Annotated in this window: 59 protein-coding genes (2 of these 59 running past the window's edge); 54 read left to right on the top strand and 5 right to left on the bottom strand. The window is 52.3% G+C overall.

Annotation, left to right across the window (positions count from 1 at the left end):
* The 19 genes from ACFQ88_RS13330 to spoVM all read left to right on the top strand — a co-directional run.
* Positions 1-1946, top strand: partial view of a calcium-translocating P-type ATPase, SERCA-type gene (locus ACFQ88_RS13330; protein ID WP_379454447.1) — the 3' portion only. The gene continues 844 nt to the left of window position 1, outside the view; the window shows 1946 of its 2790 coding nt (coding positions 845-2790); its start codon lies beyond the left edge, outside the window; its stop codon occupies positions 1944-1946.
* A 175-nt stretch (positions 1947-2121) separates the two neighbouring features.
* Positions 2122-2964, top strand: coding sequence for a diaminopimelate epimerase (dapF, locus tag ACFQ88_RS13325; protein ID WP_239626597.1), 843 nt, complete (start codon positions 2122-2124; stop codon positions 2962-2964).
* A gap of 69 nt (positions 2965-3033) precedes the next feature.
* The gene (locus ACFQ88_RS13320) at positions 3034-4926 is read left to right on the top strand and encodes a bifunctional homocysteine S-methyltransferase/methylenetetrahydrofolate reductase (protein ID WP_379454446.1); all 1893 of its coding nucleotides are present in this window, start codon (positions 3034-3036) and stop codon (positions 4924-4926) included.
* 37 nt (positions 4927-4963) lie between these two features.
* Positions 4964-5845, top strand: coding sequence for a YicC/YloC family endoribonuclease (locus ACFQ88_RS13315; RefSeq protein WP_379454445.1), 882 nt, complete (start codon positions 4964-4966; stop codon positions 5843-5845).
* Between the two features lie 101 nt (positions 5846-5946).
* A complete protein-coding gene (gene remA, locus ACFQ88_RS13310; RefSeq protein WP_009672664.1) occupies positions 5947-6207 on the top strand; it encodes an extracellular matrix/biofilm regulator RemA in 261 nt (86 codons plus the stop codon).
* Positions 6191-6817, top strand: a complete 627-nt coding sequence (gene gmk / locus ACFQ88_RS13305; protein WP_239626591.1) for a guanylate kinase — start codon at positions 6191-6193, stop codon at positions 6815-6817. The genes remA and gmk overlap by 17 nt, the downstream gene beginning before the upstream one ends.
* A complete protein-coding gene (gene rpoZ / locus ACFQ88_RS13300) occupies positions 6818-7033 on the top strand; it encodes a DNA-directed RNA polymerase subunit omega (RefSeq protein WP_239626589.1) in 216 nt (71 codons plus the stop codon).
* Positions 7034-7091: 58 nt separating this feature from the next.
* On the top strand, positions 7092-8294 hold the full coding sequence (gene coaBC / locus ACFQ88_RS13295) for a bifunctional phosphopantothenoylcysteine decarboxylase/phosphopantothenate--cysteine ligase CoaBC (protein WP_379454444.1): 1203 nt from the start codon (positions 7092-7094) through the stop codon (positions 8292-8294).
* A gap of 8 nt (positions 8295-8302) precedes the next feature.
* Positions 8303-10855, top strand: coding sequence for a primosomal protein N' (gene priA / locus ACFQ88_RS13290; protein WP_379454443.1), 2553 nt, complete (start codon positions 8303-8305; stop codon positions 10853-10855).
* A gap of 136 nt (positions 10856-10991) precedes the next feature.
* Positions 10992-11471, top strand: coding sequence for a peptide deformylase (gene def / locus ACFQ88_RS13285; RefSeq protein WP_379454442.1), 480 nt, complete (start codon positions 10992-10994; stop codon positions 11469-11471).
* Positions 11468-12400 (top strand): methionyl-tRNA formyltransferase, encoded by a 933-nt coding sequence (gene fmt / locus ACFQ88_RS13280; protein WP_379454441.1) that lies wholly within the window; start codon positions 11468-11470, stop codon positions 12398-12400. The genes def and fmt overlap by 4 nt, the downstream gene beginning before the upstream one ends.
* Positions 12401-12436: 36 nt before the next feature.
* A complete protein-coding gene (gene rsmB, locus ACFQ88_RS13275; protein ID WP_379454440.1) occupies positions 12437-13822 on the top strand; it encodes a 16S rRNA (cytosine(967)-C(5))-methyltransferase RsmB in 1386 nt (461 codons plus the stop codon).
* A gap of 50 nt (positions 13823-13872) precedes the next feature.
* Positions 13873-14955 carry a dual-specificity RNA methyltransferase RlmN gene (gene rlmN / locus ACFQ88_RS13270; RefSeq protein WP_239626577.1) on the top strand — a complete coding sequence of 361 codons (1083 nt, stop codon included), beginning with the start codon at positions 13873-13875 and terminating at the stop codon, positions 14953-14955.
* Between the two features lie 8 nt (positions 14956-14963).
* Complete coding sequence (locus ACFQ88_RS13265; protein WP_239626576.1) at positions 14964-15746, top strand: Stp1/IreP family PP2C-type Ser/Thr phosphatase; 783 nt, start codon at positions 14964-14966, stop codon at positions 15744-15746.
* A gap of 6 nt (positions 15747-15752) precedes the next feature.
* Positions 15753-17963, top strand: a complete 2211-nt coding sequence (pknB, locus tag ACFQ88_RS13260) for a Stk1 family PASTA domain-containing Ser/Thr kinase (protein WP_239626574.1) — start codon at positions 15753-15755, stop codon at positions 17961-17963.
* Entirely contained in the window at positions 17964-18896 is a 933-nt protein-coding gene (gene rsgA / locus ACFQ88_RS13255) for a ribosome small subunit-dependent GTPase A (protein ID WP_239626571.1), read from the top strand.
* Position 18897: 1 nt separating this feature from the next.
* On the top strand, positions 18898-19554 hold the full coding sequence (gene rpe, locus ACFQ88_RS13250; RefSeq protein ID WP_379454439.1) for a ribulose-phosphate 3-epimerase: 657 nt from the start codon (positions 18898-18900) through the stop codon (positions 19552-19554).
* Between the two features lie 6 nt (positions 19555-19560).
* Positions 19561-19821, top strand: a complete 261-nt coding sequence (locus tag ACFQ88_RS13245; protein WP_379454438.1) for a hypothetical protein — start codon at positions 19561-19563, stop codon at positions 19819-19821.
* A gap of 260 nt (positions 19822-20081) precedes the next feature.
* The gene (gene spoVM / locus ACFQ88_RS13240; protein ID WP_239635475.1) at positions 20082-20162 is read left to right on the top strand and encodes a stage V sporulation protein SpoVM; all 81 of its coding nucleotides are present in this window, start codon (positions 20082-20084) and stop codon (positions 20160-20162) included.
* A 116-nt stretch (positions 20163-20278) separates the two neighbouring features.
* Here spoVM and rpmB read toward each other — a convergent pair whose 3' ends face one another.
* Positions 20279-20467 carry a 50S ribosomal protein L28 gene (gene rpmB / locus ACFQ88_RS13235; RefSeq protein WP_028550362.1) on the bottom strand — a complete coding sequence of 63 codons (189 nt, stop codon included), beginning with the start codon at positions 20465-20467 and terminating at the stop codon, positions 20279-20281.
* Between the two features lie 231 nt (positions 20468-20698).
* On the opposite strand from rpmB, the gene ACFQ88_RS13230 reads away from it, so the two are divergent.
* From ACFQ88_RS13230 to hmpA, 9 genes are all read left to right on the top strand, one after another.
* Positions 20699-21061 (top strand): Asp23/Gls24 family envelope stress response protein, encoded by a 363-nt coding sequence (locus ACFQ88_RS13230; protein ID WP_239626567.1) that lies wholly within the window; start codon positions 20699-20701, stop codon positions 21059-21061.
* Between the two features lie 66 nt (positions 21062-21127).
* The gene (locus ACFQ88_RS13225) at positions 21128-22909 is read left to right on the top strand and encodes a DAK2 domain-containing protein (protein WP_379454437.1); all 1782 of its coding nucleotides are present in this window, start codon (positions 21128-21130) and stop codon (positions 22907-22909) included.
* A 36-nt stretch (positions 22910-22945) separates the two neighbouring features.
* Positions 22946-23797 (top strand): DegV family protein, encoded by an 852-nt coding sequence (locus tag ACFQ88_RS13220; RefSeq protein ID WP_239626562.1) that lies wholly within the window; start codon positions 22946-22948, stop codon positions 23795-23797.
* A 2-nt stretch (positions 23798-23799) separates the two neighbouring features.
* Positions 23800-25851 (top strand): ATP-dependent DNA helicase RecG, encoded by a 2052-nt coding sequence (gene recG, locus ACFQ88_RS13215; RefSeq protein ID WP_239626560.1) that lies wholly within the window; start codon positions 23800-23802, stop codon positions 25849-25851.
* A 117-nt stretch (positions 25852-25968) separates the two neighbouring features.
* Positions 25969-26256 (top strand): stage VI sporulation protein F, encoded by a 288-nt coding sequence (locus tag ACFQ88_RS13210; RefSeq protein ID WP_239626558.1) that lies wholly within the window; start codon positions 25969-25971, stop codon positions 26254-26256.
* 359 nt (positions 26257-26615) lie between these two features.
* Positions 26616-27935: a right-handed parallel beta-helix repeat-containing protein gene (locus ACFQ88_RS13205; RefSeq protein WP_379454436.1), complete on the top strand. Its 1320-nt coding sequence runs from the start codon at positions 26616-26618 to the stop codon at positions 27933-27935.
* Positions 27936-28040: 105 nt separating this feature from the next.
* A complete protein-coding gene (locus ACFQ88_RS13200; RefSeq protein ID WP_239626554.1) occupies positions 28041-28286 on the top strand; it encodes a DUF2164 domain-containing protein in 246 nt (81 codons plus the stop codon).
* A gap of 144 nt (positions 28287-28430) precedes the next feature.
* Complete coding sequence (locus ACFQ88_RS13195; protein WP_379454435.1) at positions 28431-29258, top strand: GNAT family N-acetyltransferase; 828 nt, start codon at positions 28431-28433, stop codon at positions 29256-29258.
* A gap of 123 nt (positions 29259-29381) precedes the next feature.
* Positions 29382-30635 carry an NO-inducible flavohemoprotein gene (hmpA, locus tag ACFQ88_RS13190; protein ID WP_379454434.1) on the top strand — a complete coding sequence of 418 codons (1254 nt, stop codon included), beginning with the start codon at positions 29382-29384 and terminating at the stop codon, positions 30633-30635.
* 52 nt (positions 30636-30687) lie between these two features.
* Here the strand turns inward: hmpA and ACFQ88_RS13185 are convergent, their stop codons facing one another.
* A complete protein-coding gene (locus tag ACFQ88_RS13185; RefSeq protein ID WP_239626546.1) occupies positions 30688-31197 on the bottom strand; it encodes a Crp/Fnr family transcriptional regulator in 510 nt (169 codons plus the stop codon).
* Positions 31198-31437: 240 nt separating this feature from the next.
* Between ACFQ88_RS13185 and ACFQ88_RS13180 the strand changes: the two genes are divergently transcribed.
* From ACFQ88_RS13180 to ACFQ88_RS13160, 5 genes are read left to right on the top strand one after another with little or no spacing between them, the layout of a single operon-like run.
* Positions 31438-31896, top strand: coding sequence for a hypothetical protein (locus ACFQ88_RS13180; protein ID WP_239626543.1), 459 nt, complete (start codon positions 31438-31440; stop codon positions 31894-31896).
* A gap of 22 nt (positions 31897-31918) precedes the next feature.
* On the top strand, positions 31919-32203 hold the full coding sequence (locus ACFQ88_RS13175) for a hypothetical protein (RefSeq protein ID WP_239626540.1): 285 nt from the start codon (positions 31919-31921) through the stop codon (positions 32201-32203).
* A gap of 15 nt (positions 32204-32218) precedes the next feature.
* Positions 32219-33526: a glutathionylspermidine synthase family protein gene (locus ACFQ88_RS13170; protein ID WP_239626537.1), complete on the top strand. Its 1308-nt coding sequence runs from the start codon at positions 32219-32221 to the stop codon at positions 33524-33526.
* A complete protein-coding gene (locus ACFQ88_RS13165) occupies positions 33513-33947 on the top strand; it encodes a DUF350 domain-containing protein (RefSeq protein ID WP_239626534.1) in 435 nt (144 codons plus the stop codon). The genes ACFQ88_RS13170 and ACFQ88_RS13165 overlap by 14 nt, the downstream gene beginning before the upstream one ends.
* Positions 33948-33986: 39 nt before the next feature.
* Positions 33987-34865 carry an RNA polymerase sigma-70 factor gene (locus ACFQ88_RS13160; RefSeq protein ID WP_239626531.1) on the top strand — a complete coding sequence of 293 codons (879 nt, stop codon included), beginning with the start codon at positions 33987-33989 and terminating at the stop codon, positions 34863-34865.
* A 64-nt stretch (positions 34866-34929) separates the two neighbouring features.
* Here the strand turns inward: ACFQ88_RS13160 and ACFQ88_RS13155 are convergent, their stop codons facing one another.
* Positions 34930-35619: an SOS response-associated peptidase family protein gene (locus ACFQ88_RS13155; RefSeq protein WP_379454433.1), complete on the bottom strand. Its 690-nt coding sequence runs from the start codon at positions 35617-35619 to the stop codon at positions 34930-34932.
* A 459-nt stretch (positions 35620-36078) separates the two neighbouring features.
* On the opposite strand from ACFQ88_RS13155, the gene rsmD reads away from it, so the two are divergent.
* Both rsmD and coaD read left to right on the top strand, forming a co-directional pair.
* Positions 36079-36642: a 16S rRNA (guanine(966)-N(2))-methyltransferase RsmD gene (rsmD, locus tag ACFQ88_RS13150; RefSeq protein ID WP_379454432.1), complete on the top strand. Its 564-nt coding sequence runs from the start codon at positions 36079-36081 to the stop codon at positions 36640-36642.
* A 29-nt stretch (positions 36643-36671) separates the two neighbouring features.
* A complete protein-coding gene (coaD, locus tag ACFQ88_RS13145; RefSeq protein ID WP_239626523.1) occupies positions 36672-37181 on the top strand; it encodes a pantetheine-phosphate adenylyltransferase in 510 nt (169 codons plus the stop codon).
* Here the strand turns inward: coaD and ACFQ88_RS13140 are convergent.
* A complete protein-coding gene (locus ACFQ88_RS13140) occupies positions 37171-38472 on the bottom strand; it encodes a nucleoside recognition domain-containing protein (protein WP_379454431.1) in 1302 nt (433 codons plus the stop codon). The two genes, coaD and ACFQ88_RS13140, sit on opposite strands and share 11 nt — an antisense overlap.
* A 139-nt stretch (positions 38473-38611) precedes the next feature.
* Here ACFQ88_RS13140 and ACFQ88_RS13135 point away from each other — a divergent pair, with 139 nt between their 5' ends.
* A complete protein-coding gene (locus ACFQ88_RS13135; RefSeq protein ID WP_379454430.1) occupies positions 38612-39718 on the top strand; it encodes a SepM family pheromone-processing serine protease in 1107 nt (368 codons plus the stop codon).
* On the opposite strand, the gene ACFQ88_RS13130 is transcribed toward ACFQ88_RS13135, so the two are convergent.
* Positions 39715-40950, bottom strand: coding sequence for a nucleotidyltransferase (locus ACFQ88_RS13130; RefSeq protein WP_239626517.1), 1236 nt, complete (start codon positions 40948-40950; stop codon positions 39715-39717). The two genes, ACFQ88_RS13135 and ACFQ88_RS13130, sit on opposite strands and share 4 nt — an antisense overlap.
* Before the next feature lie 123 nt (positions 40951-41073).
* On the opposite strand from ACFQ88_RS13130, the gene ACFQ88_RS13125 reads away from it, so the two are divergent.
* From ACFQ88_RS13125 to trmD, 18 genes are all read left to right on the top strand, one after another.
* On the top strand, positions 41074-41583 hold the full coding sequence (locus ACFQ88_RS13125) for a YceD family protein (protein ID WP_379454429.1): 510 nt from the start codon (positions 41074-41076) through the stop codon (positions 41581-41583).
* A 40-nt stretch (positions 41584-41623) separates the two neighbouring features.
* Positions 41624-41797 carry a 50S ribosomal protein L32 gene (gene rpmF, locus ACFQ88_RS13120; protein WP_028550384.1) on the top strand — a complete coding sequence of 58 codons (174 nt, stop codon included), beginning with the start codon at positions 41624-41626 and terminating at the stop codon, positions 41795-41797.
* A 311-nt stretch (positions 41798-42108) separates the two neighbouring features.
* Positions 42109-42717 carry a transcription factor FapR gene (gene fapR, locus ACFQ88_RS13115; protein ID WP_239626513.1) on the top strand — a complete coding sequence of 203 codons (609 nt, stop codon included), beginning with the start codon at positions 42109-42111 and terminating at the stop codon, positions 42715-42717.
* The gene (gene plsX / locus ACFQ88_RS13110) at positions 42701-43699 is read left to right on the top strand and encodes a phosphate acyltransferase PlsX (protein ID WP_239626511.1); all 999 of its coding nucleotides are present in this window, start codon (positions 42701-42703) and stop codon (positions 43697-43699) included. The genes fapR and plsX overlap by 17 nt, the downstream gene beginning before the upstream one ends.
* A gap of 3 nt (positions 43700-43702) precedes the next feature.
* Entirely contained in the window at positions 43703-44689 is a 987-nt protein-coding gene (locus ACFQ88_RS13105) for a beta-ketoacyl-ACP synthase III (RefSeq protein WP_275590422.1), read from the top strand.
* 97 nt (positions 44690-44786) lie between these two features.
* On the top strand, positions 44787-45713 hold the full coding sequence (fabD, locus tag ACFQ88_RS13100) for an ACP S-malonyltransferase (protein ID WP_379454428.1): 927 nt from the start codon (positions 44787-44789) through the stop codon (positions 45711-45713).
* Between the two features lie 72 nt (positions 45714-45785).
* Complete coding sequence (gene fabG, locus ACFQ88_RS13095) at positions 45786-46526, top strand: 3-oxoacyl-[acyl-carrier-protein] reductase (RefSeq protein WP_239626509.1); 741 nt, start codon at positions 45786-45788, stop codon at positions 46524-46526.
* Positions 46527-46650: 124 nt separating this feature from the next.
* A complete protein-coding gene (gene acpP / locus ACFQ88_RS13090) occupies positions 46651-46884 on the top strand; it encodes an acyl carrier protein (protein ID WP_079910299.1) in 234 nt (77 codons plus the stop codon).
* Between the two features lie 127 nt (positions 46885-47011).
* Positions 47012-48250 (top strand): beta-ketoacyl-ACP synthase II, encoded by a 1239-nt coding sequence (gene fabF / locus ACFQ88_RS13085; protein ID WP_239626506.1) that lies wholly within the window; start codon positions 47012-47014, stop codon positions 48248-48250.
* Between the two features lie 62 nt (positions 48251-48312).
* The gene (gene rnc, locus ACFQ88_RS13080) at positions 48313-49011 is read left to right on the top strand and encodes a ribonuclease III (RefSeq protein ID WP_239626503.1); all 699 of its coding nucleotides are present in this window, start codon (positions 48313-48315) and stop codon (positions 49009-49011) included.
* 168 nt (positions 49012-49179) lie between these two features.
* Positions 49180-52752 (top strand): chromosome segregation protein SMC, encoded by a 3573-nt coding sequence (smc, locus tag ACFQ88_RS13075; RefSeq protein WP_239626501.1) that lies wholly within the window; start codon positions 49180-49182, stop codon positions 52750-52752.
* 65 nt (positions 52753-52817) lie between these two features.
* Positions 52818-53828 (top strand): signal recognition particle-docking protein FtsY, encoded by a 1011-nt coding sequence (gene ftsY, locus ACFQ88_RS13070; RefSeq protein WP_379454427.1) that lies wholly within the window; start codon positions 52818-52820, stop codon positions 53826-53828.
* 116 nt (positions 53829-53944) lie between these two features.
* Complete coding sequence (locus ACFQ88_RS13065) at positions 53945-54295, top strand: putative DNA-binding protein (protein ID WP_379454426.1); 351 nt, start codon at positions 53945-53947, stop codon at positions 54293-54295.
* An 85-nt stretch (positions 54296-54380) separates the two neighbouring features.
* Complete coding sequence (ffh, locus tag ACFQ88_RS13060) at positions 54381-55754, top strand: signal recognition particle protein (protein ID WP_239626493.1); 1374 nt, start codon at positions 54381-54383, stop codon at positions 55752-55754.
* A gap of 53 nt (positions 55755-55807) precedes the next feature.
* Positions 55808-56080, top strand: a complete 273-nt coding sequence (rpsP, locus tag ACFQ88_RS13055; RefSeq protein WP_239626491.1) for a 30S ribosomal protein S16 — start codon at positions 55808-55810, stop codon at positions 56078-56080.
* 21 nt (positions 56081-56101) lie between these two features.
* Positions 56102-56332 (top strand): KH domain-containing protein, encoded by a 231-nt coding sequence (locus tag ACFQ88_RS13050; protein WP_239626488.1) that lies wholly within the window; start codon positions 56102-56104, stop codon positions 56330-56332.
* Positions 56333-56404: 72 nt separating this feature from the next.
* On the top strand, positions 56405-56926 hold the full coding sequence (gene rimM / locus ACFQ88_RS13045) for a ribosome maturation factor RimM (protein WP_379454425.1): 522 nt from the start codon (positions 56405-56407) through the stop codon (positions 56924-56926).
* Position 56927: 1 nt separating this feature from the next.
* A protein-coding gene (gene trmD, locus ACFQ88_RS13040) for a tRNA (guanosine(37)-N1)-methyltransferase TrmD (protein ID WP_239626483.1) crosses the window boundary here: on the top strand, positions 56928-57018 show its 5' portion. The gene runs 671 nt beyond the window's last position; the window shows 91 of its 762 coding nt (coding positions 1-91); it begins with the start codon at positions 56928-56930; its stop codon lies off the right edge, out of view.

The following is a 57018-nucleotide window of genomic DNA, read 5'->3' as shown; positions in this document are numbered from 1 at the left end:
TAGCCGCCATTCCCGAAGGGCTTCCGGCTATCGTTACTATCGCTTTGGCGTTAGGTGTGCAGCGGATGATTCAGCGCAAAGCGATCGTGCGCAAGCTTCCTTCAGTAGAGACACTGGGATGCGCCTCCGTTATTTGCTCGGACAAAACGGGAACACTGACGCAAAACAAAATGACGGTCACTCATTTGTGGCTCGGCGGCAATATATTGGAAGTAACGGGCGACGGCTACGACCCGCACGGCGACATTTTACAGCAAGGACATCATGTCGATCTGCGCAAAAATCAAATGCTTCGCAGGCTGCTTCAAGTATCCGTTCTATGTAACAATGCAGTGCTGGTTGAGGATAAAGCCGCCGAAACGAAACGCAAGAAGCAAGCAAGCGAAGAGCGGGAAACGATGTGGAACATTAAAGGGGACCCGACCGAGGGTGCGCTGGTGGTGCTTGGCGCCAAAGCCGGCATGACCCACGAATCGATCGGCGGGCTGTATACGCGAATCAGCGAATATCCGTTTGATTCCGAGAGGAAGCGGATGTCGGTCTTGGTGGAGCACCAAGGGGGACGCATGGTTTGCACCAAAGGAGCTCCCGACGTGCTGCTGCAGCAGTGCTCCTATGTGCTGTGGGACGATAGAGTCATCCCTTTCACGCCGACGCTTAAGCAAAAAGTGCTGGCCGCTAACGAAGGCATGGCCAAAAACGCGCTGCGCGTTCTCGGAGTGGCTTACCGCGATGTTAAGCCGACGGAGCGCTTCGACGCCGAGGAGGATGTAGAGCACAGCCTCATCTTCGTAGGCTTGACCGGCATGATCGATCCCCCTCGTAAAGAGGTACGCGACGCCATTTCCAAATGCCGTAAAGCGGGAATTAAGACTGTCATGATTACCGGCGATCATCAATCGACAGCGGAAGCTATCGCCAGACAGCTCGGTATCTTGCCTCCGAACAGCGGCATTGCATTGAACGGGCAGCAGCTGAGCCAAATGTCCGACGATGAGCTGGACAAATCCGTGGACGACGCATTCGTCTATGCGCGCGTATCGCCGGAGCATAAGCTGCGGATCGTCAAATCGCTGCAAAGAAAAGGACATGTAGTCGCGATGACAGGCGATGGCGTAAACGACGCCCCGGCGATTAAAGCGGCCGATATCGGCATCGCTATGGGAATCAGCGGAACGGACGTGTCGAAGGAAGCTTCATCGCTTGTATTGAGCGACGACAACTTCGCTACTATCGTTGCGGCGATTGAAGAAGGACGCGGGATCTACGAGAATATCCGCAAATTTATCCGTTACCTGCTCGCCTCCAACGTCGGCGAAATCATGACGATGTTCCTGGCGATGATGGCCGGGCTTCCACTGCCGTTAGTGCCGATCCAAATCCTGTGGGTCAACCTGGTCACGGACGGGCTGCCTGCGATGGCGCTAGGGGTGGATCAGGCGGAGAAGGATTTGATGCAGCAAAAGCCGCGTCCAGCGCGCGAGAACATTTTTGCCCGCCGGCTTGGCTGGAAAATCATCAGCCGCGGCATTCTCATCGGCATATGCACACTTGCCGCATTTATCATCATGCTTCAACAGGGAGGATCTGTGGAAGGCTCTTCTTTGGTTAAAGCACAGACGGTGGCGTTCGCTACGTTGGTTATGGCGCAGCTCATTCATGTCTTCGACTGCCGCAGCTCCCGTTCGATCTTCCACCGCAACCCGCTGCAAAACAAATATTTGGTGCTGGCCGTCATTTCCTCACTTGTGCTGATGCTGGCTGTGCTGTATGTCGAGCAGCTGCAGCCGATTTTCAAGACGGTTCCGCTTAATTGGATGGATTGGATCATTGTGCTCGTCTTCGCCGGCATCCCTACGTTCCTGATGGGAATCGGCAGCGTCATGAGCAAGCCCTCCAAGCGCAAGCAAATGAGGTACGGCAGCGCCAAACCGGTAGCCCGATAAGGGGCCATTAAGACAACGGTTTATGGGAAACATGCCCATAAGCCGTTTTTTTGCTTTTACGGCCGAAATAGGGTAAAATTTTGCGGAAAAACTATGCATTCCCTCATTTTTAAGTTATGATATTGGCTAAACCGAGAGAATACGGGAGTATGATCGAAAGCAGAGGAGAACTACGATGAAATTTACGAAAATGCATGGTTTGGGCAACGATTTTATCGTCGTTTCGGGGGAAAACGAGCTTCCGGCGGATGCAAGCGAGCTTGCCGTCCGTTTGTGCAGCCGGTTTTTCGGCATCGGGGCGGACGGTCTTGTATATATTCTTCCTTCCGATAAAGCGGACTACTGGATGCGCATTATCAATTCCGACGGCTCCGAATCCGAGCAGTGCGGCAATGCCATCCGCTGCGTAGCAAAATACATTTACGAGCACGGGCTTGTGGATGCTTCCCGCAAAGAAATGACCGTGGAAACGATAGGAGCAGGGGCTCAGAAGGTTCAGCTGACGGTGGACAATGGGCGGGTAATCGCGGTCCGCGTAGATATGGGCGAGCCGATCCTTAGAGGAATCGAGGTGCCGACGACGGTCGATCAGGAGCCGGTATTGAACCATCCTGTTGAAGTCGACGGGCGGCAATTTTTATTCACTGCGGTATCGATGGGGAATCCGCATTGCGTTATTTATGTCGACGACGCTGCGTCGTTTGATCTTGCTGCTTGGGGACCTAAACTGGAAGTGCACCCGCTTTTTCCGCGTCGGACCAACGTCGAATTCGTGACGGTCAAATCTTCCGACTTCATGGACATGCGAGTCTGGGAGCGCGGAGCCGGACCTACGCTGGCTTGCGGTACAGGCGCGTGCGCGACACTGGTAGCATCGGTGCTGAACGGGAAATCGAACCGCTCTGCGACGGTGTCGCTGAAGGGCGGCGACTTGTTCATCGAATGGGATGAGAAGGACAATCATGTATACATGACAGGGCCGGCAGAGCTGGTGTTCGAAGGCATTGTATCCGTTTAGTTCATATAGATAAAAGGATGCATATATGAATACATGTGATTTTCATGGGGAAGGAGAGACGGATAGATCATGAAGCTAGAATTGAGGGAAGCGCTCCGTCAGCATATATTGGTCGGCGATGGAGCGATGGGGACTTACTTGTATCAACTGGGTTTTCCAGTCGGCATCTCCTACGAGGAATTAAATTTGCTGAAGCCGGATGTTATCATGGACGTACACCGCCGGTATTATGAAGCGGGCGCGCGGATTATAGAGACGAATACGTTTTCCGCCAATCGGGAGAAGCTGTCCAAATACGGCCTGGAGCAAGATGTCGAAGCCATTAACCGGGCAGGTGTGGAGCTTGCACGCAAAGCGGTCGGAAACGATGCTTATGTGGTCGGCGCCGTCGGTTCCATCCGTGCCGGCAGAAGGAAAAATGTGCGTACGACCAAGGTGAAGGAAGACCTGCGGCAGCAGATCGAGATTTTGCTCGATACGCCGATCGACGGATTGCTTCTGGAATCGTTTTATGATTTGGAGGAAATGCTGATCGCGCTGAAAACGGTCCGCAAGCTGAGCACGCTCCCGGTAATTTGCCAATTTGCGACGGAGGGAACAGGTTCTACGCATGACGGGGTCTCGCTTGCCGAAGCCTTCACGAAGCTGAAGCAAAACGGTGCGGACGTCGTCGGCTTCAACTGCCGCAGCGGTCCGAACGGCCTGCTTCGCTCTTTGGAGAAAGCGGCAGGGATGAACGATCCGGTGCCTTTCTCCGTATTCCCGAATGCGGGCATTCCCGATTATGTGGACGGCCGGTTCACTTATGCGGCTACTCCTCAATATTTTGCCGAGACGGCATTGAAGTTTGCCGATTTGGGTGCGCGGATCATCGGCGGCTGCTGCGGAACGACGCCGGAGCATGTGGCTGCAATGGCTCAAGCGTTGACGGACTACACGCCGGATGCGACTCGTGTCGGACAGCTTCAGTTGGCGGCCGAGGCGAAAGGGCTTCAAGCGGTATTGGAGCGTGAGCCATCGGTGTCCCCGCCTGCTGCGCCGCCGAAGGAGCCAAGTATCGTCGAGCTGGTGAAGCAGCGTCATACCGTCATCGTTGAGCTGGATCCTCCCCGCGATTTGGATATTGCCAAATTTATGGAAGGGGCTCATGCGCTCAAAGAGGCGAGAGTCGATGCGATTACCATGGCCGATAATTCTCTTGCGGTTACACGTATGAGCAACCTCGCGCTAGGTTATCTTGTTAAGGAGCAGACAGGAATCCGGCCTCTCATTCATATCGCTTGCCGCGACCGCAATATGATAGGGACGCAGTCTCATATGATGGGCCTGCACGCTTTGGATATCGATCATGTGCTGGCCGTTACGGGCGATCCTGCTAAATTCGGCGATTTGCCGGGCTCCAGCTCGGTTTATGACTTGACTTCGTTTGAAATCATCCGTATGATCAAGCAGTTGAATGAAGGCGTAGCTTTCTCCGGCAAACCGTTGAAGAAGAAAGCGAACTTTATCGTAGGCGCAGCGTTTAACCCTAACGTCAAGTACTTGGAGAAGGCCTTACAGCGATTGGAGCGTAAAATCGAAGCCGGAGCGGATTACATTATGACGCAGCCGGTATATAACGCTGAATTGATAGAAAAAATCTATGAAGCTACGAAGCATTTGAGCGTTCCGATTTTCATCGGCATCATGCCGTTAGCCAGCGGAGGCAATGCGACGTACCTGCATAACGAGGTTCCGGGCATTCAGCTGTCTGATGAAGTGCGCCGGCGGATGGGCGATCTCAAGGGTGAGGAAGGCCGCGCCATGGGCGTGCAGATCGCGAAGGAATTGCTTGATACGGCTATGAGCTATTTTAACGGCATATACTTGATGACGCCGTTCCTTTCCTACGAAATGACCGTCCAATTGACGAATTACGTATGGGAGAAATCGGGTAAAGCTATTACCACTTGTACCCATTGACAAAATGAATTAATATAGAATAATGGATGTGAATGCCATGGTTCGCAGTATGACCGGATTCGGACAAGCAAGCCGATCGATTGCCGGGTATACCGTTCAAATAGATGTGAAATCCGTGAATCATCGTTATTGCGAAGTTCAGGTGCGGATGCCGCGAGAGTGGCTGAAGTATGAAGACCTTCTCAAGCGAGCGGTACAGCAGGAGATCAAGAGAGGCCGAATCGACGTTTTCGTAACGGTCGAGAAACAAACGGATGCTGCAGGTTCCATGGAAATCGACTGGCCTTTGGCCGATGCCTATCGGCAGGCCGCCGAGCAATTGAAGGTGCGATTCGGTTTGGAGGGGTCGTTAACCGTTCAGGATTTTCTGCGGATTCCGGAGCTGATTACAATGCGGGAAACCGCGGCAATTCCGGATGAAGAAGCGGAGCAAGTGTGGAAGGCATGCATCAACGATGCGCTGAAGCAGCTGATCCGGATGAGAGAGTCGGAAGGCGGTCATTTGGCTGCCGATACAACTCAACGCGTGGAGACAATGGCCTCTTTGCTCGAGCAGGCTCGGATATTATGTCCGCAAAGCGTTCAGGAATACGCGCTTAAGCTGCGTTCTCGGATTCAAGAGCTGATCCAGCAGCCGGTGATCGATGAAGTGAGGCTGGCTACGGAAGTGGCGATTTTTGCGGACCGTGCCAATGTGGATGAAGAATTAACAAGGCTGCAAAGTCATTTTCAGCAATGCAGGCAGCTGCTCCAATCTGCGGAACCGATAGGAAGAAAATTCGATTTCCTTGTACAGGAGATGAACAGGGAAGTGAATACGATCGGCTCCAAGGCTAACCATGCCGGACTTACCGCACTGGTTGTCGAGATGAAGGCGGAGCTGGAGAAAATGAGAGAGCAGATTCAAAATATCGAGTAGAAGCTTAAGTAATGCTTACGATGTAAGCTTTCCCTGCGGGAAAGCTCAGCAAATGCTTACGAAGTAGCTTTGCCTAAGCAAAGCTTTTGGGAGGAAACAAGATGGCAATCAAACTAATCAATATCGGATTCGGTAACATTGTATCCGCTAACCGAATCATCTCCATCGTGAGTCCGGAGTCGGCGCCGATCAAAAGAATTATCCAGGAAGCGCGCGACCGTCACATGCTGATCGACGCAACCTATGGCCGTCGTACACGTGCTGTGATTATTACGGACAGCGATCATGTCATCTTGTCTGCGGTTCAGCCTGAGACGGTGGCCCATCGACTTTCTAATAAGGACGATGATCATGACGAGTAAGGAAAAGGGGATTTTAATCGTACTATCGGGGCCATCCGGCGTAGGCAAAGGTACTGTTTGCAAAGCGCTCAGGCAGTGTACTCCCGATCTGGTCTACTCGGTATCTGCAACGACTCGCGAAGCGAGACAGGGCGAAGTAGACGGTGTGAATTATTTTTTCAAGACAAGGGAACAATTCCAGCAGCTAATCGAGGAAGATCAAATGCTGGAATGGGCCGAATATGTAGGTAATTTCTACGGAACTCCGAGGAAATTCGTCGAGGAGACCATCAACTCCGGTAAAGATATCATATTGGAGATTGAAGTACAGGGCGCATTGAAGGTGAAGCAAAAATTCCCTGAAGGCGTATTTATATTCCTGCTCCCTCCATCCATGGATGAGCTGGAGAGCCGGATCGTAGGACGTGGAACCGAGTCGGAAGAATCGATCCGCAACCGGATGTCCGTCGCTATGGATGAAATCAAGCTCATGGAGCATTATGATTATGCTATCGTTAACGACCGCGTAGAGAACGCCTGTTCGAAGATACAAGCAATTGTCGTGGCGGAGCATTGCCGTAAAGAGAAAGTGGTTAACAAAATCAAACAATGGATGGCCGAGGTGAAGTAAATGTTATATCCTTCTATCGATAAACTGCTTGATAAAGTGGACAGCAAATATTCGTTGGTCGTGGCGGCAGCCAAACGGGCCAGAATGCTGCGTGACGGTTCCAAATCCGAGGTGCGCAACAAACGATCGCATAAATTCGTTGGTCTTGCACTGGAAGAGATTTACGAGGAACACATTTCCTACGAAAAACTGCCAACTAAAGAATTGGTCAAGTAACCTTCACAACAACCCTTGCGGTTGTTATTTTTTTCTCGAATAACGGGGGTGGATCGGGATGTTGAAAGGGAAAACGATAGTTCTTGGTGTCAGTGGAGGCATCGCTGCCTATAAAGCGGCGGCAATATGCAGTAAATTGAAGCAGTCCGGAGCCGAAGTGTATGTAATTATGACGGAATCGGCTACGAAATTCATTGCGCCGCTGACGTTTCAGACGTTATCGCGTCATGATGTTATTGTCGACACCTTTGACGAGAAGGATGCTTCGGTCGTTTCGCACATCGATCTAGCGGACCGTGCCGATTTGTTCGTGGTGGCACCGGCGACAGCCAACATCATCGCCAAGATGGCCCACGGGCTTGCCGACGATATGCTCAGCACGACGCTGCTCGCAACTACGGCACCGGTTCTTGTTGCTCCGGCCATGAATGTTCATATGTATGAGCACCCTGCGGTTATTGCCAATATGAAGCTGCTGGGTGACCGGGGCGTGCTGTTCGTCGAGCCGGGAACGGGCCAATTGGCTTGCGGCTATGTCGGCAAGGGCAGGCTGGAGGAGCCGGAGAGGATCGTCGAGGCGATCGAACGGTATTTCGCAGAGAAACAGCTGCTGCATGGGAAGAAGGTGCTGGTGACGGCAGGAGGCACGGTGGAGCGGATTGATCCGGTCCGCTATCTAACTAACGATTCGTCCGGCAAGATGGGGTTTGCTATTGCTGAAGCGGCGCGAATCATGGGGGCGGACGTCACGCTCGTCGTAGGGAAAGCTTCCGCGTATATTCCGCCCGGTATCCGTACGGTGCGCGTTCAATCGGCACAGGATATGCTGGACGCGGTGATGGAGCGGTTCGGAGATACCGATATCGTGATCAAGGCGGCGGCGGTGGCTGATTACCGTCCAGCGGAGACCGCTACGCAGAAAATCAAGAAAAAAGACGAGGCTATGACGATTCAGCTCGTTAAAAATAAAGATATATTGCAAACGCTGGGGCAGCACAAAACAACCCAGTTCATCGTTGGTTTTGCGGCGGAAACGGAAAACATCGACGAGCATGCGTTAGACAAGCTGCAGAGAAAAAATTGCGACCTGCTTGTTGCCAATGATGTCTCCCAGGAGGGAGCAGGATTCGGATACGATACGAACATCGTCCGTATTTACGACGGGAACGGATTGGTCGAAGCACTGCCCATCATGACCAAGCAAGAAGTGGCGCGCCGCTTGCTCCTTCAGGTTGCCGAACGGATAAAGAAGGGAGACTGACCGAACTGATGTACGCAAAAGTCATTGTGGATGTGCCTGCGAAGCAGACGAACCGCGCCTTTGATTATCGGATCCCGGAATCCATGCGCGAGTGGGTCTCGGTAGGAAGCCGCGTTGGCGTCCCCTTTGGCCCCCGCAAGCTGCAAGGGTTCGTAGTCGATCTGCAACAGAGCCCGGATATGGATCCAGGTAAAATCAAGCCCATCTCCGAAGTGATGGATCTGTATCCCCCGCTGACGCCGGATCTGGTGCAGCTGGGCCGCTGGATTAGCCGGACCTATTTGTGCCACGAAATCACGGCGCTGCAAGCGATGATACCGGGAGCGTTAAAAGCAAAGTACGAAAGACATGTGCGTGCGGCAGAACCGACTGCTGATGCCGGTCGCTCGGAAGGGCAATCCGTCATTTTGTTCCCGAGACAGCAGGATATCGTCAACTATGTCCGCGACAAGGGCTCGGTCGAGCTCGAAGCTTTGTTGAACAAGTTCAGCTCGGACGGAGCGCTGATCAAACAACTGATTGCCGAAGGGCAGCTGATGGAATTTCAAATGATCAAAGACCGGATGGCTGCGAAAAAGGTGCTGACCGTATTTCCTCCCGACGATCCAAGCCTGCTCCGGGAGTGGGAGGAGCAGCTGCCGGCAAGAGCCGCCAAGCAAAAGGAAGTGCTCCTATACCTAGCCGAGCGTCCGGTTCCAGTGAAGCTGACCGAGCTGCTGAATGATCTCGGAATCAGCGCAGGAACGGTGAAGAGCCTGGTGGACAAGGGATGGCTGGCATTGCGGGAAGTCGAGGTGTTCCGCGATCCATATGCGAACAACTCGTTCAACAAGACGAAGCCGCTGCCATTGATGCCCGAACAGCAGGAGGTGTTCGGACGTATAGCGCAAGCTGTAGACCGTCGCGAGCACAGAGTGTTTTTGCTTCATGGGGTGACCGGAAGCGGCAAGACCGAAGTGTATTTGCAATCGATCCAAACCTGCTTGAATCAAGGCAGGGAGGCTATCGTTCTGGTACCGGAAATTTCTTTGACGCCGCAAATGGTAGAACGGTTCAAAGGGCGGTTCGGCGACCAGGTTGCCGTCATGCACAGCCGGTTGTCCAATGGAGAACGGTATGATGAATGGCGCAAAATTATGTTAAAGCAAGTGAAGGTCGTCATTGGTGCTCGGTCGGCGATTTTTGCCCCTTTTACACAAATCGGCCTGATTATTATAGATGAGGAGCACGAATCGTCCTACAAGCAGGAAGAGAGCCCCAAATATCATGCCCGCGATGTGGCGGTAGCCCGTGCATCGATGCACGATGCCGTAGTTGTGCTGGGTTCGGCTACGCCTTCTCTCGAAAGCATCCACGGAACGATAAAAGATCAAGGCTCACAATCATATGAAGTACCATCCCTAAGGAACGCTGGGCCTGAAGCGGCTGCGGATCAGGCACTTCATAAAAGAGTGCGATTCGAATTGCTGACGATGCACAAGCGGGTGGAGGGACGCCCTCTCCCGAAAGTTCATATAGTAGATATGAGGGAGGAGCTTCGGCTGGGGAACCGGTCTATGTTTAGCCGCGCTCTGTATAAAGCGATAGAAGAACGGTTAAACAAGAAAGAACAGACGGTTCTGCTGTTGAACCGGCGAGGCTACTCGACTTTCGTAATGTGCCGTTCTTGCGGATACGTAGCTCAATGTCCCCACTGCGACATTTCGCTGACGTTCCACCAAAGCTCTCGGGCCATCCGATGTCATTATTGCGGCTACGCCGAGCGCGAGCTAACGGAATGTCCGAGCTGCAGCAGCGAGCATATCCGCCATTTCGGGACGGGGACCCAGCGTGTCGAAGAGGAGCTCGGGAAGCTGTTTCCCGGCATCCGCGTCATACGTATGGACGTCGATACTACCACCGAGAAAGGCTCTCATGAGAAATGGCTGACGATGTTCCGCAACCGGCAGGCGGATGTGCTTCTCGGAACACAAATGGTTGCCAAGGGACTCGACTTCCCCCATGTTACCCTGGTAGGGGCACTGGCAGCCGATACGGTGCTTAATTTGCCCGACTTCCGGGCGGCGGAACGGACGTTCCAGCTGCTGACACAGGTTGCGGGCCGTGCGGGAAGACACGAGCTCCCCGGTGAGGTTTTCGTTCAAACCTATGCGCCTGAGCATTACAGCATCATCAGCGCAAGCCGGCACGACTATTCCAGCTTCATGGAAAGAGAAATGACGCTGCGCAAGCTCCACGAGTACCCTCCGTTTCATAGGCTGATCCTGATCACGCTTAGTCATGAACAGGTTCCGCTGCTGATGAGAACGGCGGAATCGTTAGCACAGCGATTGAAGGAGCTCGCCCAGGAGCTGTCGCCTCTGCCGATTGAAATTTTGGGTCCGGTCGCCTCTCCAATCGCCCGAATCAAGGATAGATATCGGTTTCAATGCATGATAAAATATCGGGGAGAAGCCAGCATATCCGGCTTGGTTCAACGCGCCGTAGCCTCGTTCGAGGAGCTGGAGAGACAGCACAAGCTAACGATCAGCGTAGATGTGGATCCGCAAGTTCTCATGTAATTCGTCCTAATGATTATCTATATATCCATAAGCCGGAAGGCACTTAGGGGTCACATAGAAAGGCGGCATATATATAGGGGCCAGCATCTGTGTGTTCCAAGTTGAATGGCTTACAGCAAAGAAAGGTGTGTCTAGAATGGCTATTAAAATGATTGTAAAAGATCCGGATCCTGTACTTCGCGAGGTAAGCAAGCCGGTTACGAAGATTACTCCTAACATCCATAAGCTGCTGAATGACATGGCGGATACGATGTACGATGCGGAAGGCGTAGGGCTGGCCGCACCGCAAATCGGAATTTTGAAGCGTGTCATTGTAATGGACGTAGGAGACGATCACGGCCTTATCGAGTTGATTAATCCCGAAGTGATCGAAATGGAAGGCGAGCAATTCGGACCCGAAGGGTGCCTCAGCATTCCGGGCAAGACCGGAGATGTACGCCGGGCCCATCGCGTGAAAGTAAAAGGCCTTAATCGCGAAGGAAACGAAATCGTCATAGAAGGAACGGAGTTGCTGGCCCGCTGCATTCTGCATGAAGTCGATCATTTGAACGGCGTCTTGTATACGGATCTGGCGGAAACGATGTACCGCAGCGAACCGCATGGTGGCGAAGCATGAGGATAGTATTTATGGGCACGCCGGATTTCGCCGTGCCTTCTTTGCAAGCATTGATCGAAAACGGAATGCAGGTAGTAGGCGTCGTAACCCAACCGGATCGTCCGGTTGGGCGTAAACGTATACTGACGCCTACACCTGTTAAGATCGAGGCCGAAAAGCATGGGATCCCGGTGCTGCAGCCGGAACGTCTGCGCCGCCCGGAATCAGTGGAGGAGCTCAAGGAGCTGCAGCCGGATCTGATTGTTACGGCAGCCTACGGCCAAATTTTGCCGAAATCGGTGCTGGAGCTGCCGAAGCACGGCTGCATCAATATTCATGCATCCTTGCTGCCTAAATACCGCGGAGGCGCGCCGATTCATCATGCTGTGATGAATGGGGATGCCGTCACGGGTGTGACGATCATGTATATGGCGGAAGGTCTGGATACTGGCGATATGATCAGCCGTCTGGAGCTTCCGATTGAAGATACCGATACGACCGGTACGCTGTTTGACAAGCTGAGCATTGCCGGCGCCCGCCTGCTGACCGAGACGCTGCCGGACTTGATTGCGGGCCGCATTCAGGCGGTACCTCAGAACGATGACGAGGCGGTCTATTCGCCTAACATTTCGCGGGAGCAGGAGCTGATTGACTGGACGAAGCCTGCGCTGACGATATGGAATCAGGTAAGAGGCTTGAATCCGCGTCCCGGAGCGTATACGCTATGGAACGGTGACGTTTTGAAAATTTGGGGCTGCCGCAAACCGGAAACGACGGGCGAAGCAGGCGTTCCAGGCACGGTTGTCGAGCTAAGTGAAGCGGGAGTGGAAGTAGCTACAGGAAGCGGCACACTGACAATTATTGAACTTCAGCCCGCAGGGAAAAAGGCGATGGACGCCGCACAATTCATTCGGGGCGGACAGATCGCAGCCGGTACCGTATTGGGGTAATCGGCGCTGTGCCTATATCACAGGAGGCTTACATAAGTGAATAACAGTAACAAGAAACGGGGCAATGGGGCAGGCCCATCCAACGGCAGCCGTGCCGACCGCCCGGGAACGGCGAGGGAAGCTGCGCTGGATGTACTGGTCCGTACGGAACAGGACCGCTCTTATAGCAACCTGCTGCTCCATCAGACGATTCAAAAATACCGGCTGGATAAGTCGGATGCCGCCTTGGCGACGGAGATTGTGTACGGGACGATCCAGAGACTGAATACGATCGACTATTTCCTGGAGAAATTCGTCGCCAAAGGGATGGCGAAGCTTCAGCCGTGGGTCCGCAGTCTGCTGCGGCTCAGCTTCTATCAAATGTACTATTTGGATCGCATCCCCGATCACGCCATCGTCAACGAGGCCGTCAACCTTGCCAAAAAGAAAGGCCATCAAGGTATTTCCGGCATGGTGAACGGAGTGCTGCGCAACGTGATCCGCCAGAAGGATACCTTGCAGATTCCGGACAATCTGCCGGCTGCGGAGCGCATTTCTCTCGTTCACTCGCATCCGCAATGGCTCGTGAGCCGTTGGCTGCGCCAACTGGGAGAAGCCATGACCGAGCAAATATGCGAAGCCAACAACATGCCTCCGCGGGTCAGCATCCGTGCGAACACGATGAAGCTCGGCCGCAATGAGCTGGTTGAGCTGCTTCAGCAAGCGGACCTTCAGGCGGAGCCTTCCGACCTTGCCCCGGCAGGGGTTATCGTCAAAGGGGCCGGCAACATGGCACTGACGCCCTGGTTTGCGGAAGGGCTGTTCTCCATCCAGGACGAAAGCTCAATGCTTGTGGCGGAAGCCGTTGACCCTCAGCCTGGCGAGAAGGTGCTCGATTGCTGCGCCGCTCCCGGAGGCAAGACGATGCATATGGCGGAGAAGATGAAGGACAACGGCCAAGTGTGGGCGTGCGACGTTCATGAACATAAAGCGAAGCTGATTCAGGAGCAGGCGAACCGGTTGGGGTTGAAGTCCGTCAAGACATTGACGGCTGATGCTCGCACATTGACCGAGCGCTTTGAGGAAGAAAGCTTCGACCGCATCCTTCTCGATGCCCCTTGCTCTGGACTTGGAGTCATCCGGAGAAAGCCGGATATGAAATGGAGCAAGCTGGAGCAGGAGCTTGACGACATTTGCGTCATTCAGCGCGAGCTGCTGAACGAGGTGCATAAATTGCTTCGTCCCGGCGGGATTCTGGTTTACAGCACCTGTACGATTGAGCATAATGAAAATGAGGGTATGGTGCAGGCGTTTCTACGCGATCATCCCGAATTCGAGTGGGCGGATGAGCAGGAACCGATTCAAATTTATCCGTACGAGCATCAGTCGGACGGTTTTTTCATCGCCAAGCTGAGAAAGCGAGCGTTCTCAGGGGAACTATGATAAAATGTAACGTATGCTTTGATTAATAGACAAACAGGTTGTGATAAACAATGGAAACAGTGAATACCAAAGAACCGATAAATAAAAAACCTTATGTTTACGACTTGTCGCTTGAAGAGTGGCAGGAGTGGGTCAAGTCTAACGGGGAGTCCGCATTTCGCGCCGGGCAAATTTTTGATTGGCTCTATGTGAAAAGAGTTTCAAGCTTCGAAGAGATGACGAATTTGTCCAAAACGCTTCGTGAGAAGCTGAGCGCCCAGTTCGATTTTGTCACTTTGACGGAAGTGGCCAAGTACGAATCGAAGGACGGAACGGTCAAGTTTCTGTTCGAGCTGTCGGATAAAAACGCTATCGAGACGGTCATCATGAAGCACAGCTACGGCAACAGCGTATGCGTTACTACGCAGGTCGGCTGCCGGATCGGCTGTACGTTCTGTGCTTCTACCTTGACTGGCTTGAAGCGAAATCTCTCTGCGGGGGAAATTATCGCCCAGATCGTAAAATCCCAGCAGCTGCTCGATGCGACAGGTGAGCGTGTCAGCAGTATCGTCATCATGGGGATCGGGGAGCCGTTCGAAAACTACGACGCCATGATGAAATTTTTGAACGTCATGATCCACCCGAAAGGCTTGAATATCGGACAGCGTCACATAACCGTGTCTACAAGCGGCATTGTGCCGAATATTTACAAGTTTGCCGATGAAAATACGCAGATCAATCTGGCCATCTCGATCCATGCTCCGAACGACAAGCTGCGTTCGAAGCTGATGCCGGTCAATCGCAGATTCCCGTTTGCGGATCTTATTGAAGCATGTAAATATTACGTTGCCAAAACGGGACGCCGCATCACGTTCGAGTATGCGCTGATGGGCGGCGTGAACGACCAGCCGGAGCATGCGGAGGAGCTTGCCGAAGTGTTGAAAACCTTTCCGATGGCGCATGTCAACTTGATTCCCGTTAATTTTGTATCGGAGCGCGATTATGTACGTACGCCTCGGGACGATATTTTTACGTTTCAGCGCATCCTGGAACGCAACAAAATTAACGCCACAATACGCAGAGAGCAGGGCAGCGATATAGCAGCCGCCTGCGGACAGCTGCGTGCTAAGCATATGGAGTCGAGTGCGAGGTGAGGAGAATCATGGTGAAAACGGCCAATCAAACGGATGTCGGACGCGTCCGTATGGTCAATGAAGACAGGTCGGTTGTTCAAGAGAACTTAAACGGCTTTGTTCTGGCTATCGTAGCGGATGGAATGGGCGGTCATCAAGCAGGTGACGTCGCAAGCCAAATGGCTGTCGATTTGATTCAGAACAAGCTGCAGAACATGCCGCCCGGAGCGAGCGTCGAAGAACGCAAAAAACGGGTGAAGGAAGCTATCGAGCTGGCTAACGAGAACATATTCAATTTCGCATCCCAGCGCGAAAATTATTATGGTATGGGTACAACGGTGGTTACGGTACTTGCTGACGAGCATACCGTGGTCATCGGCCACATCGGCGACAGCCGCGCGTATAAATTCAAGAACGGCCAGATAGAGCAGCTCACGGAAGATCACTCGCTGGTCAATGAATTGGTCAAGAATGGTCAAATTACAAAGGAAGAAGCGACCCATCATCCGCGGCGCAACGTGCTGACGCGGGCACTAGGAACGGAGCCGACGATTGAAGTCGATATTCAGGACTTGCCATGGACCAATGGGGAGCTGCTGTTGATATGCAGCGACGGGCTCAGCTCCTTGGTCAGTACAGAGCAGCTGCTGACGCTTGTGAACGGTGCCGAGGCGTTGGACGACAAAGCCAAGCAGCTGGTTAACGAAGCGTTGGAAGCGGGTGGAGACGACAACATTACCGTAGTGTTGGTCAGCAACGCTGCCGATCCTGAGGCTGGGGAAGCAGTTCATTTTGACGGTGAGACGGGGTGATGATCAATGATAGGTAAGCAGCTGGGAAGCCGTTATGAAATTCTCGAGCGTGTCGGCGGCGGCGGTATGGCCATTGTATATAAAGGACTTGATATTTTATTAAATCGAAACGTCGCCGTAAAAGTGCTGCGGCAGCAGTACGTGCATGACGAGGAGTTCATTCAACGCTTTCGCAGAGAAGCGCAGGCGGCGGCATCATTATCCCACTCCAATGTAGTCAGTATTTACGATGTAGGCCAAGAGGAAGACATTCATTACATCGTAATGGAATACATTGAAGGCACGACGTTGAACGAGCTGATCAAGGAAAAAGCGCCGCTGCAGGTGGAGGAAGCGGTTCATATCGCCAGTCAAATCTGCGACGCGCTTGATCATGCGCACCATAATCAAATCATTCACCGCGATATTAAGCCTCATAACATTTTGATCGGCAAAAACGGCAGAGTGAAAGTGACCGACTTCGGTATTGCGCGCGCCGTTACCTCATCCACTATTACACAAACCGGTTCTGTCGTCGGATCTGTTCATTATTTTTCTCCTGAGCATGCGAAAGGTACGTTTACTGGGGAGCAGTCCGACCTATATTCGCTCGGAATTGTCATGTATCAGATGCTTACGGGACGGCTTCCGTTTCTTGGGGAAAGTCCGATCAGCGTGGCGCTGAAGCATTTGCAGGAAGAAGTTGAGGACCCGCGCAAGGTGAATCCTCTCATTCCGCAAAGCGTGGAAAATATCATTCTGAAGGCTATGCGTAAAAATCCGTCGGAACGATACAAATCGGCGAAGCAAATGCTGGAGGATCTGGACAGCTGCCTGCTGCCTCATAGGCGTAACGAAGCCAAGGTGAACTTTTTGGATGAGGACGAGCTTGACGAGGAGAAAACGCGGATCATTCCGGCTATTCGTCCGAACCAGTACTTGGCTAACGACGACGATGAGGAAGAAGATAGTCCTAAGCCGAAACTGGGGGAGGCAGAAGCTGCCGCCGTAAAAAAGAAAAATCGGTGGGTCAAGCCCGTGATCTGGATCGTAGTGCTGCTGCTATTGCTTGGAGCCATGTGGTATGCGGTCGGCGAAGTGAAGAAGATGTTCGCCATTCAAGAGGTGGAGGTTCCTACCGTCGTTAACCTTCCGGTGGCTGAAGCGCAAGCGAAGCTGGCGGAAGTTCAGCTGGGTGCTGAAATTATTATGGAAACCTCGAAGGAAGTGCCGAAGGATGTCGTCATCCGGCAAAACCCTTCCAAGCAAAAGCTGAAGATCAATAACAAGGTAACCCTGTATGTAAGCAAAGGCATTGACAAACCAAAAATGCCTAATGTCGTAGGAGGCAAGCTTGCCGATGCAAAAACCACTTTGATCAATCTCGGGATCAAGGAAGATAAAATAAATACGGAGCAAAAGTTCGTGGATGCCGAACCGGGAACGGTTATTCAGCAAACGCCGCCGATGAATGAAGAGGTGGATCCGGCCAATACGACCGTGCTGTTGACGGTCAGCAAGGGCAGGGAAACAATCAATATGCCGGATCTGGTCGGCTTGACCGAAGCGGAGGCCAAATCCCGCATTACCGTAAGCAATTTGAAGCTGGCGCAAGACGGCATCAGCTATGAAACCAGCTATAAGCAGCCGAAGGGCAAGGTCATCACACAGTTTCCGTACAAGTTCAAGGAAGAAGTGCCGACCGGCTCGGAAATCAAACTGATCATCAGCTCCGGATATCCTGAGGAAGCCGGTCCTATGACGGTGTCGGTTCCGGTCAAGCCTGTGAGCGAGGGCAAAGCGACAACGATTAAAATTATACTGAGTGACGCCACTTACGATAATTTCGAGTACAAGACGCTTACCAACATTACCAAAGCGACTACGGCCGATGTGAAGCTGGTCGTTGCGCCGGATAAAAACGCCGTTATCCGGGTCATGCAGGACAATGTGGTGTCCGATATGATTACGGTGACGTACCAGGATTTCCTGGCGCAAAAGAATGGCAAACCGTTCAATCCCGTTCCGCAGAGCCAGGGAGGCGCGGCGATACCGGGCAGTACGACCCCAACGCCAACGCCTACACCGACTCCAACGCCGGGTTCAGGGACGAACCAGCCCGGTAAAACTACAGGCGGATCAGGCGGAAGCACACCGGGCGGCAACGGGAATCCGGGGTCGGTGACTCCGGCCAACAACCCTGCAAGTAATTCAACCAACACAGGAGGCAGAGGGTAAATGCCAGCCGGTTTAATCGTTAAGGCTTTAAGCGGATATTATTACGTGCTGTCGGATGACAATGAGGTTATGTCCTCCATTCAATGCAGAGCCCGCGGGATATTTAAAAAACGCGGCGTCTCCCCATTGGTCGGCGACAGAGTGCTGTACGAGCTGACGGAGAATGGAGAAGGAACGGTGGACGAGATTATGCCGCGTACGTCGGAGCTTGTCCGACCGCCGGTAGCCAATGTAGAGCTGGTTGTGCTCGTATTTGCCGTGCAGGAGCCTGCGCTCAATCTGCAGCTGCTGGACAAGTTTCTGGTGCACACGGAGAGCGCTGGGCTGAATACGATCATCTGTCTGACGAAGCAGGATTTGATATCCGAAGAAGACGGGGAAGCGCCTAAGTCCAAAGGGGAGATGCTGCCTGCCGGCATGGAACATATCATGCAGCTTTACGAGTCGATCGGATATCAGGTTATCGCAACCAGCGCCAAGTGCGGAATCGGGGTTGATGCCGTTCTGGAGCAGCTGGCCGGACGCATCAGTGTGTTTGCGGGCCAATCCGGCGTAGGCAAGTCCTCGCTATTGAACGCGATGGTTCCGGGGCTTCAGCTGGAGACGAATCAAATCAGCATGAAGCTGGGGCGCGGTAAGCATACGACACGCCATGTGGAGCTGATCAGGCTAACCAACGGCGGACTCGTCGCTGACACACCGGGCTTCAGCCAATTGGATTTTCTGCAAATCGAGGCGGCGGAGGAGCTCAGCTCCTGCTTCAAGGAGTTTCAGCCCTACGCGGCCGATTGCAAGTTCAGAGGCTGCCTGCACCAGCACGAGCCGGACTGCAAAGTGATCGAAGCGAAGGAGCAAGGAGCTATTGCGGCGTCCCGCTATGACAACTACTTGCAGTTTCTGGGTGAAATCAAAGAGAGAAAAAGGAGATACTGAGATGCTGAACATTGCACCGTCCATACTGTCCGCCGACTTTTCCAAGCTAGGGGCAGAAATTGCCGATGTGGAGCGGGGCGGAGCCGACTGGATTCATGTGGATGTGATGGATGGGCATTTCGTACCCAACATCACGATCGGACCATTGGTAGTCGAAGCGATCCGTCCTCACACGGCGCTGCCGCTGGACGTCCATTTAATGATTGAAAACCCGGATGCGTATATTCCGGCTTTTGCGAAGGCGGGGGCGGATTTGATCTCCGTCCACGTCGAAGCTTGCCGTCATTTACATAGAACGCTCCATTTCATTAAGGAACAGAAGGTGAAGGCGGGAGTTGTGCTGAATCCGGCGACTCCGCTATCCTCCATTGAGCACGTGCTGGATGAATCTCTAGATCTTGTGCTTATCATGACGGTTAACCCGGGCTTTGGCGGCCAGCAATTTATTCCCGCCATGCTGCCCAAAATTGCCAAGCTTCGTCAAATGCTCGATGAGCGGGGATTGACGAAGGTCGATATCGAGGTGGACGGAGGCATTAACGCCGAGACGGCTCGACAGGTTATATCCGCCGGAGCCAATGTGCTCGTTGCCGGCAGTGCGGTATTCAACCGCAGCGACCGTGCAGAAGCGATAAGGCATATTCGAAACGGGGTGTAGCAACGGGTGAGATTTTTCATTATTTTAGGTTACAGCATATTGTGTGCACTATTGCTGACGTTGTTTTCACACATTAACGACTTGCTGAAATATATTTTTTCGCTTGGGGCTTTATTTACCGGTATTCAATTTTTCAAAAGGCATGAAGGCCGCGGGATGAGAATCTGGTTCGTCGTTTCAACGATTGTTCTGTACTTTATCTTTTCCGTTATTTACGCGTTGTACGTAGCGATCAAGACAGGCCAGCTTACTCCAGCTGCCGCTTAATAGCTTCTTCAGATGAAGGCTCGCCTTCCAGTCATATTCCGTTTCATATCCGCATAACATGGTTACAAAAGTTTAGGGCTTTTGTAGCCATGTTTTTGTTTTTTGGGCACGGATGCAATGGATAGGCACGTTTTGGAAGGTAGCCGAATATACTGGAGTATCATGGTTTTGACTTGGTTGTTCCGCGGAGCGAGGGAGACGGAAGAGCCGTCGGGTGGGCTTCGGACAGGGCTGACGTGAAAACTGGAGGAGGGGTAGAAATGAAGTTTTATACAATCAAGTTACCTAAATTCATAGGCGGATTCGTTAAGGCCGTACTTAATACATTCAGTAAAAACTGATCGTATCCGAAAAATTATACTTAGTACGGCCGAGAAGAAGCTACAGCTTAAGCGCTGTTGACACACTAAAAAAAGCACCTGCGGCCAGGTGCTTTTTGTCTATCTGTTGTTGCGGATTAGACACGAGTAACTTTTCCGGATTTCAAAGCTTTCGTGCTTACATAAACGCGTTTTGGCTTACCGTCCACCAGAATGCGAACTTTCTGAACGTTGACACCCCAAGTGCGTTTCGATTTGTTGTTGGCGTGGGACACGTGATTGCCTGTGCCTGGTCCTTTGCCAGTAATGAAACATTTGCGGGACATTGTACTACACCTCCTTAACAGCCTCGATGACTACTTGTCTTCCTTACGATATCTCCGAATAGTAAAGCCTATCAGAAAACACACTCAAATATCATATCATACGGCATCAAAAGACGTCAATGTTACAAAGAGGTTTTTATGCAGTTTTCACCAAATTTTATTTATTTCTTTTGCTTGATATAGTAAAATGATTTATAGTCCATTTTAATCTATATCAAGGGAGCTGTGATTATGGCTATCGAATTGGCTACGGAATATGGCAAAGTTTATATAACCGATGAAGTCATATCGGTGTTGGCGGGATCAGCTGCTTTGGATTGTTATGGACTTGTAGGAATGGCATCTCGTAATCAGCTGAAGGATGGCATTGCAGAGCTGCTTCGCCGCGACAACTTAAGCCGTGGTGTTGAAGTACGCAGGGATACACAAGGAGCGCTTTCAATCGATTTGTATATCATTGTCAGCTATGGTACCAAAATATCCGTTGTAGCCCACAATGTGCAAACGAAGGTGAAATACGTGCTAAATGAAGTTGTGGGGCTGCAAATCGAGTCGGTGAACATTTATGTTCAGGGCGTGCGAGTAGCTCAGTAACGCTAAGATGAGACGCGGCATAGCATCTATAAATAATGCCGTGTCTTCTCCTTGGCAGGAAGGGGAATGGTTTTTTTGAGTAAGCGCTTAAACGTAATTAACGGGAATGACTTTATCCGCATGGTGGAAAAGGGAGCGCAGCAGCTAAGAGATAATGTGGACAAAGTCAATGCGCTCAACGTGTTTCCTGTTCCCGACGGGGATACGGGGACCAACATGAACCTGACTTTGACTTCCGGTGTAGAAGAGCTTCGCCGGCGTCCTTCTGGACATATCGGCAAGGCGGCAGATGCGTTGGCCAAAGGCTTGCTGATGGGAGCTCGAGGGAATTCGGGCGTCATTTTGTCGCAATTGTTCCGCGGATTTTCGAAATCGGTTTTCGAATCGGAGACGATTGATGCGGAAGGGTTTGCCGCGGCACTGCAGAACGGCGTAGACATGGCTTACAAAGCGGTGGTCAAGCCGGTAGAGGGAACGATTCTGACCGTGTCCCGTGAAGCGGCCAAGCATGCAGTTCAGCAAGCAAAACGGACTGCGGACTTGACCGAATTAATGAAAGACGTATGGAAAAAGGGAAATGAGGCGCTTTCCCGCACGCCGGATATGCTGCCGGTGCTTAAGCAGGTCGGCGTAGTCGATGCGGGCGGGCAGGGCTTGATGTATATATACGAAGGTTTTGTACAGGCATTGCAGCAGCTATCCTCCGGTACTCCGATTAATGACTCGGATGCCGCTGAGCGGGCTCGTGTCGCTGATGATTCGATACACCCCGTAACGTCCGATGCCTTCAAACATGCCGTACATGAGGCTTCGATGAAGCCGCAGGCGCATCTTGCGACGGAGGATATCGAGTTCGGCTATTGCACGGAGTTCATGGTGAGACTTAATGAGCAAAAGCTGGCAGGTGCCGCTTTTGACGAGAATGTATTCCGCCGTCAGCTGTCCGACTTCGGCGATTCTCTGCTTGTAGTGGCGGATGATGACCTTGTCAAAGTGCATATCCATGCCGAATATCCCGGCAGCGTAATGAATTTGGCCATGAAATACGGCGATCTGAGCCGGATCAAGATCGAAAATATGCGGGATCAGCATACGCATATACTCCACGGCGATGATCATCCTTCCCCAGCGGATGCCGTAGGCAAGCCCGAGGCGAATGCGGGAAGCGCAGACGCTCAAAGCCATTGGAAACGGTACGGCTTTGTGTCTGTTTCGGCAGGCCAAGGCATTTCGAATATTATGTCGAGCTTGGGTGTGAACCGGGTGCTCCAGGGCGGACAGACGATGAATCCAAGCACCGAGGATATCGTCAAAGCCATTCATGAAGTGGATGCCCAGACGGTGTTCGTGCTTCCGAACAATTCCAATATTATTTTGGCCGCGCAGCAGGCGGTGGAGCTTGTAGAAGAGAAGCAGGTCGTTGTCATTCCGACGAAGACGATTCCCCAAGGCATTGCTGCCGTGCTTGCCTTCCGGGAGAATGCAGCCTCCGACGAGAATGCGGACCTGATGCAGCAGGCGATACAGCAGGTACAGTCGGGACTGGTAACGTATGCAGTCCGCGACACGCAGATCGATGAGGTCGATATCAAGCAGGGGGATTATATCGGCATCCACAACAATAAAATTGTGACTTCGGATTCCGACTTGCTTGCCTCCTGCAAGAAGCTTGTTGACAGCCTGCTCTCTGAAGGTGCCGAGATTGTGACACTGTACACTGGGGAAGAAGCCGACGAAGCGAGAACCGGCGAGCTCGTCCAATACTTGGAGACGTCTTACACAGATGTGGAAGTGGAAGTGCATGAGGGCGGTCAGCCGCTATATTATTACATTATTTCTGCGGAATAGACGGTGGCAGAGGTACCATTTACGGAGGTGTAGCGATTGAGTCAGGTTCGAGTTGTCACGGACAGCACGGCCGATATTCCGGCAGCATTGCGAGAAGCGTTAAATATAGAGCTTGTCCCTTTGAAGGTTCATTTCGGAACGGAAACCTTTAAAGATTCGGTCGATATGGGACCGGAACAATTTTTTGAAAAACTAGTATCGTTTTCTTCGCTGCCGACGACCTCGCAGCCGTCTCCGGTGGAGTTTACGGAAACGTATAAGCGTCTGGCAGACGAGTACGGAGGCCCAATCATCTCGATTCATTTGTCATCAAGAATGAGCGGCACATACCAATCGGCGCTGCTGGCTCAGTCGATGCTAGAAGGCGAAGCCGATCTGCATGTTATCGATTCGAAGACAGCCTCTTACGGCATCGGCATGATGGCGGTTGCAGCTGCAGAGGCTGCGCAGCAAGGAAAGAGCAAGGAAGAAATCCTCGAGATGATCGAAGCGATCCGCCGGGATGAAAAAATGTATTTTCTAGTGGATACGCTCGAATATTTACAAAAAGGCGGCAGAATCGGCAGAGCGGCGGCTCTTCTCGGTTCCTTACTGAACATTAAGCCTATTTTGTCGATCAGCGAGGAGGGCGAAGTGTACTCCATAGACAAAGTAAGAGGCCATAAAAAAGCGATGGCCCGCATTATAGAACTGCTCAAAGCGGATTTCGGCGATAAGCCGATCCATGTGACGGTTGCTCATGCGAATCACATGGCTAATGCGGAGGAGTTGAGCTCGCTGATTCTCCAAAGCTTTAATGTTGCAAGCATCGGTTATGCAAGCATTGGTCCTGTTATCGGGACGCACTCCGGTCCCGGAGCCGTAGCTGCGTTTGTCAGACCGGCATAGCCATGATCGATTTATACCGCGTTCCAGTTAAAGAAGTGTACGGAGTCAAGGGCAAGAAGCTCGAGGAGCTGGCTGTCCTTGGTGTTGCCACAGCGGGAGAATTGCTGGACTATTATCCTTTCCGCTACGAGGATTATACGCTGAGGGATTTGACCGAGGTCAAAGACGGGGACAAAATAACCGTTCAGGGCTCCATTATCGGAGTCCCTCAGCTGCAAATGTACGGCCGCACGAAGTCGCGGCTTACTTGCAAAATCATGGTGGACAGGCTGATGATTACCGCGGTCTGGTTCAACCGCCATTTCTTGAAGGATCAATTGGTAACCGGATCCGACATCGTCTTAACTGGGAAATGGGATCAAAAAAGGCTGCACTTGACCGTATCGGAGTCCGAATTTCCGGGGAAAGGGACGTCACAGATCGGCACGCTGCAGCCTGTTTACTCGATAACGGGATCAATTACGCAAAAGTGGATGCGTCAGACGTTGAAGCAGGCGATCACGCAGTACGGAGGCATGATACCTGAAGTGCTGCCGCCGGAGCTGCTGGACAAATATGATCTGATGGCGCGGAAGCAGGCGGTGGCTCTGCTGCACCTTCCGGGATCGATGGAGGAAGGCTTGCGGGCCCGCAAACGCATGGTGTATGAGGAGCTGTTCTTGTTTCAGCTGAAAATGCAAGCCTACAAAGCGTTGAATCACGACCGGACCGACGGAGTGGCACATCCGGTTCCTCTGCCCGAAGTGCGCGCCTTTGTCCGCGCCCTGCCTTTTACATTGACCGAATCGCAGAAAACGGTGCTGGCCGAAATTTTGCACGATTTGCAGCAGCCTTATTGCATGAACCGCTTGCTCCAGGGAGATGTTGGCGCCGGTAAAACAGTCGTAGCCGCGGCCGCGTTGTTCGCCGTAGTGAAGGCGGGCTACCAAGGGGCACTGATGGTCCCCACGGAGATACTTGCGGAGCAGCATAAACGTTCCTTGGACAAGCTGTTCGAGCCTTACGGCATCACTGTTGCGCTCTTGACCGGAAGCTCGACCGCCCGCCAGCGCAGAGACGTTCTTGCTTCGCTGCAAATGGGCATGGTCGACGTTGTCGTCGGGACTCATGCGCTGATTCAGGAAGACGTCTTCTTCCGCAATCTAGGGCTTGTGGTGACGGACGAGCAGCACCGGTTCGGGGTGAACCAGAGAAGCGTTTTACGCCGCAAAGGAATGAATCCCGATGTATTGACGATGACGGCAACGCCGATTCCAAGGACGCTTGCTATCACCGCCTTCGGAGATATGGATGTATCGACGCTGCGCGAGCTGCCCAAGGGACGGAAGCCGATCAAGACCTATTCGGTTACGCACGATATGCTGGATCGTGTGCTAGGGTTTATCCGGCGGGAAGTCGAAGCGGGCAGGCAAGCGTATGTCATATGCCCGCTGATCGAGGAGTCGGAGAAGCTCGACGTGCAAAATGCAATTGACGTTCACGCGCAGATCCAGTTCGCGTTCCCTGAGCTCCGCGTCGGCCTGTTGCACGGACGGATGCCTGCAGCAGAGAAGGATGAGATTATGCGCGAATTCAGCGAGAATCGCGTCCAGGTGCTTGTATCGACCACGGTTATCGAGGTTGGAGTGGATGTACCGAATTCGACGCTGATGGTGGTCTATGACGCGCACCGATTCGGTCTGTCGCAGCTGCATCAGCTGCGCGGACGTGTAGGACGCGGCGAGCATCAGTCGTACTGCGTGCTGATCGCCGATCCGAAGAATGAGGTCGGGAAGCAAAGGATGAAGGCGATGACCGACACGAATGACGGTTTCGAAATAGCAAGACGAGACCTCGAGCTTCGAGGACCAGGCGACTTTTTCGGCACGAAGCAGAGCGGCTTGCCCGATTTCCGGCTGGCGGATATGGTTACTGATTTTGAAGTCATGGAGCAGGCACGCGACGATGCGGCGGCGCTCGTACGGCGCCCCGACTTTTGGACCGCGGTCGAATACGGCTCGCTTCATGAATTTTTGCGCCGCGAGAACATTTTTGACAACGATATGCTGGATTGATACCCATTATTGTGCAATCGCATAGAATATAAGGCACATGTCCGAGCTCTCCGACATAGACTTACAAGGAGGTTGGCACATTAGACTACCATTTCCTTGATCGGAGGTGTTCGTGACATGAGCTATCAAAAGTATGGATTTGATCCTGTCTTTGTGGAACGCGTTAAGCTGAAGATGAAGAATCCGGACACAAAAGAGCGGATCAAAATGATTTTGCACGGTGTGACGAAGACGGATTTGCAGGATAGGATGAAGGTCAGACGTTTTGTCGGCATGTTGGGTAAGGTGCTGGGAGAACGGTTGACGGACATGCAGACGGAGCACATGGTCAATTTTGTCATCGCACAAAAAATCGATCCGAACAACACGTTCCATCTCATCAAGCTTTGGGGCATGTTCCGCTGACAATTGGACGGGAACTAACGATGTAAACCACGGCAGACCTTCGGGTCTGTTTTTTTTTACCACAATAGAATTTATAAGATTCCGAGGTCATCGGATGTAAAAATTCTATTTGGCGATAAAAACAACCTTGCTTACGTAGCGAGTTTTGCTAAAGCAAAGCTTTAAGGTCGCTCCTCTGTGAAAGGACGTCGATAGACGGTTTTCTCATCTCTATGGAAAGTTTAAGTTCGGAGCGTATCGAGGATATTTCCAATAGGTGAACATGCTGTTTAGCGATGACAGCACAGGCAGAGGTTGCCAGCGCAATCTATGAAAGCTATAATTTTCATAGAATACTTACATAGGGGGAGGAGCTTCAAGTGACGATTCAGGATAATAAAGAGACGGAATCCGGCAAGCCGATGACTCGCAGACAGCTTATTGCATCCGTAGGAGCGGCGGGCGCCTTGCTTGCGATGGGTGCCGGACTGCCGAAGCAGGCGGAAGCGGCCAAGACGACCATTCCGGTTACCGACAATAAGCCCTGGTTTAACGTGAAGGATTTCGGTGCGACGGGAACCGGTTCGAACGATGATGACTCGCCTTACATCCAGGCTGCAATCGATGCAGCAGGAGATAAAGGGGGAACCGTGTTTCTTCCTGCGGGAAGATACAAGATTGACCGTTGGTTAAACCTTCGATCCAAAGTCAGCATACTTGGCGCCGGAGCCGGTGTGACGGTTCTTCGGGCCGGGGAGCCTAATTTGCTGATGATATACGGAGGGGCTGGCGCAGGTTCGTTCTCGATTGAGAATCTTTCCTTCGAAGGGTACGGCCCTAGCGGTGCGGCTGGAGAGGTGGCTGAGCGGGGCATTCATATTGTTGAAGCGACTCATGTGACCATTCGCGGTTGCAGGTTTCATGACATTACCAACGGGGTTCGGCTTGTAAGATCCAGGCACGTATCCTTGCTGGATTGTACCTTCACCCAGCTGCTCGGATCGGAAACACCGAGTGAGGGCTACGGCATCGTCGTAGAAGGCGGATCGAACCATACGATTCAAGGAAATCATTTTAAAACAATCCCTAAGAGCTGTATTCATCTAACGGCAGGCGCAACCTATTGCACGGTAAGCGGGAATATCATGGAGCAATGTCTGGATGCGGCGATCCTGCTGTCTTCCAATCTGAACAGCTGCTCCTATCACTTGATAGAAGGCAACATGGTAACGGCTAACGGTTTATTGGATCAGCAATCGAGCTGCACCATCGGCATTCGGCTCAAAGACTCCTGCAGCTATAATACGATTGTTAATAATGTCATCAACCGTCCCTCATCGGCTGGCATCCAGCTGGAGGCGGGTGACAATGCCGGCGATGACCGACCTTACGGCAATACGATGACCGGGAATACCGTTGTCTCCTCCCCTAGCGGAATTACAGTCATTAATGGAGATGCGAATTCGGTAAAAAGCAATGAAGTCCGGCGCGCGCAAACGGGCGTCCTGCTGAATACGGTAGGCGAGGGCGCAACCAAGCGTAATGCGGTTACTAACAATAGCTTGTATCAATGTACCGGCGCGGCTATCAACATCGGCTCGGCACGCTGTGAATCGAACAGCGTTTTCGGCAATACCGGGTTTGACAACGCGGAAAATGTCAAGGATAGCGGGACGGGCACTATCACAAACGGATTTTAACCATCATTACGTTCTCTGTGTATGCAGGGAACGTATTTTTCTCCCGGGAAGGCTATAGTAAAAGAGGATAGGCTAAAACGATTTCCATAAAAGGATGATGAGCAAATGATGAATATCAGACTCCCGAAGGAGCATAAAGAGCAATTGATTGAGCGAGTGCAGCAATATTTTTACGAGGAAAGGTCGGAAGAGCTTGGGCGGTTGGCAGCGGAGCAGATGCTTGATTTTTTCATAAGTCAGGCGGGACCGTTCATATACAATCAAGCTGTGGCCGACAGCCGGCAGCTGGTTACCGAGCGTTTTGCCGCAATGGAAGACGATTTATATACATTGGAGAAGCCCATTCGCTAAAGTAAGCCGTTTCAGATGCTTTCAGATGCATACAGCCCGCTGAACTGAATAGGAAATAGAGGATAGTTTAATAATCCGGCAAGGCAGGGCAAGGCATTGCACGGTACGCAGCAGCTGGGAAAATCAGCGGAGAGCGGGGAGATTATGATGTCGAAGCTACTGGCAGATATAGAATACAAAACAGCGGAGCCGATAGACGTGCCCATGATGAAGCAGGCGGGACAGCTGCAGCAAACGATCTGGGGAAATGAGGCCGTTACCGCTTTCCCCGAAATGATGGCGATTATCCGCAACGGCGGATGTTTGCTTGTTGCGTATCATCGGGAGCAGGCGGTCGGCTTCAGCTATAGCTTTCCTGGCTATTCAGCGGCAGCGGGAAAAGCTTATTTGTGCTCCCATATGCTCGGCATTCTCCCGGAATACCGCGATCGAGGGATCGGTATGCGGCTGAAGCTGGAGCAGCGACAATGGGCGATTAGGAACGGATATGAAAAAATCGTGTGGACTTACGATCCATTGGAATCTCGCAACGCTTATTTGAATGTGTACAAGCTGGGCGGCACCGCCGCAAGCTATGTAGAGTCCTACTATGGTGAAAGCAGACGCGGCATCCCGATGGACCGGCTCGTGCTGGAATGGGATTTGCAATCGTCACGGGTTATCGGCGCGTTGGATGGCAGGAAACCGGCTGTACCTGATGCTGAGGGCTTGTCCAAGCTAGTAAGCATTACGGCGCAAGGGGCTCCGGAGAAGCATTCTTTTGAAGCCGGACAGCAGGGATATCGTGTTGCGGTGCCTCCGTCCATTCAGCTGCTGCTGCGTGAAAACCCAGAATTGGCGAAGGAATGGCGGTTCGCCTTGCGTGAAGCACTAGTTCCGCTGTTAAAGGCGGGCTATAGGATAACAGGCTTGCAGCGGGATGGCGAATCGATACATTATGTGATTGAGCGAGAGGCAGGCTGCACAAGCTGAACTCGCCCTGCAACGTGTCACAAAACCGTCTCATTCGATGTGACGAGAATCACAAGCTCCATAAGCCCTCTTGTTTACACTGTAGTTGTGAGCAAACGAAACTAGAAAGAAGAGGGCGATCTTATGCTGAAGGAGCAAACGATACAAATCATTAAATCGACGGTACCCGTTTTGGAGGTTCACGGAACTGCAATAACGAAACGGTTTTATGAGCTGCTGTTTACAAGGTATCCGGAGCTGCTGAACCTGTTTAACCATGCCAATCAGAAGCAGGGACGCCAGCAGACGGCATTGGCCAACGCGGTATATGCAGCGGCGCTTCATATCGATAATTTGGCCACCATCCTGCCCGTAGTTAAACAAATCGGCCAAAAACACCGGAGCCTCGGCGTTAAACCGGAGCACTATCCTATCGTAGGGCAAACTTTGCTGGAAGCGATTAAAGAAGTTCTTGGAGATGCGGCTACAGAGGAGATTCTGAACGCTTGGGGAGAAGCGTATGGCGTTATTGCAGGTGCCTTTATTCAAGTGGAAGCGGAGATGTATGAGCAGGCGGAGAAACAGCCGGGGGGCTGGGAAGGCTTCCGACGATTCGTCGTAGAGCGCAAGGAAGAAGAGAGCGACGTTATTACTTCTTTTTATCTTGTCCCTGAAGACCAAGGAGCATTGGCTCGTTTCGAACCTGGACAATATGTGAGTGTTCGGCTATCGATTCCAGGGCAAGCCAACGTTCATATTCGCCAGTACAGCTTATCGGATGCCCCGGGAAGACCGTATTACCGGATTACCGTGAAACGCGAGGCTGCCGACGCACAGAAGCCGGAAGGGATCGTGTCGACCTACTTGCATGACCGCATCTCTGCTGGAGATGTTCTGGAGCTTACTGCTCCGGCAGGAAGCTTCACGTTGAAAGACGCAGGCTCTCTACCGATAGTCCTGATCAGCGGCGGGGTCGGGTTGACGCCTATGGTCAGTATGCTTAATACACTGGTTGAGACGAAGCCTCAACAGCCGGTTACTTTTATCCATGCGGCTCAGAACGGTTCGACTCATGCAATGAAAAGGCATGTAGCCGATTTGGCTGAACGTAATGAACAGGTTCAAGCTTATGTATGCTACCAGACGCCTACGGCGGCGGACCGGATGGAAGGCGGCTATGATAAGGAAGGCTATATTGATTTGGACTGGCTGCAATCGGTTGCTCCGGGTCCGGATGCCGTCTTCTATTTCTGCGGTCCTGTTCCGTTCATGAAAGCAATGAACCGTGCATTGAAACAATGGGGCGTCCCTGCTGACCATATCCATTACGAATTTTTCGGACCTTCCGGCAGCCTGGAAGAAGCGGTAGAAGGTACGGATCCAGTGCTGCAAGCATAAAAAATCAAAGTCTCTCCACCGATTACGTATGGCGAAAGCCAGCCTATGTTAATCAACGGGGGGACTTTGTTTTATTTCGTAACAGCCGGTTTACGGTCTCGCGCCTCATTCCGATCAGCTGCCCGATTTCCTCTTGCGTCAGGATATCGGTTAAAGCCATGTCCGTGATGTAATCGGCAAACCAGACTTCAAGCTTCTCCAGCTTTTCGGCAGGAGTGACCACGGTTAATTGATCGATTCTTTGCTGCATCATCCTCAGCTTTCCTTGAAGCAGCAGCGCAATGTCACGGCATTTGACCGGATCCTGCTCGAGGCTTTCATACCACTCCCTGGGGGAAATCACCTCCACTTCACTCTGCACGAGCGCAATGGCCGTTCCATGGTAATCCTTCGGACTGATTAACGAATGGTGGGGGATGGTTTCTCCCGGCACTACAATATTGACCAGAAACGGGCTTCCGTCCTCATGCACCCTCATAATTTTGAACAAGCCGCTTTTTATATGGAAGAGCGGACCGGTCTCCCCTTGGCGGAACAGCACTTCGCCTTTATGTACGATCATGAGCTCACCTCTGAGGTATCATAGCATGCTACTACGAGCTTCGTCCATCGGCTCACATGGCAGGTGTTTCCTTTCACAACCCTTTGGCAGCAATGTAAGTAATAATTGTATTGACATCTGGGACGTCTGCGTTACCATAAAATTGGGAGCAATGGACTACGCACCTTTTCCGAAATTGCCGCGTATTACTTAACAGTCTTTTCATAAAACGATAAAGCACCGGGAAGGGAGCGTTGCATTGTGGCGCGATTGGAATACCGATTGTACCAGGAGGGCGGGGAATTCCCTCTGCTGTACTACTACGACCGTATGGGAAGGGAAGAGTCGGCCCTGCGGTTCGCATGCGATTATTTCGTCAAGGAAGGCGTTGTTTATGAGAAAACGTCATGCGCAGTCGAGGATTCATGCTATGTTATTTATGTAAAGCAGGCCAATGACGAGAGAACGATGCCGTGGGGTAGTCCGCGAACCAACGGGCTGCATGGTCTGACTCTGGAGCTTCGCGAATACAAGAAATTCGGGGCCGATTACCGTCTGGTTCACACGTTTGTGCTGCCTGACAGCCTTGAAGCTATGCTGTATTTGCAGGCGAACTATTTGTATGCGGAAGGCAAGGAATGGTACAAAACGTCGGTCGAGATTGACGAGGACCGGGAAACGTTCGTCTACTATGCGGTAGAATCGGATCCATATCAATAACTTAGAAAAGAGGAAAGCCAACTTGGAAAAAAAACAAGGGAAGACGCATAAACTGGTCACTTTATTCGTGGCTACAGCCCTTGTAGCAGCGACAGGGTGCTCCAACTCGGCGGCCAATTCGAACTGCGTCGATCAAAATAACGACGGCTACTGCGATAACGGCAGCGGAAGCACTTCATCCAGCGGTTATTACCGGGGTGGATCCTCCTCCGGCAAATCAGGAACGGTGAGCGGCTCATCAGGGATATCGCAAGGCTCCTCCTCCCATGGCGGAATCGGGAGCAGCAGCGGCTCCAGTTCGGGATGAGGCGGGAGGACATTTATGGTTTACTTGGACAGCAACGAGCATGACCGTTCCTACGCTGAGCGGCGGGAGGCCATTTACGGCACGCTTCGTGCCGAAGGCACGTTTACATGGGACTCCATGTACGGAGAGGAATATGCGTTAGCGGGTCTTTACCGGTTGGACCGAACGCTCCATCAGCGTATGCATCAGGCTGCGGATAGGCTCGGTCAGCTTTTTGCCAAAACGGTGCAGATCGTTCAGCTTTCCGACGATTCCCTGCTGGAGGAGCTCGGACTTCCACGGTCAGCGTTCGATGCGATTCGCGTTAGCCTGGATCCGTCTATGCCTGCACCGACTGTGGTGGGGCGGTTTGATTTTGCCGTGAACGGGCAGAAGATCAAAATGCTTGAGTTTAACAGCGATACCCCTACAGGTATCGTCGAAGCGTTTTACGTCAACGGGGAAGTGTGCCGCGCTTATGGAGCGGAGGATCCTAACGCAGATTGCTGGTCCGCCATTAAGCAAGCTTTCGGGCAAGCGGTTGAAGCTTATCGGGCGTCCGGTTACAGTACCCGGCATATTATCTTCAGCGCTTTGGATTGGCATGAAGAGGATGCCGGCACGACCCGATATTTGCTCCGCCAGTCCGGTCTCGCTTCCGAATTTGCTGCGTTGTCCGATCTCAGGGTTATGGACGACCGGCTGTGGGTTCAGCAAGCTGACGGGCCGTTGAAGCCGGTTGATATTTGGTATCGGCTGCACGCTCTGGAAAAATTGGCGGAAGACCGGGATGAAGACGGTTATCCGACGGGAGAGCATGTGCTGAGGCTCATTGCCGAACGAAAGCTGGCTGTGATCAATCCTCCTTCCGGCTTTACCGCTCAGACGAAAGCGCTCCAGGCGTTAATCTGGAATTTGCACGAAGCGGGGCAATTTTATACGGATGAGGAGCACGAATGGATCGAGGCATACATGCTCCCTACCTACCTCGAGAACCGGTTTGCAGACAGAAACATCCCTTATGTTGTGAAGCCGATTTACGGGCGGGAAGGCAGCGGGGTCTCCATCATTGATGGGGATGGTCATACGATCGACCACAGCGGCGAACAGGAGTACATGGAGCAGCCAATGGTATATCAACAGTACATAGAACTGCCTTCCATCGAGATTGAAACATTGAAAGGGTGGACCAGCGGACGTCAGCTTTGGGGCTGCTTTTTAATTGGAGGCCGGCCTTCAGCTGTAATCTCCAGAGTGGGTGGACACATCACGAACAATATCTCTTATTATTTGCCGTCAGGCTTTTGGGAAGAAGGAAAGGGGTTAACCAATGGCACAGTTTGATTCGATTGTTAATTTTCTCATTTATTTATGCGTTACCGTACCGCTGCTTGGCTTGGGATTGCTGTTCTTCATTTTTACAACACCCTACAGCGAGTTTAAGCTGATTCGTGACGGCGGGGATTTGAGTGACCCGGTAAAAGCGAATGCTGCCCGTGCGGCGGCGTACGATTTGGGCGGTAAAATATTGGGGCAAACGATAGTGCTCGCTTCGGCTGTTTACCATTCTCTCGGTTTGATTGATTTGGTAATTTGGGGATTGGTCGGCATTGCGTTTCAAGTGATTGTATTTTATCTGTTTGAGCTGCTGACGCCTTTCCGAGTATTGAAGGAAATTCCGAAAGGGAACGTTTCGGTCGGACTGTTTTCCTTCTGCTTAAGCATCGCCACCGGTCTATTGCTGGCATCGCTAATCAGCTATTAATCATTCCCGTGAAGCCGGGAAGCAGGAAGTGGACGATCTATGGAGATAGATGTGATCTATCTGGAATATAAACGGCTGCTGTTCTCCATCGCCTATCGGATGCTCGGGACCAAAAGCGATGCCGAGGATATGATGCAGGATACGTTCGTAGCTCTTCAAAGCGCGAAGGTGGATGAGATACTGAATATGAAGGCTTACTTGGTCAAAGGGGTAACGAACCGCTGCCTGAATTATTTGAAGTCTCATCGCCATCAGCGGGAAGTATATACAGGTCCATGGCTTCCCGAACCGGATATTGAAGTGATGCAAACTCCCGAGGAAAAGGTAGTCCGGGATGAAACGCTGTCTTACGCCCTTCTGGTCATGCTTCAGCAATTATCTCCCGTGGAGAGGGCGGTATTCCTGCTGAGGGAGGTACTGGATTACGATTACGCGCAGATTGCCGATATTCTCGAGAAGTCCGAGGTGAGCTGCCGAAAAATGATGAGCCGCCTCAAGCAAAAAATGAAACCGGACCTAAGCAAAGCTATCTGGGACGGTCAAGGAACCGCACCATTCGTCAATGCTTTTCTCCGGGCCGTCCATACCGGCGATTTCGATCCTTTCGTCCGGATGCTTGTGGAGCAGGCGACATTGGTCAGCGACGGCGGAGGGAAAGTCCGTTCCGCCATACATCCGATTGCGGGTAAAGCACGCATTCAAGCCTTCTTGGAAGGAATATACGGCAAAGGCGCATTCGCCGGCGATCTCCGGCAAGCTCACGTAAACGGCGAGCCAGGGCTGCTGCTGATTCGGAACGGTGAAGCCAAATCTGTCATTTGCTTCGGAGCCGCAGATGAAGCCGGAACCATTCAGTCGATTTATTTCATCAGCAACCCGGATAAGCTCGAAGCTATTGCCGATGCTCTCAATGCATGACAAAGACCCGCCAGGAGCGGGTCTTTGTGCTTGTAGTGTAAGAGTAGCATTGAGGTATCTCTCTTTACGGCTTCGCGATCCGGGGCTGCGCAGAAATAGTGCCGGTACCTAGGGCTTCTCCGTCTAGGCCCTCCAGGCCGTCCGCACGGTCCCACAAAGAGACAGGGAGCTTCTGAAATTGGGGTGATTGAATGGATTCAAGCCAATGCATCAGAGCTGTCTTATCGAACCTTTTCGGATCAAGCCATGCCTCTACTTGCTCTTCATCAAAAAGAATCGGCACACGCACTTCGCTGCCTGTGTCGTCATCCGTCCGTTTCCTGGTAACGATGGTGCAAGTCCTCAGCTCCTCGCCAAGCGAACCTTTCCATACATCATAAACGCCGGCCATGGCGAAAGTCCGTCCATCCTGAGCGATATAGCGATCGACGGCTTCCTTTTTCGGATTCAGCCAAGTGACGCGGTCGAAGCTGCTGCCGGGAATAACGCAGCGCTGTCTTTTGACGAGGTAATCGAACGCGCGGTTTCGGAATACATTGAGGTTGTCCGCCAAAACCGAATCGCGCGCCCAGAAAGGCATCAGCCCCCAGCGGTACTCATCGAGCGTGCGCACGCTGTCTTTTTGCGTAATCGCTGCTATGGACTCATTCGGCAGCCGGTTGTTTTGATGGGAATAATAGGAAAGCGCACGGGTGATGCCGTAACGCTCGTTTAACTCATCCAGGTCGGCATGAAGTATAAATCGGTCGCACATGTTCGTAAGCTCCTCTGCTGTTTTGAGCAGTATTTGTATTTTATGCCAACTTCATGCGCCGGAAAAAGTTACCATGCGGCTTTCAGCTTATTTTAAGGTTTCATTCATTTGCTTTTAATCTAAGTTTATTATACTAAACTACGTTGATCCCACATTCAACATATATCACGTTTATCCCTGCTGTCGGCTGCCATCGACGAAGCAGGGATTTTTTAATATGAGGACAAAATAAATCGGGCCCCGTCTCGCGACGAGGCCCATTCATGGGAGAGGAGAAACCGGACGAAGAGCTTATGGGGAACGTAAGTCTTCTCCGCGGTTGTCTACGACATTTTCGGATGTCGATGATATAAGGATGGACACATTTCGAGGAATCTATACGTGCTTGTCAGAAAATTTTGTGCAAAACTTTCCGTTTGTGGTACGATAGCAGTACTATCCAGTAGAAGGTGGGCATAAATGAGAGTCATATCAGGGAGTGCCAAAGGAAGGCCGCTTAAGGCCGTTCCGGGCATGGGAACGCGGCCTACTACCGATAAGGTGAAGGAGGCTATTTTCAGCATGATCGGGCCGTATTTTGAAGGCGGGCAAGTGCTGGATTTATTTGCAGGAACCGGAGGACTAAGCATCGAAGCGCTCAGCAGAGGGATGGAGCGGGCGGTTTTAACCGATGTGGACAAGAAGAGCATCGACACCATTCGGCACAATTTGCAGGCTGCCGGATTTACGGAGCAAGCCGAGCTGTACCGTAACGATGCCGCGCGGGCACTGAAGGCGTTAATGAAAAGGGAGGCCAAATTCGACCTCGTTTTCTTGGATCCGCCCTACCGGCTGAAGGTCATCCGCGAGCTGATGGAACAGCTTGATCAAGGGAATATGCTGAACTCCCATGCCACGATTGTGGTGGAACACGATGCCGAGGACGCTTACGACGGTCCGATCGGCCGTTTGCAATGGGCGCGTAGAGCCGAATATGGCGATACGGCGGTTACGATTTACAAAAATAGTTCGCAAGAGCAATAGTTACCGCACTAGTCGGAGGAGTTGACACAATGATTAAAGAACATTTCGGAATGAAAATTGCCGTCTATCCAGGTACGTTTGACCCGGTGACCAACGGGCATCTGGACATCATACACCGTTCGGCCAAAGTATTCGATAAACTGATCGTCGCCGTATTGAACAATACAAGCAAAAACCCGCTCTTCACAGTGGAAGAACGGACCGATCTACTGCGTAAAGTGACAAGCGATCTGCCGAATGTCGAAATCGACAGCTTTCGGGATCTGCTTATTAACTATATGAAACAAAAGGATGCTCATCTGATTGTCCGCGGCTTGCGGGCGGTATCCGATTTCGAGTACGAGCTGCAAATGGCATCGACCAACCGGAAGCTGGACGAAAATTTTGAAACGTTTTTCATGACGTCGACGCCGCAATATTCTTATTTAAGCTCCAGCATCGTCAAGGAGATAGCCCGTTTTCACGGCCCCGTTAACGATCTGGTGCCTGAAGTGGTGGAGAAGGCGCTGCTGGTCAAATATGCGGACGTTATTCTCTAGTGCTGCGGTGATGGTTCCGGAACGCAAAGGCGATAAACACGGACAATAGCAGCATTAACAGCAGGATTCCGCTAAACCAGAGCATAGTGGGACTAAGGAGCGGCCATAGGTTTACATCGTGAAGACTCCATTGCGAATGGGCCGGCATTCCTGCCGTGGGATTCGGCATCCAAACGGGCAACGTCAGGTTGAGCGCTCCGTTAAGAGGCTTCCATAGAATGCCTGTACATACAAACGCTGTAACGGCATGAAGAACCCGCGATTTTAAAAATGAAGTATAGCGGATATCCGTGCCTAAAGTGAAGCTTTTGACCTGTGCATGGGTGGACAGTCCGCCCCAGGCGAACAAGGCGCTGAGAATGGCGTACTGCCATGTATCGGTGAAAGCCGGACTTTGAGTCATCGAGTAAGCTCCGATATGAGCTTCAAACAATCCCGGCAGCAGAGCTGACAAGAAGGCCTCGCTCTCTTGGGAGGAGACGATCCCGGATGCCGATAAGGCAAGGCTGAACACAGATAGCAGCTGGCTTAAAGAAACGGCGTTAACGATAACCGAGAACATCATCATAAGACCGCCGATGGCCATAAGCTGTTGAACCGCATTACTGACGGAATCGCCGAGCAGCTTGCCGAAGGTTCGGCCGTCTTTGGCCTGGGCGTTCCGCCAAGCGATGATGCTGCGGTTCAGCAGACCGTAGTTGGCATACATTACATCGTGAACCGCCCTGCTGGAGACAATGTCCGGCTGCAAGGGCTGCCTTGAGCCGCGGAATTGCTGCCAAAGCGCGACAAGAATGGCCGAACCGTAATGGAGTATGCCGAGCATAAGCCCGCTTTGTGCATCTTGCAGGAAGCCTACGCCGACAACGGTGATGAGGAATACGGGACTAAGCACGTGGCTGAGCGTAAGCAATCTCTCGGCTTCGTCGCGGCTAAGGAGATTATCTTTGCGCATGGCTCCCACTGCGGCGGCTCCGGAGGGCGCTCCTGCCGTGAAGCCGACGGCAATGGCCCATCCTCCAATACCCGGCAGCTTGAACAGCAGCCGCAGCAACGGATCCAGTAAGGCTCCGAGCGCATGCAGAACGCCTAAGCCCCTCATGATTTCAGTTACGATGAAAAAAGGGAGCAGGGCGGGAAACACAAGTTTCCACCAAACCGTCAATCCCTGAAGCGATGACTTGAACGCCTGATCAGGGAACAAAATAATACATACTACAAGCAGCAGAGCCAGACAACCGAATAATAAAGTTGTAAGGCGCTGTGGGGATAACGGTTTTACACCAGCCATAAGGTACCAACTCCGATTCGAGGGTGAATGGTACATGTTTACGCTTTGTCCGAATGGTTTAGACCAAGCAGGTCAACCTATAGATAAGGCAGTGCCCGCATCGAGGCAGGGCTTAAGGGGGCTTAAAGGGGGGAGAAGCATGGAAGACACGAGGCATATGAAGCGGGCATCGAGAATTGTCGTCTCGGTGTTCATTGCTATTGCACTGGTTTACGGCATCTATTTTTTGCCGCTGCCGCTTTTTATTTTTTCGGCAGGAACCGCTGAAGACATTCAACCTATGGTTCAAGTGAAACAAAATGATTCGCAGGATCACGGCGTGTTTATGCTGACTACGGTTCGTGTCAGCGATGCGACGGTATTCAGCTACCTGTTGTCCTTCGTCCGCCCGTTTGAGGAGCTTCACCTAAAAAGCGAGCTGCTTCAAAAGGACGAGACGGAGCAGGAATATTCGCAAAGACAGGAGGTCAATATGCTAACCTCCCAGTCGAGCGCGATCCAGGCGGCCTACCATAAGCTGTCGATTCCTTATAAAATTACTACGGACGGCATTCTCATCGTCCAGGTATTCAAGGATTATCCTGCGTCACAAATATTGAAGCCGGGCGATTATATCGTTAAGATCGACGATACGGCGGTTCAAACCAAGGAAGAGCTGCAGGCGCTGCTCAAGAACAAGCAGGCGGGAGACACCGTCGCGGTTACTTATAAACGGAAAAAAGCAACCAAGACCGATTCCATCGCTCTGGCTGCTCTTCCCGCTGACGAGGGAACGGCGGCGGATAAGCCGCAAGCGCGCCGAGCCGGCCTCGGCATCGTGCCGGCCAATGTGCAGAGCGTGAAGGCGGATGATGAGACCAGGCAGGTCAAAATCAAGGCCGGCGATATCGGAGGACCGTCTGCCGGCTTGATGTTCACGCTGGAGATCATTAACAAGCTGTTGCCCGAGGATATAACGAAGGGCCACAAAATAGCCGGCACGGGGACCATTGACGAGAAAGGCACGGTAGGTGTCATCGGCGGCATTCAGCATAAAATCATCGCAGCGGATAAAGCGGGTGCGGAAATCTTTTTTGCGCCGAAAGATTATGTGTCCCCGGATGGGCAAACTATTAAAAATTATACCGATGCAGTGAAGCGGGCGGAGGAAATTCATACGGCAATGAAAATCGTCCCTGTAGGAACCGTGGATGATGCATTGAACTATTTGAATACATTGTCTCCCAAGGAAGACAAGGCCAGCTAACCCCTGACAGGCGGCTCGTAATAGTCGCGGAACAAATCGCGCTCCGACGCCGTCCGGCAGCCGAGGGCGTAAACGGAAGTGGCTTGAATATCGAGCTGCAACAGCGGCGAAGGCTCGGATAATGACGTTACCTTGGTGACGACCGGAACCTTGGCCGTTTTTTTCATCCTCCGCAGCAGCTCCTGTCCTGTGCTTGTAAACCCGAGAACGCGTAAGTAAGGGGCTCCTTGCGCCAGAACCGCGGGAGCGAGCTGCGGCTTCTTATGATTCAAGAGGATGCGGAGCAGCGTTCTTTGCAGCTTTGTCCGGGTATATCTCTTGGTTTTCAGCAGGCCGACCAGGCTTTCTACAACGTTGGTTGAATCGATTGAAAGGGACGGCAGCGCCTGCTTGATGCGGTGCTCCAGTCCTTCGCCTACCTCGTGAAATTCTGCGAGCTGCTCCGCCGAATGATTCAGCAGCTGAACCAGCAGCGGTTTGGCAAAATGCTCCCACCGGACAGGAGCCTTGCCTGCAGCCCATTCTCTTCGCAGCACGTCGAGAGTGCCGACAGGAACGTAGGGAGCTATTTCCTCCAGCGTCATCCGCTCAAACAGCATATGCCTCAACGCCGTGGCGCTGGCAATTTGGCTGTCCGTAATGTCCGACTGGTTGTATCCGGCTTTCTGCCGCGTAATCGTCAGCGGCTCAATCCGGCTTTGCAGCCGCTTCAAAGCAATGAGATAATGAAGGCCTAACGTATTGTTAGGCTGGGCCAGCTCGGACTCCGCGGTCCCCGGAACATACTGCGCCACAGCTCTGCTGTACGCTGTCGGATAGGGGAGCCCCGCTTTGAGCTCTTGCTGCAGCAGGCTTTGAAAGCCCGCCGATTCCTCCGCTGCGGCGTCGGCAACCCGATGCAGCCAGGAGATGTCGCCGCTCTCGCTGCCGAAGCACAGCGTATCCACAACGCCTGCAGCATCCAGGGCGGAGACCGCACCGTAGGCAAACCATTCCGCCGGCTGAGCCGAGTAGGCTACCGGGAGCTCAAGAACGAGGTCGACGCCCATTCGCAGGGCCATTTCAGCCCTTGCCCACTTGTTGACCATGGCCGGCTCGCCACGCTGCAGGAAATGGCCGCTCATGACGGCTACGGCGGCGTCGGCGCCCGATACCTTTTTCGATTGTTGGAAATGATAATAATGTCCGTTATGCAGTGGATTGTATTCGACGATCAGCCCGACGGTTTTCATAGGGTCTCCTTGTACACAATTTGGCAATGATTTCATCTATTTTCACTATAGCATGAACTGAAAATGTTGACAAAATAGAAGAACTATAGATATAATAATCTTTGTTTGTTTGGGGTGATACACGTGTTCATTCGACTAAAAGAATTGGCGAACAAAGCGGACACGGTTCATTTCGATGAAACCGTCGATTTGACCGATGTTTTGAAGAACCGTACCGATCTGCTCAGCTTCGGCCCGCTGCAGGTTCAACTGCAGGCCCGTCATGATGACGGAGCGGCTGAGGTGACCGGAGTACTGAGTATTGATGTAGAGCAACCATGTTCCCGCTGCTTGGAGCCGGTGAAGCAAAGGCTGGAAATTCCTTTTCATGAAACGTTTGCGTTAGCTGCAGATGAATCGGAACCGGATGACGAGGATGAAGATATTCATTTCGTAACGGATGAGAAGATAGAGTTGATGCCCTACTTGATTGAGAATGTACTGGTGGCATTACCGTACGTACCGCTGTGCCAGGAAGAATGCCAAGGGCTATGTCCCGTATGCGGAACCAACCGCAACGAGCATGCTTGCGGCTGCAAGCAGGATACAACCGATCCTAGACTTGCCGGGCTGGCGGATTTCTTTAAGCAATAAGTACGTTGGACAGGTTGAATTCGTTGAAGGAGGTGGGAATATGGCAGTACCTCAAAGGAGAACATCCAAGACACGTCGCGACAAGCGCCGTACTCACTTTAAATTAGTAGTTCCAGGCATGGTAAAGTGTGACAACTGTGGTGAATTGAAATTGGCTCACCGCGTTTGCAAAGTGTGTGGATCTTACAAAAAAAGAGAGATCATCAAGCAATAGTTTATTGTAAACTAGGCGGTAGCACTTCATCTGACGGTGAAGTGCTATTTTTTTCGGCAAGGCAGCGCAGTTTGTACGCATCCTGTCGCTTGGAACCATGCGTCAAAAGCAGCCTGTAAGCCAATTTCTGCTTTCCTTTTCAGTTGTAATCCATTATACTATCTCATATTACTTGGTCATAAGATAAAGTGATATCGAGTCTTCGAGACTCATCGATATAGATGGAGTGTCGTCCTTGCGCTTGCAGACCGAGAATTATAAATAGTACCGATCAAATACGGATCGCTGGATAAATACTAATTACGGTAAAGGTGGTGTCCGACATCGAGCGCCTTCCTAAACGACAGCGCCAGCAGCAGCTGGCCGGAGCCATTGAGCAAAACCCATTTATAACGGATGAAGATTTAATGCGTTTGTTTCAGGTCAGTATTCAGACCATCAGACTGGACCGGTTGGAGCTCGGAATTCCGGAGCTGCGTGAACGGATGAAACTGATGGCGGAGCAATCGTACGATCAAGTGCGTTCTTTGCCGCTGCATGAAGTTATTGGTGATGTCATTGATCTGCAGCTGGACAAGAGCGGTATTTCCATGTTCGAAATCCGCGAGGAGCATGTGTTCTCACGAACGAAAATTGCGCGCGGACATCATATTTTTTCTCAGGCGAATTCCTTGGCGGTAGCGTTGATTAACGATCAGATCGCGTTAACGGCCGCGGCCGACATCCGGTTCGTGCGTCCGGTCAAGCTCGGGGAGAAATGCGTGGCCAAAGCCTACGTCCGCTCTATTTCCAAAGGGAAAGCCAAGGTCGAAGTGTTCACCTATATTGGAGAAGAAATGGTATTTCAAGGTAATTTCATTATTTATCATTCAACAAGAGATCGATCGGAGGGAGGAGAGCCTGATGCGGATAGCGATTGATGCAATGGGCGGAGACCATGCCCCCGATGTCGTGGTGGCCGGAGCCGTGGAAGCGGCTCGTGAATGGAACGATACGACCATTATTTTAGTGGGGGATTCGGCTCGAATTGAAGCTTTGCTCGCAGGGAACAAGCCGGCGAATATCGAAGTACGTCATGCCGGTGAAGTCATCGAGGCAGACGATGAGCCGGTTAAGGCGGTAAGAAGAAAAAAAGATTCCTCGATGGTCGTCGCTGGCCGGATGGTTAAGGAGAAGGAAGCCGACGGGATGATCTCCGCAGGCAACACCGGAGCCTTAATGACAATGGGAATTCTGGTTGTCGGACGGATGAAAGGGATTAGCCGTCCCGCGCTTGCGCCGATGATCCCTACGATCGATGGCGTAGGCATGCTGGCGTTGGATCTTGGGGCAAATATGGATTCCAGTCCGGAAGAATTGAATCAATACGCAATTATGGGCAGCATATATCGTAAGAAGGTCGATGGTATAGCTCAGCCGAAAGTCGGACTGCTGAACGTCGGGACGGAAGCGATGAAAGGCAATGAGTTGACCAAAGCGGCATATGCACTGCTTGAGAAGGCACCGGTTCATTTTGTCGGCAATATCGAATCACGGGATGTGCTTAACGGACCTTGCGATGTTCTGGTTTGCGACGGGTTTGCGGGCAACATCATGCTGAAATCGCTGGAAGGTGCGGCATCGACTATTTTTTCCGCCCTAAAGACGGAATTCACCAAGAGTTTCATGACGAAGCTGGCCGCCGTTGTTCTCAAACCCGGCTTGATGAAATTTCGCCAGTCGTTTGATTATGCCGAGCACGGCGCCGCGCCGCTGTTGGGTATCGACGGACTAATGCTGAAAAGCCACGGATCCTCGAATGCAATGGCGATTAAGAACGCCGTTCGTCAAGCGCGCGCAGCAATCCGGAATGATTTGGTTCCAAGCATATCAAAGGAAATTAGTAATGGAAGCGAGATGTGACATATGAGCTTATTGCCGGTGGGCATTATCGGTACAGGGAAATATGTGCCTGAGCGGGTGTTGACCAATCAGGATCTGGAACAGATGGTGGAGACGAATGACGAGTGGATCGTCACAAGAACCGGGATCCGCGAACGCAGGCTCGTGAGCGAAGAACAGGCATCGTCCGATCTGGCTTATGAAGCTTCGCTTAAAGCGCTGAAGATGGCGGGGATTACGGCGGAGCAGCTGGACCTGATCGTTGTTGCGACCATTACGCCGGACATGGCGTTCCCGTCGACCGCCTGCATATTGCAGGACAAGCTGGGTGCGAAAAAAGCGGCTGCATTCGATTTATCGGCAGCTTGCTCCGGTTTCATCTACGGCTTGGCCAATGCCTCCAATTTCATCGCCACCGGAGTTTATAAATATGCGCTAGTTATCGGCGCGGAATGCTTGTCTAAAATTACCGATTACACGGATCGCAACACCTGCATTTTGTTCGGTGACGGAGCGGGTGCCGTCGTTCTGGGAGCCGTACCGGAAGGCCGCGGCTTCAAATCGTTCGAGCTTGGAGCAGACGGATCCGGTGGAGAGCTGCTGCGCATTTCCGGCGGAGGCTCACGCTGTCCTGCATCTCCGCAAAGCTTGGAGAATAAGCAGCATTTCATCTACATGGCCGGCAGCGAAGTGTTCAAATTCGCGGTACGGATTATGGGAAGCGCTGCGGAAGAAGCATTGCGCAAAGCGGGAATGGAGAAGCAAGATATCGACCTGCTCGTGCCGCACCAAGCTAACATCCGGATTATACAATCCGCGTTGAATCGTCTTGAGCTTAGCGAAGACAAATGCATGATCAACCTTGATAAGTACGGCAACGTATCGGCAGCGTCGATCCCAATCGCGCTGGCGGAAGCTGTGGAGCTTGGAAGAGTGAACGAAGGCGACTGCATCGTGCTGGTCGGCTTTGGCGGCGGCCTGACATGGGGCGCATCGGTTATTGTTTGGTAATCATCCTTATTTATAAAATGCAGGCTTTCTTGCCGGCCGGTGATCGTCATCAAACGTAAACCGGCCGGAAAAATAAGGCAGGAAGGGAGCTCAGATGATGGGAAAAATAGCATTCGTATTTCCGGGCCAAGGCGCACAAGCCGTAGGCATGGGAAAAGATATTTATGAGAGCGAATCCGCTGCAAAGCAGCTGTTTCAACGTGCGGATGAAGCGCTGGGCTATTCTTTGTCGTCTATTATTTTCGAAGGGCCCGATACGGAATTAAAAATTACATATCATACGCAGCCGGCGTTGCTGACAACAAGCATTGCTTATTTAGAAGCTTTCAAAGCGAAAGGGCTTGCGCCCGATTATGTGGCAGGGCACAGCTTGGGTGAGTACAGCGCTCTGGTTGCGGCAGGCGTTCTCAGCTTCGAGGATGCGGTTCGGACCGTCCGTGCCCGCGGGGAGTTCATGGAGCAAGCCGTACCTAGCGGACAAGGCGCAATGGCTGCGGTTCTCGGGGCGGAAAGAGAGGCGCTTCAGAAGCTTTGTGCGTCGGTATCTCACGAGGTTGGCGCAGTGGAGCTCGCTAACTTGAACTGCCCGGGACAGATTGTCATCTCAGGCAGCAAGGAAGGCGTACAAGCTATCGCGGAGCAGGGCAAAGAAATCGGCGCCAAGCGCGTCATTCCGCTGGAAGTGAGCGGACCGTTCCATTCCTCTCTGATGAAGCCCGCCTCCGAGCGTCTGGCCGGAGTGTTGGCTGAGATCGACATGCAATCTGCGGCCGTCCCTGTCGTTGCCAACGTGACTGCCCGACCTGTGCAGGAGCCTGCCGAGATCCGTCAACTCCTGGTGGATCAGGTTCATTCCTCGGTGCTGTGGGAAGATAGCGTAGCCTGGCTGATCGAGCAAGGGGTCGACACCTTCGTGGAAATCGGTTCGGGATCCGTTCTGGCCGGACTGATCAAGAAGATTGACCGCTCTGTCAAAGTCGTTTCCATCAACAGCAAGGAAGCGATTGACCAGTTCCAGCTCTAGGCCAATGGCCGGTTTCGGATTCCAATAGGTTTATTCATTACTTATTATGGCTATTGTAAGGGAGGGTACCTCATGTTGACAGGGAAAACAGCGCTCGTAACAGGAGCTTCCCGCGGCATCGGAAGAGCGATTGCTCTGACGCTGGCCGAAGCGGGAGCGGACGTTGCCGTGAATTATGCAGGCAGCGAGGCCGCGGCAGCCGAGGTGGTCAGCCTGATTGAAGCGATGGGGCGCAAAGCCGTCAAAATCAAGGCGGATGTCAGCTCGTCGCAGGAAGTGGACGATATGTTCAAGATCGTTCTGGAAACATTCGGCAAAGTAGACATTCTTGTGAATAATGCAGGCATCACGAGAGATAATTTGATAATGAGGATGAAGGAAGAGGAATTCGACCAAGTCATCGCCACGAATTTGAAGGGCGTGTTCAACTGCGTCAAAGCGGCTACACGTCCGATGATGAAGCAGCGTTACGGTCGTATCATCAATATCTCCTCCGTCGTAGGGGCGCTCGGGAATCCGGGACAAGCCAACTACGTGGCTGCCAAAGCCGGAGTCATCGGGATGACCAAAGCGACCGCCAAGGAGCTTGCTTCCCGCGGTATTACCGTCAATGCGGTAGCCCCGGGCTTCATTGAAACCGATATGACCGACAAGCTGTCGGAGGATACACGCTCGCAGCTATTGCAGCAGATTCCTTTGGCAAGACTTGGCCAGCCTGAAGATATCGCCAAAGCGGTCCGTTTCCTCGCATCCGAGGATGCGGCCTACATGACGGGTCAAACGATTCATGTAGACGGCGGTATGTACATGTAAGGGTAACATTGTTTTCAGGCAATTGTGCAAAAATTCGCAAAAATAGTTTTTTTCTGCGGTCTCTGCGCTTGCTCTGGCAATTTGTCCATAAGTTAAGTATAATACCATGGAGGAGGTGAACCGGATGTCCGATGTTTTAGATCGCGTGAAACGAATCGTCATCGATCGTCTTGGTGTTGATGAGGCAGAAGTGTCCCTCGAAGCATCTTTTAAGGATGATTTAGGCGCTGATTCTCTAGATGTAGTAGAATTAGTAATGGAATTGGAAGATGAGTTTGATATGGAAATCTCTGATGAAGACGCAGAGAAAATAACTACGGTAGGTCAAGTAGTTGAGTACATAAAATCTCATACTTAATTAGTATAAGTCCCGTTATTTCCTTAAACGGGACTTATCTCCATTCATCCTGACCGAACGTTGACAAATTCATAAAAAATGACGAATATATACATAACATTGTTATTTTAGATAGAGGTGGATTAAAGTGAAGCAAAGAGTTGTCATAACAGGTATGGGCGTCATGACCTCCTTGGGACATGATCTGGAAACTTTCTGGGGAAACCTGATGGCAGGGAAATCCGGAGTAGGCATGATTGAACTGTTCGATGTGAGCGAATATCCAACGCGCATTGCTGCTGAGATCAAAGACTTTAATCCTGAGCAGTATTTCGATAAAAAGGAAGCACGACGGATGGACCGCTTCGTGCAGTTTGCCGTCGCGGCCAGCCTGTCCGCACTAAAGGATGCAGGACTTAATGTTAAAGAAGATACGGATCCCGAGCGTGTGGGTGTTTATGTCGGCTCCGGTATCGGGGGCTTGTCTACATGGGAAGAGCAGCACAAAATATTGCTGGAAAAAGGACCGAAGCGCGTCAGCCCGTTCTTTATTCCGATGATGATCGCGAACATGGCGTCGGGACAAATCTCGATGCTGACTGGAGCAAAAGGTCCCAACAGCACAGCGGTAACCGCTTGCGCAACGGGAACCCACTCCATCGGTGATTCATATAAAATGATTCAGCGCGGCGATGCCGACGTCATGATCTGCGGCGGCGCGGAAGCAACGATCAGTCCGACCGGCGTAGCGGGATTTTGCGCTCTGCGCGCTATGTCTACACGCAATGAGGAGCCTGAGAAAGCAAGCCGTCCGTTCGATACGGACAGAGACGGATTCGTTATGGGCGAAGGCTCGGGCATTTTGATTCTCGAGTCCCTGGAGCATGCACAGAAGCGCGGTGCACGCATTTACGGCGAAGTAATCGGCTACGGAATGAGCGGCGACGCTTATCATATGACGGATCCCGATCCGGACGGAGCAGCGCGCTGTATGAGCAAAGCGATCAAGGATGCGGGGATCGAGCCTTCCGAGATTGATTATATTAATGCACACGGTACGTCAACACCGGTAGGCGATCGTTCCGAAACGACGGCCATTAAGAAAGCGCTGGGAGATCACGCTTACAAAGTAGCGGTCAGCTCGACGAAGTCGATGACCGGCCATTTACTGGGAGCGGCAGGCGGAGTGGAAGCTCTCATCTGCGGCTTGACCTTGAAGAACGGCATGATTGCTCCTACAATCAACTTGGACAATCAGGATCCGGAGTGCGATCTGGATTATGTTCCGAATAAGCCTCGCCAAGCGGACGTAAAGATAGCCATGTCGAATTCGTTCGGCTTCGGCGGACATAATGCAACGATTATTTTGAAAAAATACGAGCAATAACCAAATGACGCGCGACGCGTGACGAAACTAATGAACCGGATGTCCGAGTAGGTGGTGAAGGCATGCATCGAAACCTGAAGCAACTGCAGGCGGCGTTGAATATAACTTTTCGCAAACCCGAGCTTTTAAGGCAGGCGTTCACCCATTCTTCCTATGTCAACGAGCATCGTGTCGGCAACTACAAGGATAATGAACGTCTGGAGTTTCTGGGGGATGCGGTGCTTGAGCTGACAGTATCCGAATATTTGTTCGACACATATCCCGAGCGATCGGAAGGCGAGCTGACCAAGCTGAGGGCTTCCATTGTTTGCGAGCCATCGCTCGTCGGCTTTGCCGAGGATTTGGAGTTCGGTTTCTACGTTCTGCTGGGTAAAGGGGAAGAGCTGACCGGCGGAAGAACCAGACCGGCGCTGCTTGCCGATGTGTTCGAGTCTTTTATCGGAGCATTGTATCTGGATCAAGGCCTGGACGTAGTCAAAACATTTTTGCGAAAGCATGTGTTTCCGAATTTGCCGCATCAAGGCAAGTTGTTGACCGTCGACTTCAAAACGCATCTGCAGGAATATACGCAGCAGCACAACATGGGCATGCTGGAGTACCGGATCGTGGATGAGCGGGGTCCTGCGCATGAGCGGGAATTCGTAGCTCAGGTCCATGTCAACGAGACACTTCTCGGACAAGGCTCCGGCCGCTCCAAGAAGGAAGCGGAGCAGCATGCGGCGGCGCAAGCGCTGGAAGCGTTGAAAGTGCATATTCAATAATGCTACATTAGCAAGAAGAGATGCAGCGGGGCAGCTTACGGGTTGTCGCCGTTGCTTTTTCTTTTGTCACGCTGTTGTCCGGATAACCAATATTTAAGAAACCCTCTCCCTGGCGGGATTTATTCTATGAAAAGGGAATGTGTGGTACAATAGCGTTGAGGTGAGACGATGTTTTTAAAGCGTATTGAGCTGTCCGGTTTCAAATCGTTTGCCGATCGGACGGAGCTGGAATTCGTCCAAGGAATAACAGCGGTGGTAGGCCCGAACGGAAGCGGCAAAAGCAACATTTCCGACGGCATTCGTTGGGTGTTAGGGGAGCAGAGCGCTCGCAGCCTTCGCGGCGGCAAGATGGAAGACATCATTTTCGCCGGCAGCGACGCGCGCAAAGCGGTCAATTATGGCGAAGTATCGCTCACTCTGGATAATACGTCTCAGTCGCTTTCGCTTGATTACAACGAAGTGACGGTCACCCGGCGCGTTCACCGCAGCGGGGACAGCGAATATTTGATCAACAAGCAGCCTTGCCGGCTGAAAGATATTACAGAGCTGTTCATGGATACCGGAATCGGTAAAGAAGCGTACTCGATTATCGGACAAGGACGGATCGAGGAAATATTAAGTACGAAGTCAGAGGACCGCCGGGGCATCTTTGAAGAAGCCTCGGGGATTGTCAAATATAAATCGCGTAAACGGGAAACCGAGAAAAAACTGCAGGAAACCGAGCAAAATTTGCTGCGGATTCATGATCTGGTTGTAGAGCTGGAGGATCAAATCGAACCGCTGCGCCAGCAGTCGGAAAAGGCGATCCGTTATAAAGAGCTGCGCGAGCAGCTGAAGAGCAGCGAAATCGCGATGTATGTGTATCAAATAGAGCAAATTTACGGTTCTTGGACGGAAACAAACGCCAAGCTGGAAAAGCTGCGGAAGGATCAGCTGGCATTGCAGGCAGTCGTGGGGCAGCATGACGCTCATCTTGAGCGTCACCGCTGGGAGACCCGGCGCTTGGAAGAGGAAATCGAGACGCAGCAGCAGCAGCTGCTGCAGCTAAGCGAAGACTTCGAGAAATGCGAAGGGCAAGGCGAGGTTCTGAAGGAGCGTAAAAAAAATTACGCCTCCAACCAGGCGCAGTTGAAGCAAGCTGTCGTTGTGCAGGAGCAGCGCGTTACGGAGAAGGAAGCGGAGCTCGCGGTGTTCAAGGACAAGCTTGCCGCGATTTCAACGGAGCTGATTCAGTTTCAAGCGAAGCTGAAAGCGGAGGAGGACCGTCTGCTCGGCGTAGCTGGCGGGATCAGCAGCGGGGAAGAGGACCGCTTGAAAGGCGAGCTGTTGGAGACGCTGAATCAAATGGCCAACGCACGGAATGAAGTGCGCTATACCGAGCAGCAGCTGGAAGGACTGTCCAAGCGATTGGAGCGTCTCGGCGATGAGCACCGCAAGTGGAAGGAGCAGCAGGAGGGCTTGACGGAGCGCAAGCGCGTTCTGGAGGAGCGTCTAACCGGAGTCATCGGTAAAATTACCGAGGAGCGCAACCGCTATCTGGAGCTCAGCCAGGGCTTGAAATCGAAGCAGCTGCTGTCCGAGGAGTCGCAATCGACCGTGCGCAAGTGGGAGCAAAAGCTCGATTCGCTTATTTCCCGCCGCGATACGATGCGGGAGATGGCGAACGATTATGACGGCTTTATGCACGGTGTCAAGGAAGTGCTGAAAGCAAAGGACCGGAGCGAATTACGGGGAATCCGCGGAGCGGTTGCTGAGATTGTGAAGGTGCCGGCTAACGTTGAGGTTGCCATGGAGACGGCACTGGGCGGCGCACTGCAGCACGTTGTCGTCGACAGCGAGGGGAATGGCCGCGAGGCGATTGCCTTCCTAAAACGCCGTCAGCTGGGGCGCGCTACCTTCCTGCCGCTTGACGTTATTCGCGGCCGCTCGATTCCCGAGTCGGAAAAGCGTGCTATCGAGGGCATGGAAGGCTTTATCGGCATCGGTGCCGATCTGGTTCAATTCGACGAGACATATCGTCAAATCGTCGGCAGCCTTCTCGGCAACGTCATTATTGCGAGCCAGCTGGAAATTGCGAACCGTATAGCTGCACGCGTGCAATACCGTTACCGGGTCGTAACGCTGGAAGGCGACGTCGTGAATCCGGGCGGTTCGATGACGGGCGGAAGCCAGCAGAAGAAGTCGACGAGTCTGCTGAGCCGGCAAAGACAGATCGAGGAGATGGATAAAGAAATAGCCGTGTCCGAAGGGCAGCTGAAGCAGCTTCGGAACAAGGCGGAGCAGATGCGCAAGGAGATTGCCGCCGAGACTCTTGCATTGGAAGAGCTGCGCCAGTCCGGCGAGGGCTTGAGAATCGAGGAGCAGCAAATTCGCGCCGGCTTGCAGCCGCTGGAGCATGAGGCGAAGCAGGTCGCCGAGCAGCTTGCTCTGTACAGCGAGGACGGAGACGCGCTCGATGCCGAGCGGCGCGACTTGGAGAAGCGCAGGGAGACGGCGCTGCAGTCGGTGGAACGGCTTCAGGAAGAGGAACGAATAGTGCAGCAGGCGATTCGTGAGGCGGAGCTCGCGCGCAAAGCCGGCGAGCTGGCCAAGGAGGAGCTGCAGACTCAGCTGACCGATCTGAAGATCAAGGTCGCATCCCAGTCACAAGAAAAGCAGTCGCTGCTGGATCAGGAGCGGCGCGTGCAGACGGAGCTATCCTCCTTACATAAGGAGCTGGATTTGAACCGGAGCCTCGTGGAGCAGCTGGAGCTGGATATGTCGAACCACGAGCGCGAATCGGTGATGCAGATCGAGCTGCTGAACACCTTGAAGCTGAAGAAGCAGCAGTGTACCGAGCAGCTGGATCTGAAGCGCGCCGAACGCGCCCAATGGCAGGCGAAGCTAGAGCATGAGGAGAACAAGACGAGAGAAGAGCGCAATCAGCTGCGACAAGTCGAGGAGCATCTCCATCAGACCGAAGTCCGGGTCAATCGTCTCGACGTTGAGCTTGAGAATATTTTGAAAAAGCTGGCTGACGATTATGAGCTCAGCTTTGAATTGGCTAAGGAACGGTACCCCGTTCCGGAAGACGTGCTCGGTACGCAAAATCTCGTCCGCGAGCTGAAGCGCGAGATTGCCTTGCTTGGCGAGGTGAACCTTGGCGCCATCGACGAGTTCACTCGCGTCAACGAACGGTACCAGTTCCTGAGCGAGCAGAAGAACGATCTCGTGGAAGCGAAGACGACGCTGTATCAGGTTATTCGCGAGATGGACGAGGAGATGGCTAAACGCTTCCGCACCACCTTCGATGCGATACGCTCGCACTTCGTCGTCGTCTTCGCCAAGCTGTTCGGCGGCGGACGCGCCGATCTGATTTTGTCAGAGCCGGACAACCTGCTCGACACAGGCATTGAGATCGTGGCGCAGCCGCCAGGCAAGAAGCTGCAAAATCTGCAGCTGCTCTCCGGCGGGGAGCGGGCGCTGACGGCGATCGCGCTGCTGTTCTCCATCATCCGAGTGAAGCCGGTGCCGTTCTGCGTCCTGGACGAAGTCGAAGCGGCGCTGGATGAGGCCAACGTAGCCCGTTTTGCCGAATATTTGCGCGAGTTTTCGACGCAAACGCAGTTTATCGTGGTCACGCACCGCAAAGGGACAATGGAAGAGGCCGACGTGCTGTACGGCGTAACGATGGAAGAGGGCGGCGTGTCCAAGTTAGTGTCCGTCAAGCTGGAAGAGGACGAAGCGATTATCGCGAGCTGACCCGTTTTTCGATACATTGTGTGGATAGGGATCATTAAAGTATAGAGAAAGGGGCCAGGCACCCGATGAGTTTTTTTAAACGATTGAAAGAAAGCATTTCCTCCAAGGCCGAGGCGGTAACGAATAAGTTTAAGGAAGGCTTGACGAAAACACGCGATGTATTTGTCGAGCGAGTAGAGGATTTGTTCACCCGCCGCAAAAAAATCGACGAGGACTTTTACGAAGAGCTGGAAGAAATTCTAATTGGCGCCGATGTGGGCGTCAATACGGTGATGAAGCTTGTCGAGGATCTGCGTAAGGAAGTCCGCAATCGCAAAATCGAGGATCCGAGCGAGCTGCAGCCGATATTATCGGAAATGCTGATCAAGCTGTTGAAGGGCGAAGAGGATGCTTCTCTCAAAATGGCCGATTCCGGTCTGACCGTCCTATTGTTCGTCGGCGTTAACGGCGTCGGCAAGACAACGACGATCGGCAAGCTGGCTCACCATTTGAAATCGCAAGGGAAAAAGGTGCTGCTTGCGGCAGGGGACACGTTCCGTGCGGGAGCTATCGAGCAGCTCGAGGTATGGGGCGAGCGGGTAGGCGTAGACGTAATCAAGCAGCAGGCAGGCTCCGATCCTGCAGCGGTCATGTACGACGCGCTTCATGCGGCGAAAAGCCGTGGCGCGGACGTCCTGTTATGCGATACGGCCGGTAGATTGCAGAACAAAGTCAATCTGATGGAGGAATTGAACAAAATTTATCGCGTTATCCGGCGCGAGGTGCCGGATGCTCCACATGAAGTATTGCTGGTGCTGGATGCGACGACCGGTCAGAATGCGCTAAGCCAGGCCAAGCTGTTTGACGAGAAATCGGGACTGACCGGCCTCGTGCTGACCAAGCTCGATGGAACCGCCAAAGGCGGCATTGTCGTAGCGATTCGCCAGGAGCTGAAGCTGCCGGTGAAATTCGTCGGTCTCGGCGAGAAGATGGACGATCTCCAGCCGTTCGATTCGGATCAATTCGTGCATGCGCTGTTCAGTAAATGGATTCCCGAAGGGGAACAAGACGAGGACAAGGAGCCGCTTAAATCCTAGCTTTTGCGGCTTTTTTCGGGGTGACAAGGAAATATGCTTGACATCATTCTCCGTTTTGGGTATGATAGGTTCTGTTGTTCCTGTAAAGTGTTTTACCTTAACGGAGGCGGGGCACTGTGACGGAAGAGAATGTTCTTACGAAGACGAATCGCATCAACCTGCTGTTTGATTTTTACGAGAAGCTTTTGACCGAGAAGCAGCAAACCTTTTGCAAGCATTATTTTCACGATGATTACTCGCTTGGCGAAATCGCTGCGGAATTTCAAATCAGCCGCCAAGCCGTTTACGAACATATAAAAAGAGCGGAAGCCGTTCTCGAAGAGTACGAGACGAAGCTGCAGCTGCTAACCAAGCACGAAGAACGGCAGCAGCTGATTCAACAGCTCGAGCCTTTGCTGGACGGACTGGCCGACAATCAACGGATGCAGGCTAAGCAGCTTGTGGACAGCTTGGGTCAGCTGGATTAGAAGTTCGGCTGACGAAGGACATCCGCCGTTGTGTGCGCAACGTTTGACCAGGAAGATTATAGTAACGCTCAAGAGGTGAAGTACGATGGCATTCGAAGGATTAGCGACCCGACTGCAAAATGTGTTCAGCAAGCTGAGGGGAAAAGGTAAGCTAACGGAAGACGATGTTAACGAGGCGCTGCGTGAAGTTCGTCTCGCGCTTCTTGAGGCGGATGTCAACTTTAAAGTCGTGAAGGAATTCATCGCTAAGGTGAAGGAGCGCGCGATTGGACAAGAGGTGCTCCAGAGCTTTACGCCGGCGATGGTCGTTGTCGACATCGTAAATAAAGAGCTGACGGAGCTCATGGGCGGTTCGCAAAGCAAGCTTGCAAGATCGAATCGTCCGCCGACGGTCATTTTGATGGTCGGTTTGCAAGGTGCGGGTAAGACGACCGCAACAGGCAAGCTCGCCAGGATGCTGCAACAGCAAAACCATCGCCCGCTGCTTGCGGCAGGAGACATTTACCGGCCGGCTGCGATCAAGCAGCTGCAAGTATTGGGCGAGCAGCTGAAGGTGCCCGTGTTCACGATGGGCGACAAGGTAAGCCCGGTCGAGATCGCGAAGCAGGCGCTGCAGCATGCCAAGGATAACAATAACGACTATTTGATTGTCGATACGGCCGGACGCTTGCACGTGGACGAAACGCTGATGGACGAGTTGAAGCAAATCGTCGAAGCGATCAAGCCGGACGAAACCTTGCTCGTCGTCGATGCGATGACGGGGCAGGATGCGGTGAATGTGGCGGAAAGCTTCCACAAGCAGCTTGAGCTGACCGGCGTCGTGTTGACCAAGCTGGACGGCGATACTCGCGGCGGTGCTGCGATTTCGGTAAAAGCGGTCACCGGCTGCCCGATCAAGTTCGCGGGTATCGGAGAGAAGCTGGACGCGCTCGAGCCGTTCCACCCGGACCGGATGGCTTCGCGGATTTTGGGCATGGGGGACATGCTTACGCTCATCGAGAAGGCGCAGGCCGGAATCGATGCGGATAAAGCGAAGGAAATGGAGCGCAAGATGCGCACCGCAGAATTCACATTCGACGATTTCCTCGATCAGATGGAGCAGGTAAAGAAGCTGGGTCCTCTGGATCAGATTCTCGATATGCTGCCCGGAGCGAACAAGATGAAGGGCATGAAGGATCTGAAGGTCGACGACAAGCAAATGGGGCGTATCGCGGCCATTGTCAAATCGATGACGAAGGAAGAACGGCAAAATCCCGATCTGCTTAGTCCGAGCCGACGCAAACGGCTTGCAGCCGGCAGCGGCAACTCGGTTCAGGACGTGAACCGGTTTATCAAGCAGTTTGAAGACATGCGTAAAATGATGAAGCAATTTTCGAGCATGATGGGACCGAAAGGACCCAAAGCGCTCAAGGGCTTGAAAGGCAAGATGGGTAAAGGAATGAAGTTCCCGTTCGGGTGACCGGCCGGAACCTAACTATAGCATTAATTCTATGCAGGAGGTGAATGATTAAAATGGCAACACGTATTCGTCTTAAACGTATGGGTGCTCACAAAGCTCCTTTTTACCGCGTGGTAGTATCGGATTCCCGTTCCCCGCGTGACGGTCGTTTCATCGAAGAGATTGGTACTTACAACCCGGTTGCAAAACCGGCTATTGTAAACATCGACGAGGAAAAAGCACTGAAATGGCTTCAAACCGGTGCTCAAGCTTCCGATACAGTTCGCAGTCTGTTCAGCCAAGCCGGCATCTTGACGAAGTTTCATGAGTCCAAACTTCAAAAGTAATTTGCCGTTTCGGAGGGTTCTATGAAGGATCTAATAACCGTTATCGCCAAGGCGTTGGTTGATCATCCCGATGAAGTAAAAGTGAATGCGGTGGAAGACGATCGCAGTATTACGTTCGAGCTGTCGGTCCATCCTGACGATGTCGGGAAGGTTATCGGCAAGCAAGGACGCATTGCGAAAGCACTCCGTACCGTAGTCACTTCGGCTGCAGTAAAAGAAAGCAAGCGTGTTTCGGTTGAAATTGTGTCTTAGTGGACACTATGAGAGTTAGGAGAGATCCTAACTCTTTCTCTTTATCTACTTATCTTTTGCCGGAGGGGCAGAATGAGCGAAAAATTGTTTACCGTTGGTAAAATTGTGAATACACATGGAATCCGCGGAGAATTGAAAATCGTGCCGCATACGGATTTTGCCGATGAACGATTCGCCAAAGGCAGTAAGCTTGTTTTTTTTGATCCGCAAAAAGAAACGAGATTAGCTGTAACGGTGCAGTCAGCACGCGAGCATAAAAAAATGTTCATCGTGAAATTTCAAAGCTTCGATCACATTAACGATGTGGAAAAGTACAAAGGCTGGCTGTTGAAGGTCGAAGAGCAGTATTTGGGCGATCTTGAGGACGACGAGTTTTATTACCATGAAATTATCGGCTGTAAAGTCATTACGGACGAAGGCGAGGAGCTCGGGACGATTAGCGAGATTTTGTCTCCGGGAGCCAATGACGTATGGGTCGTAGAGCGGGAGTCCGGCAAGCCGGTGCTGATTCCATACATAGACGATGTAGTGCTCGAAGTCGACGTAGAGGAAAAACGGGTGAAAGTCAGTTTAATGGAAGGCTTGCTGGACTAGTATGAAGATCGACGTACTAACGTTGTTTCCGGCTATGTTCGACGGGGTATTCAACTCCAGCATTTTAGGCAAGGCGCGAGAAAAGGGGCTCG

Source organism: Paenibacillus sp. NPDC056579 (genome assembly GCF_042793215.1).
In the GTDB taxonomy this organism is placed as follows: domain Bacteria; phylum Bacillota; class Bacilli; order Paenibacillales; family NBRC-103111; genus Paenibacillus_S.
This window is presented reverse-complemented; position numbering and strand designations above follow the sequence as displayed.

What these genes read in the sequence shown, in the direction of transcription:
- ACFQ88_RS13200 (WP_239626554.1), top strand. Translation starts at nt 28,041, where the DNA reads ATGATGAATATCAGACTCCCGAAGGAGCATAAAGAGCAATTGATTGAG.
- ACFQ88_RS13155 (WP_379454433.1), bottom strand. Translation starts at nt 35,619, where the DNA reads ATGTGCGACCGATTTATACTTCATGCCGACCTGGATGAGTTAAACGAG.
- plsX (WP_239626511.1), top strand. Translation starts at nt 42,701, where the DNA reads ATGCGGATAGCGATTGATGCAATGGGCGGAGACCATGCCCCCGATGTC.
- rsgA (WP_239626571.1), top strand. Translation starts at nt 17,964, where the DNA reads ATGCCAGCCGGTTTAATCGTTAAGGCTTTAAGCGGATATTATTACGTG.
- ACFQ88_RS13165 (WP_239626534.1), top strand. Translation starts at nt 33,513, where the DNA reads ATGGCACAGTTTGATTCGATTGTTAATTTTCTCATTTATTTATGCGTT.
- spoVM (WP_239635475.1), top strand. Translation starts at nt 20,082, where the DNA reads ATGAAGTTTTATACAATCAAGTTACCTAAATTCATAGGCGGATTCGTT.
- fabD (WP_379454428.1), top strand. Translation starts at nt 44,787, where the DNA reads ATGGGAAAAATAGCATTCGTATTTCCGGGCCAAGGCGCACAAGCCGTA.
- def (WP_379454442.1), top strand. Translation starts at nt 10,992, where the DNA reads ATGGCTATTAAAATGATTGTAAAAGATCCGGATCCTGTACTTCGCGAG.
- acpP (WP_079910299.1), top strand. Translation starts at nt 46,651, where the DNA reads ATGTCCGATGTTTTAGATCGCGTGAAACGAATCGTCATCGATCGTCTT.
- ACFQ88_RS13210 (WP_239626558.1), top strand. Translation starts at nt 25,969, where the DNA reads ATGAGCTATCAAAAGTATGGATTTGATCCTGTCTTTGTGGAACGCGTT.
- rpmB (WP_028550362.1), bottom strand. Translation starts at nt 20,467, where the DNA reads ATGTCCCGCAAATGTTTCATTACTGGCAAAGGACCAGGCACAGGCAAT.
- ACFQ88_RS13185 (WP_239626546.1), bottom strand. Translation starts at nt 31,197, where the DNA reads ATGATCGTACATAAAGGCGAAGTGCTGTTCCGCCAAGGGGAGACCGGT.
- ACFQ88_RS13140 (WP_379454431.1), bottom strand. Translation starts at nt 38,472, where the DNA reads ATGGCTGGTGTAAAACCGTTATCCCCACAGCGCCTTACAACTTTATTA.
- rpsP (WP_239626491.1), top strand. Translation starts at nt 55,808, where the DNA reads ATGGCAACACGTATTCGTCTTAAACGTATGGGTGCTCACAAAGCTCCT.
- ACFQ88_RS13265 (WP_239626576.1), top strand. Translation starts at nt 14,964, where the DNA reads ATGGTGAAAACGGCCAATCAAACGGATGTCGGACGCGTCCGTATGGTC.
- fmt (WP_379454441.1), top strand. Translation starts at nt 11,468, where the DNA reads ATGAGGATAGTATTTATGGGCACGCCGGATTTCGCCGTGCCTTCTTTG.
- fabG (WP_239626509.1), top strand. Translation starts at nt 45,786, where the DNA reads ATGTTGACAGGGAAAACAGCGCTCGTAACAGGAGCTTCCCGCGGCATC.
- rimM (WP_379454425.1), top strand. Translation starts at nt 56,405, where the DNA reads ATGAGCGAAAAATTGTTTACCGTTGGTAAAATTGTGAATACACATGGA.
- ffh (WP_239626493.1), top strand. Translation starts at nt 54,381, where the DNA reads ATGGCATTCGAAGGATTAGCGACCCGACTGCAAAATGTGTTCAGCAAG.
- gmk (WP_239626591.1), top strand. Translation starts at nt 6,191, where the DNA reads ATGATCATGACGAGTAAGGAAAAGGGGATTTTAATCGTACTATCGGGG.
- ACFQ88_RS13160 (WP_239626531.1), top strand. Translation starts at nt 33,987, where the DNA reads ATGGAGATAGATGTGATCTATCTGGAATATAAACGGCTGCTGTTCTCC.
- ACFQ88_RS13105 (WP_275590422.1), top strand. Translation starts at nt 43,703, where the DNA reads ATGAGCTTATTGCCGGTGGGCATTATCGGTACAGGGAAATATGTGCCT.
- hmpA (WP_379454434.1), top strand. Translation starts at nt 29,382, where the DNA reads ATGCTGAAGGAGCAAACGATACAAATCATTAAATCGACGGTACCCGTT.
- ACFQ88_RS13195 (WP_379454435.1), top strand. Translation starts at nt 28,431, where the DNA reads ATGATGTCGAAGCTACTGGCAGATATAGAATACAAAACAGCGGAGCCG.
- dapF (WP_239626597.1), top strand. Translation starts at nt 2,122, where the DNA reads ATGAAATTTACGAAAATGCATGGTTTGGGCAACGATTTTATCGTCGTT.
- rpmF (WP_028550384.1), top strand. Translation starts at nt 41,624, where the DNA reads ATGGCAGTACCTCAAAGGAGAACATCCAAGACACGTCGCGACAAGCGC.
- coaD (WP_239626523.1), top strand. Translation starts at nt 36,672, where the DNA reads ATGATTAAAGAACATTTCGGAATGAAAATTGCCGTCTATCCAGGTACG.
- ACFQ88_RS13225 (WP_379454437.1), top strand. Translation starts at nt 21,128, where the DNA reads ATGGTTTTTTTGAGTAAGCGCTTAAACGTAATTAACGGGAATGACTTT.
- ACFQ88_RS13135 (WP_379454430.1), top strand. Translation starts at nt 38,612, where the DNA reads ATGGAAGACACGAGGCATATGAAGCGGGCATCGAGAATTGTCGTCTCG.
- rpoZ (WP_239626589.1), top strand. Translation starts at nt 6,818, where the DNA reads ATGTTATATCCTTCTATCGATAAACTGCTTGATAAAGTGGACAGCAAA.
- coaBC (WP_379454444.1), top strand. Translation starts at nt 7,092, where the DNA reads ATGTTGAAAGGGAAAACGATAGTTCTTGGTGTCAGTGGAGGCATCGCT.
- ftsY (WP_379454427.1), top strand. Translation starts at nt 52,818, where the DNA reads ATGAGTTTTTTTAAACGATTGAAAGAAAGCATTTCCTCCAAGGCCGAG.
- pknB (WP_239626574.1), top strand. Translation starts at nt 15,753, where the DNA reads ATGATAGGTAAGCAGCTGGGAAGCCGTTATGAAATTCTCGAGCGTGTC.
- ACFQ88_RS13170 (WP_239626537.1), top strand. Translation starts at nt 32,219, where the DNA reads ATGGTTTACTTGGACAGCAACGAGCATGACCGTTCCTACGCTGAGCGG.
- remA (WP_009672664.1), top strand. Translation starts at nt 5,947, where the DNA reads ATGGCAATCAAACTAATCAATATCGGATTCGGTAACATTGTATCCGCT.
- ACFQ88_RS13320 (WP_379454446.1), top strand. Translation starts at nt 3,034, where the DNA reads ATGAAGCTAGAATTGAGGGAAGCGCTCCGTCAGCATATATTGGTCGGC.
- rpe (WP_379454439.1), top strand. Translation starts at nt 18,898, where the DNA reads ATGCTGAACATTGCACCGTCCATACTGTCCGCCGACTTTTCCAAGCTA.
- rlmN (WP_239626577.1), top strand. Translation starts at nt 13,873, where the DNA reads ATGGAAACAGTGAATACCAAAGAACCGATAAATAAAAAACCTTATGTT.
- ACFQ88_RS13315 (WP_379454445.1), top strand. Translation starts at nt 4,964, where the DNA reads ATGGTTCGCAGTATGACCGGATTCGGACAAGCAAGCCGATCGATTGCC.
- ACFQ88_RS13130 (WP_239626517.1), bottom strand. Translation starts at nt 40,950, where the DNA reads ATGAAAACCGTCGGGCTGATCGTCGAATACAATCCACTGCATAACGGA.
- ACFQ88_RS13230 (WP_239626567.1), top strand. Translation starts at nt 20,699, where the DNA reads ATGGCTATCGAATTGGCTACGGAATATGGCAAAGTTTATATAACCGAT.
- rnc (WP_239626503.1), top strand. Translation starts at nt 48,313, where the DNA reads ATGCATCGAAACCTGAAGCAACTGCAGGCGGCGTTGAATATAACTTTT.
- rsmD (WP_379454432.1), top strand. Translation starts at nt 36,079, where the DNA reads ATGAGAGTCATATCAGGGAGTGCCAAAGGAAGGCCGCTTAAGGCCGTT.
- priA (WP_379454443.1), top strand. Translation starts at nt 8,303, where the DNA reads ATGTACGCAAAAGTCATTGTGGATGTGCCTGCGAAGCAGACGAACCGC.
- smc (WP_239626501.1), top strand. Translation starts at nt 49,180, where the DNA reads ATGTTTTTAAAGCGTATTGAGCTGTCCGGTTTCAAATCGTTTGCCGAT.
- recG (WP_239626560.1), top strand. Translation starts at nt 23,800, where the DNA reads ATGATCGATTTATACCGCGTTCCAGTTAAAGAAGTGTACGGAGTCAAG.
- ACFQ88_RS13050 (WP_239626488.1), top strand. Translation starts at nt 56,102, where the DNA reads ATGAAGGATCTAATAACCGTTATCGCCAAGGCGTTGGTTGATCATCCC.